Consider the following 54,204-nt stretch of genomic DNA (forward strand, 5'->3'; position numbering starts at 1 on the left):
GATCAGCTCCATGTCGGCGAATTTCACGCCGGGGCTGGTCTTCTTGTCGCGGTCGTCCAGCAGCACTTCGATGCCGGCGGCGGTGAGGTCGGCATAGAGCTTGTCGGTGGCTTCCTTGACCGCCGGCGTCTCGTACTTGAGCGGCACCAGGGCGACCTGGAAGGGCGCCAGGGCGTCCGGCCAGAGGATGCCGCGCTCGTCGTAGCTCTGCTCGATGGCGGCGGCCACGACGCGGGAAACGCCGATGCCGTAGCAGCCCATGATCAGGGTGACGGGCTTGCCGTTCTCACCGAGCACGCTGAGCTTCATCGCCTCGCTGTACTTGGTGCCGAGCTGGAAGATATGGCCCACTTCGATGCCGCGCTTGATCACCAGGGTGCCTTTGCCATCGGGGCTCGGGTCACCGGCGACGACGTTGCGCAGGTCGGCGACTTCCGGCAGGGGCAGGTCGCGTTCCCAGTTGACGCCGAAGTAGTGCTTGTCGTCGATGTTGGCGCCGATGGCGAAGTCGCTCATCAGGGCTACGGAACGGTCGACGATGCAGGGCATCGGCAGGTTCAGCGGGCCGAGGGAGCCGGCACCGGCACCGATGGCGGCACGCAGTTCTTCTTCGCTGGCGAACACCAGGGGGCTGGCGACCAGGGCCTGGTTGGAGGCCTTGATTTCGTTCAGCTCGTGGTCACCACGGACGATCAGGGCGACCAGCGTGCCTTCCTCGGCGCCGTGGACGACCAGGGTCTTGATGGTTTTCTCGATGGGCAGGCCGAATTTCTCGACCAAGGCTGCGATGGTCTTGGTATCGGGGGTGTCGACCAGGCGCAGTTCCTCGGTGGCGGCGCCGCGAGCGGTTTCACGCGGAACGGCTTCGGCCTTCTCGATGTTGGCGGCGTAGTCGGAGCTGTCGCTGAAGACGATATCGTCCTCGCCCGATTCGGCGAGGACGTGGAATTCATGGGAGCCGCTGCCGCCGATGGAGCCGTTGTCGGCCTGCACGGGGCGGAAGTTCAGTCCCAGGCGGGTGAAGACCTTGCAGTAGGCGCCGTACATGACGTCGTAGGTTTCCTGCAGGGATTCCTGGGTGCTGTGGAAGGAGTAGGCGTCCTTCATGATGAATTCGCGGCCGCGCATCAGGCCGAAGCGCGGACGGATTTCGTCGCGGAACTTGGTCTGTACCTGGTACAGGTTGATCGGCAGCTGCTTGTAGCTGTTCAGCTCGTTGCGCGCGAGGTCGGTGATCACTTCCTCGTGGGTCGGGCCGACGCAGAAGTCGCGGCCATGGCGGTCCTTCAGGCGCAGCAGCTCGGGACCGTACTGTTCCCAGCGGCCGGATTCCTGCCAGAGCTCGGCGGGCTGGATAGCCGGCATCAGCACCTCGAGGGCGCCGGCGGCGTTCATTTCCTCACGTACGATCGCCTCGGCCTTGCGCAGCGCACGCAGGCCCATCGGCAGCCAGGTGTACAGACCGGAGGCCAGCTTGCGGATCATGCCCGCGCGCAGCAGCAGCTGATGACTGATCACCACCGCGTCGGTGGGGGTTTCCTTCAGGGTGGAGAGCAGGTACTGACTGGTACGCATGTTTGGCCGTTTCGTCGGTTGCGATGGGTTTTATTGGCTCGGCATTGTACGGCGCTCGTTGGGGCGCGTACAGGTTGCGGCCCGGTAATCGGAAAGGGGAGGGGCGATGGGCGGTTTGAGTGCTGGGCAGGTGGAGGCATTGATCCGCACGGGGGTGCCGATGGCGGAGGATATCGACTTGCGTATCGAGCGCCTGGACGCGGAGGGTGCACTGGCGCGGGTCCCCTTCCAGTCCAAATTGGTGCGCCCGGGCGGCACGCTTTCCGGTCCGACCCTCATGGCGCTGGCCGATGCGGCGATGTACGCGGTGGTGCTGGGTCGCCTCGGTCGGGTGGAGATGGCCGTGACCAGCAACCTCAACATCAACTTCCTGGCCCGGCTACAGCCGCTCGACCTGATGGCGGAGGCTCGGATACTCAGGTTGAGCAGGAGGCAGGCGGTGTGTGAGGTGTCGCTATATTCGCGGGGAATGGAGGAAGAGCTGGTGGCCCATGTCACCGGGACTTATGCGCTGCCAATCTGACTGGTGCGACAAGTTTTAGTTGGTGATGGCTTTCAACTACGCGTGCGTAGACATATATAAAGAAAGAGCCCGGCATAAGCCGGGCTCTTTGTATCGAAGTAACAGTTGGGCCTGTATTACAGGATGTCCAGCGGGTACTCGGTGATGACGCGGACTTCGTCAATAGCGCTGCTGCCGCTGGAGTAGAAGCCGCCCATGTCGTTGTTGGCGCGCCAGGTGGAGTGACGGATGCGAACCGAGAGATCCTTGGCCGGACCGTCTTGCACGACGTATTTGGCTTCCAGGTTGCGCTCCCACTCCTTGCCGTCTGAGCCAAAGGCGCCAGCGTACGCACCGTTCGGGTCTGCCTTGGTACCGTCTGCATCGGAGCCGGTGATGTAACGAGCCATGAAGCTCAGGCCAGGAACGCCGAGGGTGGCCATGTTCAGGTCATAGCGCAGCTGCCAGGACTTCTCGCCAGGAGCGTTGAAGTCGGAGTACTGCACGGAGTTGGCCAGGAAGATAGAGTCGCCGGAGTTGCCGCCATCCATGCCGATGTAGTCGAACGGCTCGTCGCCATTGACGCGCTGGTGGGCCAGGGTCAGCTTGTGAGCACCGATCGAGTAGGACGCGGCGAGAGAGAACGCGGTGTTCTCGATTTCGCCTGCTTTCGACTGGCCTTCGTCAAGGGTGCGATAGATGTTGAAGTCGAAACCGAGGGCTTGGTCTTCGGCCAGCGGAATGCTGTAGTTCGCGTTGGCGTAATACTGACGGTAGATATCTTCCAGCTCTGCACCGTAGAGGCTGACGGACAGCTGGTCGGAAATAGCGTAGGTACCGCCGATGTAGTCGGCGCTCTTGGCATCAATAACACCACCATAAGCAAGGGTGATGTCGCCGTCTTTGTTGGTGGAGAGGCTGCCGTCACGAATAGAGGTGAAGTGACCGGCGTCGACGGTCAGGCCTTCGAGCTCGCTGCTGAGAATTTGGAAGCCTTCAGCAGTGCCCGGGAAAAGGCGTGCGGTACCAGTGGCGAAGACCGGAGCGGTCGGAATCAGGTTGCCGTATTTCAGTTCGGTATTGGATACGCGAACCTTAACGGCACCGCCAGCGTAGGAGTAATCATCCTGGGCTTTGCCATCACTGCCGATAGGCATCAGGCCGGTACCGGAAGTGCCACCGCCGCTGTTGAGTTTGATACCCAGTGCGCCATGAGCATCAACCCCGAAACCAACGGTACCTTGGGTGTAGCCCGACTGGTAGTTGGCCAGGATGCCGTGTGCCCACTCGTTACGGTAGTTCTGGTTGGTAGCGCTGCCGCCGTTGTTGACGCCGTTGTTACGGAAGTCACGATAGAAGGCATAGTTCTTGTTCAGAACGGACAGCTTGCTGTCTTCCACGAAGCCCTTGGACTCGTCCTGGGCGCTGGCGAATGCCAGTTGGGTGGTACCGGCGGTCACGGCCAGGGCCAGTGCGCTCCACTTCATCACTTGCATTGTGATTGCTCCTTTGGTTTTGAAGATTCTCGCCGCTTTCTTATATATGGAAGGCGGTTCTTTCTTTTTGTGTCGGCGCTAACTTATAGCACGACGTCTATGTTGGCGATAGTTCAACTCTATTCCTTACGAATTCTTCACGGCCATGTCGCAAATTCGGTGTGAGCATGTCGCATATTCGTAGTTTTCGCCTTGCAATCCCTTCGTTTCGTATTTTTATGCGGTCTGGCCAGGCACTTAGGGCAACTAAGCCTGCACTTCCGTCCTTCATTCGATGCGCGCTTCCGATGGCTGTTCGACAGCCTCCTGTCGGCACTCCGGAGGCGGTGTGCATGCGAGCGTGGGTGCCTGCTGCGACCTTGTTCGGTGTAAAGCAACAACCGTGCTCAAAGTGGGGTCGTAGCCGGGAAAATTTATCGGTGTGAGACGGATGGCGTGTTCCGGGGCGACATCCTTATCCGGCTCGCTCTGCCGTGGTGGCTGGCGAAGGGCCTGTTGGGCGGCCTTTTTGTGCTTTCCGGGGGTTGCAGCGCCACGCCGTGTCGGTTAGGTCCGTGCTCCGCCGTGGTGCGAGTGTGAAGGTGGGTAACGATCGGGATGGTGGTGGGCGATTTTGGTGCGTCACGGTAACCGGTGCGCACTTTCGGAACGCATCGGCTGTGCCTCTATATAAAGGAGGGCGTTGCGATGATTCCGCTGCCCGGATTCCTTGGTTATCCTGCGCGCCGTTTTCCACCTCGTCGTTCGGCTTTGCCTGTCGCCGGGGCGGGATTAAGCTCGGGGCTCACCCCGGTAGAACAGGAGAGGTCGCTATGTTCGCCCTGGATCAGAGACTGCAGCAGGATTGCCTGCCGGTGGGAGATTTCCCCCTGTGCCGCCTGCTGCTGATGAATGACGCGCATTACCCCTGGTTCATCCTCGTGCCCCGTCGCGAGGAGGTCAGCGAGCTGTTCCAGCTCGACGCCGACGATCAGCTTCGCCTCTGGAACGAAACCACGCGCTTGGCGGAGGTGCTCAAGGACAGCTTCGGTGCCGACAAGATGAACGTCGCCACCCTCGGCAACGTCGTGAGCCAGTTGCACATGCATGTCATCGTGCGGCGTCGCGAGGATGCCGCCTGGCCGGCTCCGGTCTGGGGCCGCCATCCGGCACAGCCCTATTCGCCGGAGCAGGTCGCTGAGGTGATGGCCAGGCTGCGGCTGGTGCTGACCGGAGATTTTCGCTTCGCGGAGGTCGAGCCATGAGCCTGGAAGCACGTATCAACGAACTGGAGACCCGCCTGGCTTTCCAGGACGACACCATCCAGGCGCTCAACGACGTGTTGGTAGCGCAACAGCGGGTGGTCGAGCGTTTGCAGCTCCAGCTTGCCGCGCTGGCCAAGCGCCAGGAGGAACTGCTCGGTCAATTCGGCGGCGGTGAGGAAGAGGCACCGCCTCCTCATTATTGAAGGCATGAAAAAGCCCGCCATCTGGCGGGCTTTTCTTTACAGCCGGACTCAGCGACGGCCAGGTAGCGCGGCGATCACATCCTCGGCTTGCAGGCCCTTGTCGCGCTGCATGACGGAGAATTCCACGCGCTGGCCTTCGATCAGCACCCGGTGGCCTTCGCCGCGAATGGCACGGAAGTGCACGAAGATGTCATCCCCGGAGTCGCGGGAGATGAAGCCGAAGCCTTTGGACGTGTTGAACCACTTCACCGTGCCCGTCTCGCGGTTGGACATGTCCTGGGGCAGCGGTGCGGCCTGGGTGACCTTGCGCAGGTTGATCGCCAGGTGCAGCAGAACGGCGGCGATCACCGCCAGCAGGCTGAGCAGGATGGCGGGCTGGTCGCCGATGGTGGACAGCGGCGCCAGCAGGATGAGGGTCTGCAGTACGACGGCCAGGACCAGCAGGGCGGAGACGACGCCCTGCAGCTGGCTGTGCAGGCCCTTGGCCCATGTAGGCACTACAGGTGCGAGTAGCAGGTTGAGCGCACCGAGCATCGCCAGGTAGATGGCATCGGGTTGTTGCAGGTAGGGCAGGGCATCGGTTCGCAGGCTGGGAATGAAGGACAACAGCAGGGCGGCAGCGCCCGTCAGCAGATGGACGATCTTCAACATGTTCAATGGACTCACCTTGATAACGCTCACGTCGGAAAGACCGTCCAGGTAGCGTATCCAGGTGAAGGGAGGGCTGGGCTGGGCGGTCGTTTCCGGGCCTCGGCAACTTGAGGCCGGGAGCACCGGGCCGTATTTAACAGCAAAGAGGAGGGCTACTCAAATCAAGCGGTTAGGGCCGCTTCCGGGGCCCGCGGATGGACCTGGTTGCGGCCATTGCGCTTGGCCTGGTAGAGCGCGTCGTCCGCGCGGGTCAGGAGGCTTTCGAGGTTGTCGCCGGGCTCTGCCAGGGCTAGGCCGAAGCTGGCGGTGATGGTGTCGAGGATCTGATCCGTGCGGCGTACCTTCACCCGCAGGGCCTGGAATTTCTGGCGCAGGGTTTCGGCGAACTGGTGGGCGGTGGCCAGGTCGTGGCAGTCCCGCAGCACCACGCAGAACTCCTCGCCGCCGTAGCGTGCCGCCATGGCACGGGGAGGCAGGAGTTCGCGCAGCAACTGGCCGACATGCTGCAGCACGCGGTCCCCCAGCGGGTGGCCGAAATGGTCGTTGAACTGCTTGAAGTGGTCGATATCCAGCATCACCAGAGCCAGCCCTTCGTGGGTGCTGGCCAGGGCCTGTTCGAGCAGTCGGGTGAAGGCGTGGCGATTGAACACCTGGGTCAGGCTGTCCAGGGTCGCCGCCATCTGCGCTTTCTCCAGCTGGTTGCGCAGGTTCTGGATCTCCGACTGGGCGGCACGCAGGCGGTAGAGGAACTGCTCCTGCTGCTCCTGCATCAGTTGGGTGCTCTGCTGCAGTTCGCCGAGGACGCTGGGCAGGTCGTCGATGATCGGATCGTGCAGCGCGGCGAGGCCCAGGGTGAGGCTGTGCTGGTAGGCGGTGCTGCCCACCACGCTGCGGCTGACGCCGGACTCGATGTCGTCGACCAGTTCGATGACCTGTTGCTGCCCGGCGCGGGCGGCGTCGAGTTCTCCGCGGATGATGTAGTCGCGGAACAGTTTGATGGCCGAGTCGGGCGGGAAGCTGTCGAAGTCCTTGACGATCTTGTCCAGGCGCCGGTTGAGGTCCGGCTCCAGGCCTTTGCTGTAGGTGTACCAGAGCGCGTAGTGGACGGGATTTGGCGGAATGTCGTGGCGCACCATGAGGGGTACCGCCTGCTTGAGCAACTCGGCTGCCTCGCGGGTTTCTTCGGGGAATAGCTCGATGAGCAGGGGAGGTTTCGGCGGCTGACTCATTCGCGTCACTGTGTCGGGAGCGGATTGCCAGAGCATAGTTCAGGCAGGCTTTTGCGCATAGCGAAAGGCCCGGAGAACCGGGCCTTTGCACACGTCCGTCGGGGTCAGCTGGCGAGCAGGCTGCGCAGCATCCAGGCGGTCTTCTCGTGGACTTGCATGCGCTGGGTCAGCAGGTCGGCGGTCGGCTCGTCGCTGACCTTGTCCAGCAGCGGGAAAATGCCGCGAGCGGTGCGCACGACGGCCTCCTGGCCCTGGACCAGTTGGCGGATCATGTCGTCCGAAGACGGCACGCCTTCCTCCTCCTTGATCGACGACAGGCGCGCGTAGGCGGCATAGGTGCCGGGTGCCGGGAAGCCCAGCGCGCGAATGCGCTCGGCGATGGAGTCCACGGCGAGTGCCAGCTCGGTGTACTGCCCTTCGAACATCAGGTGCAGGGTGTTGAACATCGGCCCTGTGACGTTCCAGTGGAAGTTGTGGGTCTTGAGGTAGAGGGTGTAGGTGTCCGCCAGCAGGCGGGACAGGCCCTCGGCGATCGCGGCGCGATCCTGTTCGGCGATTCCGATATTGATTTCCATGCCTTTACTCCTCTCAGTGGCCGGGGCCTGGCTGGGGCCCGTGATGCGGCAGAGCCTAGCATAGAGCGCCCCAGGGTCGATCCTGGCGTGTATCAATCGTTGCGATGCTTTGAGGCTATCGGTCGCCGGGAGGTTCAACGGCGGCCGAGCAGTCTTGCCAGGACGCGCGGGTAGCCGGCCGGTAGCAGTCGCTGGATGCGGTCGAGCAGGCGCGCGTCGGCCCCGATGAGAATGCGGGGGCGCTGCCGGCGAATGCCTTCGATGATCACCCGGGCCGCTTCCTCGGGCGTCGTGCGGGCCACCTTGTCGAACTGCGCGGCGGCGCGGGCGGCGTCCTGGCGCCCATCCGGGCCCTGGTAGAAGCGCGCGGCCCTGGCGATGTTGGTGCGGATGCCGCCGGGGTGCACGCAGCTGGCGCGTACGCCGGTGTGCGCCAGTTCCTGACGCAGCGCTTCGGTGAAGCCGCGCACGGCGAACTTGCTGGCGTTGTAGGCACCCTGGGTGGGCAGGCTGACGATGCCGAAGATGCTGGAGACGTTGACGATCTGCCCTTCGTTGTTCCTCAGCAGGTGGGGCAGGAAGGCCTTGGTGCCATGCACCACGCCCCAGAAATTGATGCCCATGATCCATTCGAAGTCGTCGTAACGCAGTTCCGCGACGGTCTGCGAGAGGGCGACGCCTGCGTTGTTGATCACCAGTTGCACGCTGCCGTGCGCCGCGAGCACCTCGTCGGCGAAGGCATAGACCGCCGCGCGCTCGGCCACGTCCAGGGGGTGGGTCGTGATCCTCAGGTCTTGGCGATCGAGTTCCCGGGCGACTTCGGCGAGCTTTTCCCGATCGAGATCCGCCAGCGCCAGGTGGCAACCCTCGGCAGCCAACTGATGGGCCAGTGCCCGTCCGATGCCCGATCCTGCTCCCGTCACCACCGCGACCTTCCCTGCTAGCGCCTGCATCTGGACTCCTCGATTCATTCTGCCCCGCCGCGAGTGGTGGGGCCGCGTGGGCAGCTTAGTCAGGCGCCGTGGGGGCGACAACCGAGTCAAAGGTGGGCGAGGGTGGGGTCTTCCTGCAGGCAGAGATTGAAGATGTCGACCCAGTAGGCGCTGAACTGGCTGCCGCCCAGGCCGTTGATTTCGAGGATGGCGCGCAGCAGCGGGCGCTTGCTCAGGGTCTGGTGGGCCCGTTCGTGGGTGCGCGCGTCGAAGGTATCGACGATGTTCAGGATCAGCGCGCCGGGGCTGATCTCCGTTTCGCGCAGGCCCTTGGGGTAGCCGCTGCCGTCGGCGTGCTCCTGGTGCTGCAGGATGATTTCGGCGGCGTCCTCCCATTGCGGCATGCGCTTGAGCAGTTCCGCACCCATGCGCGGGTGGGATTGCATGCGCCGGCGCTCGTCATGGTTCAGGGGCTCCTGCTTGTGCAGCAGTTCCAGCGGCAGCAGCGCCATGCCCAGGTCGTGCAGGCACACGGCGGCGGCCAGCTGACGGGGCGATACGGGGCGCCCGGCGCGCTCGTTCATCGCCAGGGCGAGCTCCAGCTGGCGCTGGCCACGGCCCTGCCAGAAGCGCGAGCGGTTCTCCGCCGCCGCCATGAGCTCGACGAAGAAACGCAGGTCGGGCTCGTCCTCCAGGTCGTGGCGGGCCAGGGGGCCGCTGCTCTTCGCCTCGGGCTCCGGGGGGAGCAGGCGGGTGCTCGGGTCCAGCCGGTGCAGCAGGGCGCTGCGCAGTTCCGCCTGGCGCTGGGCGGGCGCGCTGGCCAGGGTCCTGAGGGCCTTGCTCAGCGGGCGTACATCCTCCTGCTCCCCGGTGTCGCCGCGCAGTGCCTGTTCGATCTGCGCGCGCAGACGGTCCTGCAGTAGCAGGAGGATGTCGCCCAGCAGGCTGTCGAAGGCCAGGCTGCCTTCGCGCAGCCTGGCGAGTACGTCCTCCAGGGCCTGAGGCAGGATGTTCAGGCGGTCCAGGCCGACGTAGCCGAGGTTGCCCTTGAGCGTGTGCACCAGGCGGAACAGCTCGCGCAGGCGTTGGTCGTCATCGGGGTGACGTTCCAGCTCGATCAGCAGGTGCTCGCAGCGGGAGAACTGTTCGCGGGTTTCCTGGCGGAAGTCATCCAGCAGGTCTGCGGTGATGTCGACGGGGCGCGGCGTGGCCATGGGCGTCCTCCACGGGCTTGGGCTCTTGAGTATAGAAAGGCTTCCGGCGGGCGGCTGCGCGGTATCGATTAACCATATATAATCCGCCCCTTTGCCACCGGTCCCCGGCCTGCGGCAGTGTGGTCCCGATGCCCGGCGGCGAGTCACCGCCCGTCCGCGGTCATCGACGGCACGCACACTGGCGGCCCGACGAATTCAAGACTCAAGAGAAGCGAAACACGACCATGATGCGCAGCCACTATTGCGGCCAACTGAACGAGAGCCTGGACGGCCAGGAAATCACCCTTTGCGGCTGGGTCCACCGTCGCCGTGACCACGGCGGGGTCATCTTCCTCGACATCCGTGACCGTGAAGGCCTGGCCCAGGTCGTGTTCGACCCGGATCGCGCCGAGACCTTCGCCAAGGCCGACCGCGTGCGCAGCGAATACGTCGTCAAGGTCACCGGCAAGGTGCGTCCGCGCCCGGCTGGCGCCGTCAACGCCAACATGGCGTCCGGCGCCATCGAAGTGCTGGGCTACGAGCTCGAGGTCCTCAACCAGGCCGAGACCCCGCCCTTCCCGCTGGACGAATACTCCGACGTCGGCGAGGAGACCCGCCTGCGTTATCGCTTCATCGACCTGCGCCGCCCGGAAATGGCCGCCAAGCTGAAGCTGCGCGCGCGCATCACCAGCAGCATCCGCCGCTACCTGGACGAGAACGGCTTCCTCGATGTCGAGACGCCCATCCTCGGTCGCCCGACTCCGGAAGGCGCGCGTGACTACCTGGTACCGAGCCGTACCTACCCGGGCAACTTCTTCGCCCTGCCGCAATCGCCGCAGCTGTTCAAGCAACTGCTGATGGTTGCCGGCTTTGATCGCTACTACCAGATCGCCAAGTGCTTCCGCGACGAAGACCTGCGTGCCGACCGCCAGCCGGAATTCACCCAGATCGACATCGAAACCAGCTTCCTCGACGAGAGCGACATCATCGCCATCACCGAGAAGATGGTTCGCCAGCTGTTCAAGGAAGTCCTCGACGTCGAGTTCGACGAATTCCCGCACATGCCCTTCGAAGAGGCCATGCGCCGCTACGGTTCGGACAAGCCCGACCTGCGCATCCCTCTGGAACTGGTCGATGTCGCCGATCAACTGAAAGACGTCGAGTTCAAGGTCTTCTCCGGTCCCGCCAACGATCCGAAGGGCCGTGTCGCCGCACTGCGCGTGCCGGGCGGCGCGAGCATGCCGCGCAAGCAGATCGACGACTACACCAAGTTCGTCGGCATCTATGGCGCCAAGGGCCTGGCCTACATCAAGGTCAACGAGCGCGCCAAGGGCGTGGACGGCCTGCAGTCGCCGATCGTCAAGAACATCGCCGAGCCTAACCTGAACGTGATCCTCGACCGCGTCGGTGCGGTCGATGGCGACATCGTGTTCTTCGGCGCCGACAAGGCCAAGGTCGTCTGCGACGCCCTGGGTGCGCTGCGCATCAAGGTCGGCCATGACCTCAACCTGCTCACCAAGGAGTGGGCGCCGATGTGGGTCGTGGACTTCCCGATGTTCGAAGAGAACGACGACGGCAGCCTGACCTCGTTGCACCACCCGTTCACCGCGCCCAAGTGCACCCCGCAAGAGCTGGAGGCCAACCCGGCCGGTAAGCTGTCCCGGGCCTACGACATGGTGCTCAACGGCACCGAGCTGGGCGGCGGCTCCATCCGTATCCACGACAAGGCCATGCAGCAGGCGGTGTTCCGCGTGCTGGGCATCGACGATGCCGAGCAGGAAGAGAAGTTCGGCTTCCTCCTCGATGCGCTGAAGTACGGCGCCCCGCCGCACGGCGGCCTGGCCTTCGGCCTGGATCGCCTGGTCATGCTGATGACCGGCGCCGCCTCGATCCGCGAAGTGATCGCCTTCCCGAAAACCCAGAGCGCCGGTGACGTCATGACCCAGGCTCCGGGCACCGTGGATGGCAAGGCACTGCGCGAGCTGCACATCCGCCTGCGCGAACAGCCCAAGGCCGAGTAAATCGTTCCACCCCGACGGCGGCGCCCGATGCGCCGCCGCCACTAGCAAGCACGGAGTCAGTTATGGCGGGTCATTCCAAATGGGCCAACATCAAGCACCGCAAGGAGCGTCAGGACGCCAAGCGCGGCAAGATCTTCACCAAGCTCATCCGTGAGCTGACCGTCGCTGCCAAGCACGGCGGCGGCAACCCGGCGGACAACCCGCGTCTGCGCCTGGCCGTGGACAAGGCGCTCACCGCCAACATGACCCGCGACACCATCGATCGCGCGATCGCCCGCGGCGCCGGTTCCAACGAAGCCGACAACATGGTCGAGCTGAGCTACGAGGGTTACGCGCCAAGCGGCGTGGCGATCATCGTCGAAGCCATGACCGACAACCGCAACCGCACCGCCGCCGAAGTGCGCCACGCATTCAGCAAGTGCGGCGGCAACCTCGGCACCGATGGTTCGGTAGCCTACATGTTCGACCGCAAGGGCCAGATCAGCTATGCCCCCGGCGTGAACGAAGACGCCCTGATGGAAGCGGCCCTGGAAGCGGGCGCCGACGACGTGGTCGCAGCGGACGACGGTTCGGTCGAGGTCTACACCTCGTTCGCCGACTTCCTCAGTGTCAACGAAGCGCTCACCGCCGCCGGTTTCAAGGGCGATGAGGCTGAAGTGGCGATGATCCCCTCGATCACCGCGCCGATCACCGACCTGGAAACCGCGCAGAAGGTGATGAAGCTCATCGACATGCTCGAGGACCTGGACGACGTGCAGAACGTCTACAGCAACGTGGACATCCCCGACGACGTGATGGCCCAGCTGGGCTGACACGAAAAAGCCGGAGCGGACGCTTCGGCTTTTTTACTTGGGCACCTGATATAGAGCTGCAATGACCCTCATCCTCGGTATCGACCCTGGTTCGCGCATCACCGGTTACGGCGTGGTCCGCGACACCGGGCGCGGTTGTGAATACGTCGCGTCCGGCTGCATCCGTACCGGCAGTGGCGAGCTGCAGGAGCGCCTGCTGATCGTCTTCCGTGGCGTGCGCGAGGTCATCCAGACCTACGGGCCGGTGACCATGGGCATCGAGAAGGTGTTCATGGCGCGCAACGCCGACTCCGCGCTCAAGCTGGGCCAGGCCCGTGGCGCCGCCATCGTCGCCGCGAGCGAGGAGGGGCTGGAGGTCGCCGAGTACAGCGCCAGCCAGGTCAAGCAGGCCATCGCCGGCACCGGTGGCGCCGACAAGCAGCAGGTGCAGATGATGGTCATGCACCTTCTCAAGCTGGTGCAGAAGCCCCAGATCGACGCCTCGGATGCCCTGGCCATCGCCCTGTGCCATGCGCATCACCGGCAGAGCCTGATCCCGCACGGCCTCGCCACCGCCAAGCGCCGCGGCGGACGGCTCCGTTTGTAACCCCATATAAGGACGCACTTCGTGATTGGACGTTTGCGTGGCACCCTGGCGGAAAAACAGCCGCCGCACCTGATTCTCGATGTCAATGGCGTCGGCTACGAGCTGGAAGTGCCCATGACCACCCTCTACCGCCTGCCCTCGACCGGCGAGCCCGTGACCCTGCACACCCACCTGGTGGTGCGCGAGGATGCGCACTTGCTCTACGGCTTCTTCGAGAAGCGCGAGCGCGAGCTGTTCCGCGAGCTGATCCGCCTCAATGGCGTCGGTCCCAAGCTGGCCCTGGCGCTGATGTCAGGGCTGGAAGTGGACGAGCTGGTGCGCTGCGTGCAGGCCCAGGACACCTCGACCCTGGTGAAGATCCCGGGTGTCGGCAAGAAGACCGCCGAGCGTCTGCTGGTGGAGCTGAAGGACCGCTTCAAGGCCTGGGAAACCATGCCCAGCATCTCCACCCTGGTGGTCGAGCCGCTCAACGCCAAGGTCTCCAGTGCCGAGAGCGATGCGCTGAGCGCCTTGATCTCCCTGGGCTTCAAGCCCCAGGAAGCCAGCCGTGCCGTTGCCGCCATCAAGGAAGAAGGGCTGTCCAGCGAAGAACTGATCCGCCGCGCCCTGAAAGGAATGGTGTAACACCGCATGATCGAAGCAGACCGCCTGATAACCGCCAGCAGCCGTGACCGCGACGAGCAGCTGGACCGCGCCATCCGCCCGCTGAGCCTTGCCGACTACGTGGGCCAGCCCACCGTGCGCGAGCAGATGGAGCTGTTCATCCAGGCGGCCCGCGGGCGCAACGAGGCCCTCGACCACACGCTGATCTTCGGTCCGCCGGGCCTCGGCAAGACCACCCTGGCCAATATCATCGCGCAGGAGATGGGCGTGTCGATCAAGAGTACCTCCGGCCCGGTGCTGGAGCGCCCGGGTGACCTGGCGGCACTCTTGACCAACCTGGAGTCCGGCGACGTGCTTTTCGTCGACGAAATTCACCGTCTATCGCCCATCGTCGAAGAAGTGCTGTACCCGGCGATGGAGGATTTCCAGCTCGACATCATGATCGGCGAAGGCCCCGCAGCACGCTCGATCAAGCTCGACCTGCCGCCCTTCACCCTGGTCGGTGCCACCACCCGCGCCGGCATGCTGACCAACCCGCTGCGCGACCGCTTCGGCATCGTCCAGCGCCTGGAGTTCTACAGCACTGCGGATCTGACCAGCATCGTTACCCGTTCGGCCGGCATCCTCGGGCTGCACATCGAGCCCGAGGGAGCCTTCGAGATCGCCCGTCGTGCCCGTGGCACCCCGCGCATCGCCAACCGCCTGCTGCGCCGCGTGCGTGATTTCGCCGAAGTACGTGGCAAGGGCCAGATCACCCGGGTGATCGCCGACCAGGCACTGAACCTGCTGGATGTCGACGAGCGTGGCTTCGACCACCAGGACAGGCGTCTGCTGCTGGCGATGATCGACAAGTTCGACGGCGGCCCGGTGGGCATCGACAACCTGGCCGCTGCGATCAGCGAGGAGCGCCACACCATCGAGGATGTGCTGGAGCCCTACCTGATCCAGCAGGGCTACATCATGCGCACGCCCCGTGGGCGCGTGGTCACCCGCCACGCCTACCTGCACTTCGGGTTGAACCTGCCCAAGCGCATGGCCGAGTCACCCACCGACGATTTGTTCGGGGTGGGGGACGAATAGGGGAAATTGCTGTCGAACCGAGCGGCGGGCGCTGGGGGTGAAAAAACAGTGCACGGCCTGATTGGCAACCTTTGGAGTAAGCACTAGAGTATGCGCGCGCAAAATGGGGCCCAGCCTTTCGTGCATCGGAGCCGCGTCTATTACGAAGACACCGATGCCGGTGGCATCGTCTATTACGTCAACTACCTCAAGTTCATGGAGCGGGCTCGCACCGAGTGCCTGCGAAGCCTGGGTTTTGCCCAGTCCGAGCTGGTAGGGGAGAACCTGCTCTTCGTCGTGCATTCGGCCGAGGCGCGTTACCACGCTCCCGCCCGGCTCGACGACGAGCTGACCATCAGTGCCGAAGTGATCGAATTGAACCGTGCCAGCCTGCGCTTTCGTCAACAGGTGAGGCGGGCTACGGATGATGCGCTGCTCTGTGAAGGGCAGTTCCTGGTGGCCTGTGTGCGCGCCGACAGTTTGAAACCCCGGGCGATCCCCGAAGCGCTGCGTTCAGCCTTCGCCGCCGTACCGGGCCAACCCCCTGCAGGAGACTAAGCGTGGAAGCCAACGTCGTCGACCATACCTCCATGTGGAGCCTGATCAGCAACGCCAGCATCGTGGTGCAACTGGTCATGCTCACTCTGGTGGCCGCTTCGGTCACCTCGTGGATCATGATTTTCCAGCGCAGCAACCTGCTGCGCGCGGCGAAGAAGTCCCTCGAGACATTCGAGGAGCGTTTCTGGTCGGGCATCGACCTGTCCAAGCTGTATCGCCAGGCCGGCAGCAACCCCGACCCGGATTCCGGCGTCGAGCAGATCTTCCGCGCCGGCTTCAAGGAGTTCTCCCGGCTGCGCCAGCAGCCCGGCGTCGATCCGGATGCGGTGATGGAAGGCGTTGCCCGTGCCATGCGCGTTGCCATCTCCCGTGAGGAGGAGAAGCTCGAGCAGAGCCTGCCGTTCCTCGCCACCGTCGGCTCCACCAGCCCCTACATCGGCCTGTTCGGCACCGTCTGGGGGATCATGAACTCCTTCCGTGGCCTCGCCCAGGTGCAGCAGGCGACCCTGGCCACCGTGGCCCCCGGCATTGCCGAGGCGCTGATCGCTACCGCCATCGGCCTGTTCGCGGCGATCCCGGCGGTCATCGCGTACAACCGCTTCGCCGCGCGTGGTGAGACCCTGATCAGTCGCTACTACACCTTCGCCGACGAGTTCCAGGCCATCCTGCACCGCAAAGTGCACACCAGCGACGAATAAGACGCAGGTTCAATAGAGGACAGGTTTCACGCCATGGCCAGAATTCGCCAAAAACGCAAACCGGTCGCCGAGATGAACGTGGTGCCCTACATCGACGTGATGCTGGTGCTGCTGGTCATCTTCATGGTGACCGCGCCCATGCTCAACCAGGGCGTCAAGGTCGACCTGCCGAAGGTGTCCAGCGAGGCGCTGCCCCAGGACAACGACTCCCGCGTCCTGACCATCTCGATCAAGGCCGACAAGAGCTACTACTGGAACATGGGCGAGGAAGTGGACCCGGACCAGGGCAAGGCCAGCGAGACGTCCAGCACGCTGCCGCAGCTGGTGCAGGCGGTCACCGCGATCATGAGCCAGAACACCAGCCAGGGTAAGAAGGTCCAGGTCTTCGTCCGGGGTGACAAGGCCGTCGACTACGGCTCCGTGATGGCCGTCATGGGCGGCCTGCAGCAGGCCGGCGTGGGTAATGTCGGGCTGATCACCGAGGCGCCCTGATGCAGCAGCAGAGCGAACGCTCCCCATCGGAAAGCTATTTCTGGCCTGCGGTCTGGGCCATAGGCCTGCACGTGCTGATCTTCGGCACGCTGTTCGTCAGCTTCGCCTTCACCCCTGAACTGCCGCCAGCGCGCCCGATCGTGCAGGCTACGCTCTATCAGCTGAAGTCGCAGAGCCAGGCGACCACCCAGACCAACCAGAAGATCGCCGGCGAAGCCAAGAAGGCCGCAGCTCCGCAGTACGAAACCGAACAGATGGAGCAGAAGAAGGCCGAGCAGCAGAAGCTGGAGCAGCAGAAGGTCGCTGCGGCCAAGGCGGCGGAACAAAAGAAAGCCGAGGAAGCTCGAAAAGCGGAAGAGGCAGCCGCAGCGAAGAAGGCGGATGACGCCAAGAAGGCCGAGGAAGCCAAGAAGCAGCAGGCCGATATCGCCAAGAAGAAGGCAGAAGAGGAAGCCAAGAAAAAGGCTGCCGACGAGGCCAAGAAGAAAGCCGCTGAAGAGGCGAAGAAGAAAGCTGCAGCCGAGGCCGCGAAGAAGAAGGCTGCCGAGGATGCGAAGAAGAAGGCCGCCGCCGAGGCCGCGAAGAAAAAGGCAGCGGAGGAGGCCAAGCGCAAGTCGACCGAGGACAAGAAGGCCGCGGCACTCGCCGACCTGCTGTCCGACACCGTGGAGCGTGAGCATACCCTGGCCGATGAAGTGGGCGACCAGGTTGCCGGCAGCCTTGATGACCTGATCATCAAACTGATCAGCGAGAATTGGCAGAAGCCGCTGTCGACCCGTCCGGGCATGAGTGTCGAACTGCTGATTCAGATGCTGCCGGATGGCACCGTCACCAACGCCAGCGTCACCCGTTCAAGTGGTGATGGGCCCTTCGACAGCTCCGCGGTGGCCGCGGTACGCAGCGTCGGGCGCATCCCTGAAATGCAACAATTGGATCGCGCTACCTTTGACAGGATGTACAGGCAGCGTCGCGTCGTCTTCAAACCGGAGGATTTAGGTCTGTGAACACTCTGATACGTATCGTCCTGCTCGGCCTGACCATGCTGGTCGGTACCGTGCAGGCCGCTGATCCGCTCGTGATTACTGGCGGCCGGGACAGCGCAACACCCATCGCCGTCGTGCCCTTCGGCTGGCAGGGCGGCAACGTCCTGCCCGAGGACATGTCCGAGATCATCGGCAATGACCTGCGCAACTCCGGCTTCTTCGAGCCCATCCCGCGACAGAACATGATCAGCCTGCCGACCCAGGCCAGCGAAGTGATCTACCGCGACTGGAAGGCACTGGGCGCCCAGTACGTGCTGGTGGGCAGCATCGCCCCGGCCGGTGGCCGCCTGCAGGTGCAGTTCGCCCTGTTCAACGTCGCCACCGAGCAGCAGGTGTTCGCCGGTAGCGTCAGCGGCTCCACCGACCAGCTGCGCGACATGGCGCACTACGTGGCCGACCAGTCGTTCGAGAAGCTCACCGGCGTGAAGGGTGCGTTCTCCACCCGCATGCTCTACGTGACCGCCGAGCGTTTCTCGGTGAACAACACGCGCTATACCCTGCAGCGCTCCGACTATGACGGCCAGCGCGCCGTGACCCTGCTGCAGTCCCGTGAACCGATCCTCTCGCCGCGCTACGCACCGGATGGCCGCCGCATCGCCTATGTCTCCTTCGAGCAGAAGCGCCCGCGCATCTTCATCCAGCACATCGACACCGGTCGCCGCGAGCAGATCACCAACTTCGAGGGCCTGAACGGCGCGCCGGCCTGGTCGCCTGAAGGCAATCGCCTGGCGTTCGTGCTGTCCAAGGATGGCAACCCGGAGATCTACGTGATGGACCTGGGCAGCCGCCAGCTGCGTCGTGTCACCAACCACATGGCGATCGACACCGAACCCTTCTGGGGCGCCGATGGCCAGACCATCTATTTCACCTCGGATCGTGCCGGCAAGCCGCAGATCTACAAGACCAACATCAATGGTGGCGAGCCGCAGCGCGTGACCTTCGTCGGCAACTACAACGCCAACCCGAAGCTCTCGGCTGACGAGAAGACCCTGGTGATGATCCACCGCCAGGATGGCTTCACCAACTTCAAGGTGGCGGCCCTGGACCTGGTCCGTGGCGGTGCCCCGCGTATCCTCTCCGGCACCACTCTGGACGACTCGCCCACTGTTGCGCCAAACGGCACCATGCTAATCTACGCCACCCGCCAGCAGGGCCGGGGAGTGCTGATGCTCGTGTCCACAAACGGGCGCGTGCGACTCCCGATTCCAACCGTTCAAGGCGATATCCGCGAACCGTCCTGGTCGCCGTACCTGAACTGACGCGGTATCCACTTTTGTTTTGCTAAACACACTGGGGCTCATTAGGAGTTACATGATGGAAATGATCAAATTCGGTAAGTTCGCTGCTCTGGCTCTGGCCATGGCTGTTGCAGTTGGTTGCTCCTCCAAGGGCGGCGACGATTCCGGTCAGGGCGCTGTAGACCCGAACGCTGGCTACAACAGCGGCAACAGCGGTGTTGACGGCAGCCTGAGCGAAGAAGCCGCTCTGCGCGCCATCACCACCTTCTACTTCGAGTACGACAGCTCCGACCTGAAGCCGGAAGCCATGCGCGCTCTGGACGTACACGCCAAGGACCTGAAAGGCAACGGCGCTCGCGTCGTTCTGGAAGGCCACACCGACGAGCGCGGCACCCGCGAATACAACATGGCTCTGGGCGAGCGTCGTGCCAAGGCCGTTCAGCGCTACCTGGTTCTGCAGGGCGTTTCCCCGGCTCAGCTGGAACTGGTTTCCTACGGCGAAGAGCGTCCGGTTGCCACTGGCAACGACGAGCAGTCCTGGGCTCAGAACCGTCGCGTCGAACTGCGTAAGTAATTCGATATGCGTAAGTGCCGTCGTGCTTTGACTGTATTGGCCCTCAGCAGCCTGCCCCTGGCTGCCTTTGCTGAGGTTCCCGTGGTGGACGGAAACGATGCCGGTTACGGCAACAGTTACCCGCCCGCTGGTTATGGCACGACTGGCGCCTATGCCGGATCCGGGGCTTCGGCCCCGGTGTCCGCGCAAGGCGAGCTGTTCATGCAACTGCAGCAGATGCAGGAGGAGACCGCCCGCCTGCGTGGGATGGTCGAAGAACAGCAGAACCAGATCGAGCAGCTCAAGCGCGAGTCGCTGGAGCGCTATCAGGATCTGGACAGCCGCTTGAGTGCGGGCGCAGCGGGCGCACCAGCCGCACAACAGAATTCCCCTGCCGATGGCGCGATCAACGCCGCCGGCACTCCCTCGGCACCGGCCCAGCAGCCGGCCGCCAGCGCCGAACCGGGCGATCCGGCGAAGGAAAAGCTCTACTACGACGCCGCCTTCGACCTGATCAAGGCCAAGGACTTCGACAAGGCCAGCCAGGCCTTCGGCGCCTTCCTGCGCAAGTACCCCAGCAGCCAATACGCCGGCAACGCGCAGTACTGGCTGGGCGAAGTCAATCTTGCCAAGGGCGACCTGCAGGGCGCCGGCCAGGCCTTCGCCAGGGTCAGCCAGGTCTATCCGCAGCACGCCAAGGTACCGGACTCCCTCTACAAGCTCGCCGACGTCGAGCAGCGCCTGGGCAATACCGACAAGGCCAAGGGCATCCTCAAGCAGGTCGTCGCGCAGTACCCCGGCAGCTCCGCCGCCCAGCTGGCGCAGCGGGATCTCCAGCGCCTGCCCTGATCCACGCCCCGAGCATCGAGAAACCCGCGCCTGACGCGGGTTTTTTCGTTAGAATCGCCGCCCTCTGACTCTTCTTCCAGCAACGGAGGCGGATGGCCTGTTTAGCCGTTACGCCCGTGGCCCCTATGCAACAGACCCTGCGACTGACCGAGATCTTCTACTCGCTGCAGGGGGAAACGCGTACCGCCGGCTTGCCGACGGTATTCGTACGCCTGACCGGCTGTCCCCTGCGCTGCCAGTATTGCGACACCGCCTATGCCTTCAATGGCGGCCAGCTCCACACCCTGGACGGCATCCTCGCCCAGGTGGCTGCCTACAGGCCCCGCTACGTCTGTGTGACGGGCGGCGAGCCGCTGGCGCAACCCAATTGCATCCCGCTTCTGCAACGGCTCTGCGACGCCGGCTACGAGGTGTCGCTGGAAACCAGCGGTGCCCTGGACATCTCGGCCGTGGATACGCGCGTCAGCCGTGTTGTCGACCTGAAGACGCCCGGCTCTGCCGAGCTCGCCCGCAATCGCTACGAGAACATCGCCCAACTGACTCGCAACGACCAGGTGAAGTTCGTCATCTGCTCCCGCGAGGACTACGACTGGGCCGTCTCCAAGCTGATCGAGTACCGGCTGGAGCAGCGCGCGGGTGAGGTGCTGTTCTCGCCCAGTCACCAGCAGGTGAGCGCGCGGAGCCTCGCGGACTGGATAGTGGCTGACAACCTGCCGGTACGCCTGCAGCTGCAATTGCACAAGATTCTCTGGAACGACGAGCCGGGACACTGATATGAGCGACAAGAAAGCGGTAATCCTCCTCTCCGGCGGCCTGGACTCCGCCACGGTGGTAGCCATGGCCCGTGCCGAAGGCTATGCCTGCTACACCATGAGCTTCGACTACGGCCAGCGTCATCGTGCCGAGCTGCAGGCGGCCGAGCGCGTAGCCAGGCAACTGGGCGTGGTGGAGCACAAGGTCATCGGCCTTGATCTGAATGGCATCGGCGGCTCGGCCCTGACCGACAGCAGCATCGCCGTACCGGAAGCACCTACCGAAGGCATCCCGGTCACCTACGTGCCGGCGCGCAACACCGTATTCCTGTCTCTCGCCCTGGGCTGGGCGGAAGTGCTCGGTGCGCGGGATATCTTCATCGGCGTCAACGCGGTGGACTACTCCGGCTACCCGGACTGCCGCCCCGAGTTCGTCGAGGCCTTCGAGCGCATGGCCAACCTGGCGACCAAGGCCGGCGTGGAGGGTGATGGCTTCCGCATCCAGGCGCCGTTGCAGAACCTCAGCAAGGCGCAGATCGTCCAGGCGGGCGTGAGGCTCGGCGTGGACTACGCTTTGACGGTGTCCTGCTACCAAGCCGATGACGAGGGCCGCGCCTGCCGCAAATGCGACAGCTGCCGGCTGCGTGCGGATGGCTTCGCGGCCGCTGGCGTGCAAGATCCTACGAGATATTTCTGATTTTTTTACGGTGGGGTGTTGAATTCCTGAATAAAATCAGTATTATGCGCTCCGCGTCGGGTCGTTAGCTCAGTCGGTAGAGCAGTTGGCTTTTAACCAATTGGTCGTAGGTTCGAATCCTACACGACCCACCATACAAGGCTCCGCAAGGAGCAACGGAAGCGGGAAGATCGAAAGGTATTCCCGCTTTTCGTTTGCCTGCAGGAAAGTCGAGCCCGGTGACCGGAGGGCGCAGCCCCTCCCGCTGCCATGCCCAATGGCGTTAATCTGCGCTATCATCCGCGCCCCGATCCGCGAGGCCCCTGGCCCGTCGGGCGGTGACCCAACAGGCTTTCGCGCAACGCGCCCGCAGGTCCAGCAGACATGTCCCATCTCTCCGAACGTTTTCTCGTCCAGGCCCATCTCGCCGCGAAGCAGCCCCGGCAACTGACTGCCGATGAAGAGGCACAGCTCCGGGCGCAGATCGCAGCCGAACTGAAGGCGCAGAACGCCGTTCTGGTGGCCCACTACTATTGCGATCCGGTGATCCAGGCCCTGGCCGAGGAAACCGGCGGTTGCGTGTCCGATTCCCTGGAGATGGCCCGCTTCGGCAACCAGCATGAGGCGCAGACGGTCCTGGTGGCCGGCGTACGCTTCATGGGCGAGACCGCGAAGATCCTCAACCCCGAGAAGCGGGTGCTGATGCCGACCCTGGAAGCGACCTGCTCCCTGGATCTCGGCTGCCCGGTGGATGAGTTCTCGGCATTCTGCGACCAGCACCCGGAGCGTACCGTCGTCGTCTATGCCAATACCTCCGCGGCGGTGAAGGCGAGGGCCGATTGGGTGGTGACCTCCAGCTGCGCATTGGAGATCGTCGAGAGCCTGATGGACAACGGCGAGAAGATCATCTGGGCGCCGGACCAGCACCTGGGGCGCTACATCCAGCGCGAGACCGGTGCCGACATGCTGCTCTGGGACGGTGCCTGCATCGTTCACGAGGAGTTCAAGGCCAAGCAGCTCGAAGACATGAAGGCGCTCTATCCGGAGGCAGCCATCCTGGTGCATCCGGAATCGCCTGAGGCGGTTATCGAACTCGCCGATGCGGTGGGCTCCACCAGCCAGCTGATCAAGGCTGCGCAGACGCTGCCGAACAAGATGTTCATCGTCGCCACCGATCGCGGCATCTTCTACAAGATGCAGCAGCTGTGTCCGGACAAGCAGTTCATCGAGGCCCCCACAGCCGGCAATGGGGCGGCGTGCCGCAGCTGCGCGCACTGCCCCTGGATGGCCATGAACACCCTGGAACGCACCCTGCAGTGCCTGCGCGAGGGCAGCAACGAGATATTCGTCGATGCCGCGCTGGTGCCGCGTGCCGTCAAGCCGCTCAAGCGCATGCTCGACTTCACCCAGGCCGCGCGCTTGAAGCTCGCCGGCAACGCCTGATCGGCACGCACAAAAAAGCCCGGACATGTCCGGGCTTTTTCATGGGCGGCGTTCGTCAGCGCATCATCTTCTTGATGGTCTTCTGCTGCTCGATCATTTCCTGCTGGCGTGCATCGATGCGCGAGGCGAGCGGGAAGTTGTTGGTCGCGCGGCGCTTGGCGAAATCCAGCTGCTCGATGGCCTGGTCGTAGTCGCCGACCAGGGCGAAGAACTCCGCGCGCGCCTGGTGCAGGCCGATGGTGTTGCCGGCGAGGCCGCGCACCTCGGCCACCTGGTACCAGACGTCCGGATCGTTCGGGCGACTCTTGATCAGGCCGTCGAGGATCTTCTCCGCTTCCTGGGGCTTGTTCAGCTTGAGCATCAGGTCGCTGCGCGCCTGCTTGAGCGGGTAGTTGTTGGGGTACAGGCCGAGCAGCCGGTCGACGCGCTGCTGGGCGTCCTGCAGGCGGTTGGCGGTGATGTCCAGGTCGACCTGGGCCAGGTTGTAGACGATCTCGTTGGGTGCCTTGGCCAGCAGCTGCGCAAGGGCTTCACGTGCTTCGTTGAGCTGTCCGTTCTTGATCTGCGCGATGGCCAGGCCGTAGCGCGCGGCATCCAGCTTGGGATCGGCATCGAGCTGGGCGCGGAAGCGCTTGGCCGAGATCCCCGGGGTCTCCTCGAACATCAGTTGCACACGGGCGCGCATCAACTGGTAGCGCAGGCTGTTCTCGACGCCGCCCGGCGGCAGCTGTTCTGCGCGGTTGCGGGTGTCGGCGATACGCGATTCGGTCACCGGGTGGGTGAGGAGGAATTCCGGCGGCTTGGAGTCGTAGCGGTACTGGCGCATCAAGCGCTCGAACATGTTCGGCATGGCCCGGGGGTCGTAGCCGGCCTTCTCCAGGTTGAGCAGGCCGATGCGGTCTGCTTCCTGCTCGTTCTGCCGGGAGAAGCGACGTTGCTCCTGGATCGCCGCGGCCTGGGTCGACATGATCGCCGCCATACCCGCGTCCCCGGCGCCGGCCGCCGCCGCGACGATGCCGGCAAGCATCGCCGCCATCACCGGGATCTGCATGCGTTGCTGGGCTTCGATACCGCGCGCGAAGTGGCGCTGCGAAAGGTGCGCCAGTTCGTGGGCCAGCACCGAGGCGTATTCGGCTTCGTTGGGGGCATAGAGGAACAGGCCGCCGTTGACCCCGACGATGCCGCCCGGGGCGGCGAAGGCGTTGAGCTGCGGGCTCTTGAGGAGCACGAATTCCAGGCGGCGGTCCTGCAGCTGGCTGGTCTCGGCCAGGCGGTAGACGCTGGTTTCGACGTAGTCCTTGAGCTGCGGGTCCGAGAGTTGTTCAACCTGGCCGCGCAACAGGCTGAGCCAGGCGCGGCCCAACTGATGTTCCTGCTCCGGAGAGACGATGGCCGAACTGGAGTCGCCGAGGGACGGCAGGTCATCGGCCATCACGGGCGATGAGAGGAGGCAGGCAAGCGTCAGCAGAGTGGGGCGCAGCGGATTCATGCACAGGGCTCTTGTCGGCAAAGCGCTAACTGTAGCCTCCTGCCCGGTCGGCTGGCCAGGGTTGTGCGGCCTTCTGTATCCTAGGCGCCCTCCTGGAGAACACTCATGACTGACGCCGCCGGCCGTCCCGATACCTTCGACGCCGAGCTGGACGCCAGCGGGCTGAATTGCCCGTTGCCGCTGCTCAAGGCCAAGCTGGAACTCAACCGCCTGCCCAGCGGCGCGGTACTCAAGGTCACTGCTACCGATGCCGGTTCGCAACGCGATTTCCGTGCCTTCGCCCGCCTCGCCGGCCACCTGCTGCTGCACGAGGAAGAGCAGGGCGGCACCTATCGCTACTGGCTGCGCAAGGCCTGAATCTCCCTGCTTACGCTTACCAAGGAACTCCGATGTTCAAGGTGCTTCGCGACTGGGTGCAGCGCTACTTCTCCGATGAAGAAGCGGTGGTGCTGGCGGTCTTCCTGGTCCTGGGTTTTACCCTGGTCCTCACCCTCGGCAATATGCTGGCGCCAGTCCTGGCAGGGTTGGTGCTGGCCTTCCTGATGCAGGGGGTGGTGAACTTCCTCGAACGCCTGCGCATGCCGCAAACGCTGGCCGTGTGGCTGGTCTTCGCGCTGTTCATCGGGGCCCTGGCGCTGTTCCTGGTGGTGCTGATGCCGCTGTTGTGGCAGCAGCTCAGCACCCTGTTCAAGGAGCTGCCGCGCATGCTCGGCGAGTGGCAGTCGCTGCTTCTGTTGCTGCCCGAGCGCTACCCGCACCTGTTGACCGACGAGCAGGTGCTCAACGCCATCGAGGTGACTCGCAGCGAGGTCGGCAAGTTCGGCCAATGGGCGCTGACCTTCTCCCTCTCCAGCCTGCCGCTGGTGGTCAACCTGATGATCTACCTGGTACTGGTGCCGATCCTGGTGTTCTTCTTCCTCAAGGATCGCGAGCTGATCCTGCGCTGGCTGAGCGGCTACCTGCCACGCGAGCGAGCGCTCATGACCCAGGTGTGGCAGGAGATGAACCAGCAGATCGCCAACTACATCCGCGGCAAGGTGATCGAGATCGTCATCTGTGGCGGTGTCACCTACGTCGCCTTCGTATCCCTCGGGCTCAACTATGCGGCGTTGCTGGCATTGCTGGTCGGCTTGTCGGTAGTGGTGCCCTACATCGGCGCGGTGGTGGTGACCGTCCCGGTGGCGCTGATCGCGTTGTTCCAGTGGGGCTGGGGCGACCAGTTCATCTACCTGATGGTGGTCTACGGGGTGATCCAGGCGCTGGATGGCAACATCCTGGTGCCGCTGCTGTTTTCCGAGGCGGTCAACCTGCACCCGGTGGCCATCATCTGTGCCGTGCTGCTGTTCGGAGGTCTCTGGGGATTCTGGGGCATCTTCTTCGCGATTCCCCTGGCGACGCTGTTCAAGGCCGTGCTCGATGCCTGGCCGCGCAGCGGACCACTGAGGGAAGGGCCGTCACCCTTGATGTGACGGGCATGAAAAAGGCCGCTTTCGCGGCCTTCGTTCATGGCGGCGGGGCGGGTCAGCCCTTGTTCAGCGCCTGGGCGGCCGCGAGCACGGCATCCACGTGGCCCGGAACCTTCACGCCACGCCACTCCTGGCGCAGCACACCGTTCTTGTCGATCAGGAAGGTGCTGCGGTCGACGCCCATGTATTCCTTGCCATAGAGCTTCTTCAGCTTGATCACGTCGAACAGCTGGCAGAGCGCTTCATCCTTGTCGGAGATCAGCTCGAAGGGGAACTCCTGCTTGCACTTGAAGTTCTCGTGGGACTTCAGGCCGTCGCGGGAGATGCCGAAGATCACGGTGTTGGCGGCGGCGAAGGCTCCGTGCTGGTCGCGGAAACCCTGGCCTTCGGTGGTGCAGCCGGGGGTGCTGTCCTTGGGGTAGAAATACAGGACGACCTGCTTGCCTTTCAGGGCGGAGAGCGTCACCTGCTGGCCGCTGGTGGCGGGGGCGGTGAAGTCGGCTACCGGTTGGTCGATTGCTACGGCCATGTCTTGCTCCTTACGGGTGTTGCGGGCGCCAGGGCTCGATCAGGGCGTCGAGGTTCAGCGCATCGGCGAAGTCGAGGAACTGGTCGCGCAGCCAGCTGATCTGGGTGCCCGCCGGCAGCGTCACGGTGATGGTGGCGTTGAGCATGGTGCTCATGGTCTGCGGCGCCTGGTAGGTGTCGCAGGTGAGGTTCTCCAGCTCGACGCGGTGATCGATGAAGAATTGGCACAGCTCATTGAGGATGTCCGGGCGGTAGGCCGCGCTGACGTAGGCCACGTAGGGCAGGGATTGCGGGCGGGGCTCCAGAGCGCCGCTGCGGGTTACCTGGGTGGTGAATTCGTGGCGCTTGGCCAGGGCCGGCAGGCCAGCTTCCAGGCGGGCCAGCGCATCCCAGCTACCGGATACCTGCAGCACCAGAGCGCTGTACTCGCCGTGGCGAGTCAGGCGGCTGCTGACCACGGCGCAGCGGTTTTCCTGGCTGGCTCGGCACAGCACGTTGGTCAGCTCCATGGGGTTCACGCCGAGGGCGCTGATCACAAGGAATTGTTCGCGGGGCGGGGTGGTGGACATGCAGCATTCCTAAAGCGAGGGGAGGGCGGCCAAAGCCGCGTCGATCAAAGCGGAGAGGTTAGCGAAAAGCGCTGCCGAGGGGAATGCTTGAGGCGCCCTCGTCAGCTTGTGCTGGGCAATGGGCACCAGTACCATTACGGCTCTCTTTTTCCGGCAGGAGCGGTTGCATGATTGCGGGCAGTATGGTGGCACTGGTCACGCCCATGGATGCACAAGGTCAACTGGACTGGGCGAGTCTGACCAAGCTGGTGGATTTCCACCTGCAGGAAGGCACCAACGCCATAGTCGCAGTCGGCACCACGGGTGAATCCGCGACGCTGGATGTGAACGAACACATCGAAGTCATCCGCCGCGTGGTGGATCAGGTCAATGGCCGCATCCCGGTCATCGCCGGCACCGGTGGAAACTCCACCCGCGAGTCCGTCGACCTCACCGCCGCCGCCAAGAACGTGGGCGCCGATGCCTGCCTGCTGGTGACCCCGTACTACAACAAGCCGACCCAGGAAGGCCTGTACCAGCATTTCCGCCACATCGCCGAATCCGTCGCGATTCCGCAGATCCTCTACAACGTCCCTGGCCGCACCGTCTGCGACATGCTGCCCGAGACCGTCGAGCGCCTGGCGAAGATCTCCAACATCATCGGTATCAAGGAAGCCACCGGCGACCTCAAGCGCGGCCAGGAGGTCCTGGATCGCGTGAGCAAGGACTTCCTCGTCTACTCCGGTGACGATGCCACCGCCGTCGAACTGATGCTCATGGGCGGCAAGGGCAACATATCCGTGACCGCCAACGTCGCGCCCCGCGAGATGGCCGACCTCTGCGCCGCCGCCATGCGTGGCGATGCCGAGACCGCTCGCGCGATCAACGACAAGCTGATGCCGCTGCACAAGGCGCTGTTCATCGAATCGAACCCGATCCCGGTGAAGTGGGCCCTGCACGAGATGGGCCTGATGCCCGACGGCATCCGCCTGCCGCTGACCTGGCTCAGCCCGCGTTGCCACGAACCGCTGCGTCAGGCGCTCCGCCAGTCCGGTGTATTGGCTTAATCCGAGGAATTACTACGCATGAAGCGACTGGCCGGACTCTCCGCTCTCGCCCTGATGATCTCCAGCACCAGCGGCTGCGGCTGGCTCTGGGGCGAAAATGGCTACTTCCGCGACCGCGGCAACGACTACCTGGAAGCGCGCCAGACCGCGCCCATGCAGTTGCCCCCGGATGCCCAATCCAAACGCCTTGACCCCTTGCTGCCGGTGCCTATGAACGTCGCCGACAGCCGCAGCGACGCCGACTACGAAATTCCGCGCCCACAGCCCCTGCAGGTCAAGGGTGAAGTCAGCGACTACAGCCTGCAGAAGAGCGGCGACTCGCGCTGGGTGGTTGCCCAGCGCATCCCCGCCGAGGTCTGGCCGGTGGCTCGCCAGTTCTTCGAGGACGGCGGCTTCAAGGTTGTCGACGAGCGTCCGCAGACCGGCGAGTTCAGCACCGCCTGGCAACGTCTCGACCAGCTTTCCGCGCCCCTCGCGCGCCGTCTCGGCAGCCGTGTGAGCGGTGTCGAGCCCGACAGCGAAGTGCGTGCCCGTGTGCGTATCGAGCCGGGAGTGCAGCGCAACACCAGCGAGATCTTCGTCCTCACCACCACCCGCCCGGCAGGCAGCAGCGCCGATACCGGCTGGCCGAGCCGCTCCGACAGCCCCAGCCTCGAGGCTGCGCTGATGGACGAAATGCTCGCCAGCATGGCGCGCAGCGCCGAGCAGGGTGGTTCCGTTTCCCTGCTGGCTGCTCGCGACTTCGATGCGCCGAGCCGCGTGACCCTGTCCGAAGATGGCAGCGGCAACCCGATCCTCAACCTGGGTGCCGACTTCGACCGTTCCTGGTCCAGCGTCGGTCGTGCCCTGGAAGTGGCGGACGTTCGTGTCGACGACATCAACCGCAGCCTGGGCGTGTACTACATCAACCTCGCCGAGGGCGCGGAGAAGGACCAGGAGCCTGGCTTCTTCAGCCGCCTGTGGGGCAGCGCACCGAGCAAGGAAGAGATCGAGGCCCGTGCCGAGCGCTACCAGGTTCGCCTGACCCGCGTCGGTGACAGCGTCCAGGTGACCGTTGAGAAGGACATCAACACCGTGGCACCCGCCGATGTGGCGCGCCGCGTGCTGGGCCTGATCCAGGAAAACCTCGGCTGAGGCCGGACCGACCGGGTGGCGGTTGACCTCCACCCGGCTCCAGCCGACGCGCCGCAGGGCGCGGCGGCAAGACAATAGGCGAAACCCCGCAGGTTTCGCCTGTTTCGTTTAACAGAGGCGGAAAATCGACATGACCACTCCCAGCACCCTGAGCCTGAAGAAGATCTACTCCGGCAAAGTCCGCGACCTCTATGAGATCGATGCCAAGCGCATGCTCATGGTCGCCACCGACAGGCTCTCGGCCTTCGACGTCATCCTCGAACAGCCGATTCCGGACAAGGGCAAGATCCTCACCGCCATCTCCAACTTCTGGTTCGACAAGCTGGCCGACGTGGTGCCCAATCACTTCACCGGCGACAAGGTCGAGGACGTGGTGCCCGCTGCCGAGCTGCCGCTCGTGGAAGGCCGCGCCGTGGTCGCCAAGCGCCTCAAGCCGGTGGCCGTCGAAGCCATCGTGCGCGGCTACATCGTCGGTTCGGGCTGGAAGGAATACCAGAAGACCGGCACCGTCTGCGGCATCCAGCTGCCCGCCGGCCTCAAGGAAGCCTCCAAGCTGCCCCAGCCGATCTTCACCCCCTCGACCAAGGCCGCTGTCGGCGACCACGACGAGAACATCTCCTTCGAGCAGTGCGAGGCCATCATCGGCAAGGAACTGGCCGCCAAGGTCCGCGATACCGCCATCGCCCTCTACAGCACCGCTGTCGAGTATGCCGCCACTCGCGGCATCATCATTGCCGACACCAAATTCGAATTCGGCATCGACGAAGACGGCACCCTGACCCTGATGGACGAAGTGCTGACCCCTGACTCCAGCCGCTTCTGGCCGGTGGAAAGCTATGTCGAAGGCACCAACCCGCCCAGCTTCGACAAGCAGTTCGTCCGCGACTGGCTCGAGTCCACCGGCTGGAACAAGGAGCCGCCAGCCCCCGCCGTACCCGCGGACGTCGCACAGAAGACCGCCGACAAGTACCGCGAGGCCCTGACCAAGCTGACCGCCTGACTCCGGCGGCGGGGCTTCCGGCCGGGGCAATACGCAAGCATCTGAATGCACGCGAAAAAATTGCCTCGGCGGGCTTCGCCAAACGCCTTTCAGCTGGTATCATGCGCGCCGTTCGGGAAGATGCCGGAGTGGCCGAACGGGACGGATTCGAAATCCGTTGTGTCAGCAATGGCACCTAGGGTTCAAATCCCTATCTTCCCGCCATATACAACAAAGCCCCTGGTTCGCGAGAGCCAGGGGCTTTGTGCTTTCAGGCATGCCCGTGCGCGCCTTGCGCTAGCAGGGTGCGCTGCACCAGCACCTTCATCCGGCGGATGTCTGAACAGAACAGCTCATCCGGGAACGGGCCCGGCTCCAGCGCGTCCTTCTGGGTGGAGGCAACCACGACCGTTGGCGAAGCGTCAGCAAAGGCGCGGTAAGAGTCAGCACGGAAGAGATCGACGTGCTTGTGAAGGCCTATCCCCAGTACGCGTTCTGGCTGGCTTGCGGCCAGATTGCACCCGAGATCGGGCAGACAAGCCCGGCCTATGACGACACCCATCCAGATTTATCGCCCTCCAGCGCTGAGTGACCACGGACCGTGTCCCGCACCCAGCGCTGCATCGCTTCTTCCTCAGCGCCTGGCTTCCCCTGTCGTGCTCCCCAGCAGTTGGGACCGGACGAACGCCAGTGCATCTCGGAATGGCGGATGCCATGCCTCGCCAGGTTCATGGGCAAGGGGATGCCAGAAGAACCGGAACACATGGCCGCCGTCGTCCTCCGTGCGGTGTGTCCATGCATCGGGCAGCGCCGAGCAGGGTTCGCATTGGTGAAACGCCCAGACCTGCTGCGCAGAAGGGTTGAAGCAGAGCCCAAGGTCTCGAACAGCCTCGGCTCGAATCCCAGCCTCTTCAAACAGTTCCCGGATGGCTGCCGCCTGGGTGGACTCCCCTGGCTCCAGGCGGCCTTTGACCAGTTGCAAGCCAGCCAGTGGATGCTCAAAGGCGAGAACCTCCAGCCCTCCGCTCTCGCGCAGGACCACAGGGCAGGCCCTGTCCACCCCTGCGCTGCTCATCGCCCCACCTCGCACTCCATCGGATAGTCGAACGGCTCCCGCTCCGCCTGCTCCGGCCACAACCACTGCGCATCCACACAACCCTGACGGCGGTAGAACAGCACCGTCTCCCGTGCCGAATGGGAGGAGACGTACAGGCGCTGGAAGCCCTTGCGGCGGGCCTCTTCAAGGCAGCAGGCAAATAGCAGGCGCCCGATGCCCCGGCCACGCACGCTGGCCTCGACATGGAGTTCCTTCAGTGGCCGGTAGCGCCCGGTGGGTTCTACAGGCGCGCCGTCCACGCAGGCGAAGCCGACGACCCGCCCCATGCGGGTCGCCAGGCAGACCAGGCCGCCGTTGGCCAGTGCGACCCGCAGCGTGTCCTTCACCTCCTGGCGTTCGGCCGGGGACCAGTCGTCGATGAAGGGATCGGCGCTCTCCACCGCGTGGCCCGCCTGCATGCGAATGACCCGCTCCACCTCCTGCCGCCGCTCGAAGGTGAAAACGAAGTCGAGGTCCGAATCTACCGGTGCGGTGTGAAGGGTGATGTCCGGGGTGCTGCTCATGGGCTTCCTGCATTTGATCCAGGGTGTGGGGCCGGGATGGTAGCCCGTCATTCGATGGGCTGCTGGGGAAAGGGCCATGCACCGTGCAGCGCTCTAGAGCGACTGTTTCGGTGGTTGCTCACAGTGAGGAGGGTTGGAAATTGGGACGCACGTCTATATCCTGCGTGGTCCGATAATGGCTACTTGCAATCATCTGTGAAGGACCACTTCCATGGCTCTGCTCCAGTGCTTCGAATGTAACAATCCCGTCAGCTCCACCGCCGCCGCCTGCCCCAGCTGCGGTGCCCCCGTCAAACAGCAGGCGCCTGCCGTGTCGGCAGCCGCACCGCAGCGCACCATGGGCTTCTGGATGATCATCGGCGTGCTCTTCATGCCGTACATCTTCGCCTGGTTCCTGTTGCGCAAGGGGTACCCTCGCACCGCCCGCGTGGTCGGCTTCTCCTGGATGGTTGTCTGCCTGCTTAGCCTGATACTCAACAAGGTGCCCCACACCAAATCCCCTGTCGTCGACCCGGTCGCGGCTGCCCAACAGCGCGCCCAACTGAAGGCCGAGCAGGAAGCCCGAGAGATTGAGGCACTGCCACTGTACAAGGCCTCTGATCTGGCCCGCGCCTACGCTGACAATACCGTCGCCGCCGACCAGGAGTTCAAGGGCCAGCGCTTCAAGGTGACGGGCACCGTGGTGGCGATCAACACCGACTTCCTCGGCAAGCCCTACGTGAGCCTGAAGGGTGGGGTGAACCAGTTCATGGAGCCGCAGTTCGCTTTCGACAAGGACCAGGTGGATGACCTCGCCGAATTGCGCAAAGGCATGAAGGTGACCTTCGTCTGCACTGGTCGGGGCGATGTGGCCAAGACGCCCATGTCCCGCGACTGTAAGCTGCTCTGATCTCACCACAAGGCCGCTCTCAGGAGCGGCCTTGTGGTATCTGCCCCCTGGCACTGTTGGCCATAGCCAACTTCCCAGCTTCACCGAGGGGGATGATTACTCGATAAACCCGGATCTTGGCGGTGCTAGGGTCTGCTTCCTGGGCCCCCTGCCTGGCCCCGTAAGAGGTCGGCCATAATGCCCTGCTACATTTGTCCCTCCAAACCATGGAGGGTAAACAATACGTGCTTTTTCCCTGGGTTCCTTTCCGGCTGTCCTGATGCCTTTGACTGCATTTGCGCTCGATGTCGGCGGCACTCTGAAAGTAGTCTCGGTCGAGCTGTTAGCTGATTTCCAGTAGGCGATCAAACTCGACGATGGGGGCGGTAGAACCGAATCCCTGTGGGTCGATTGCGCTTTGGGTGAGCGGGCCTACGAAGGGGTGGAAGCTGGAGCTCCAGTCAGACCTGACGAACGGTCCCAGGCGATTGCTTATCGCGCCTGTATGGATGCGGCTGACAAGTCACCGTTAGTCCTGCAGCCCGGAGAGTGGCGTTAACCAAAGCTCCACTCTGGCCGCTGTTTACCCGCAATCGCCACAGCGAGCAGTGGGTCTTCACGACGTTTCTTCAGGATGATGACCGGGATGTGGCCGGATTCGACCAGAGGCTCCGTCGCTGTGGGGGTTCTGGTGGGTAGGTGAAACATTTCCACAGAATGGTTCTTCGTGAAGCGAGGCCCCTGAATCCTTCTTCGGTGCTCCGTGATCCCACGAAACCGTTGCCGCGTCGCTCACCCCCGCACCGCTCCCCAAGTGATGGCTACAAGCTATTTTATTGATATCAAATTGGGTTCGTTTACCGTCACGTTCGTCGCGACTTGCGCCTTTTTGTATCGAAAAAGCGACAAGGTGCACGTTTTTCCCGTCACGCGCGAAGAACCCCGGCTACACCCTCCAGTCTAGGTTTTAGGCCGTCCGCAGGATGAAGTACCGGACAGTGGCGCAATGCCATTTCAGGCCTGCCTACAACCACTTCAAAAGGATTGGAGTCAGCATGAAAAATAATTTCAGACGTGTTGTCGGTTCCCTCGCGTTCGCCGTTTCCACGGCATCCCTTGCAAGCCCCGCCGCAGACGCCGAATTCAAGGAATTCTGGAGTCCCGGCAAACCCAACCCCTCCATCTGCAATTCGCCGCTGCTGGTGGGCACGCCGCTCGGGCTGCCGCGCTGCCTGCAGGCGAGCAACGTCTTCACTCGGCTCCAGGCGCTGCAGGACATCGCCAGCCTCAACGACGGCAATCGGGCTGCCGGTCAGCCGGGCTACCAGGCGTCCATCGACTACGTGAAGAAGACCCTGCAGAAGGCCGGCTACCAGGTGACGGTGCAGCCGTTCCCCTTCACCGCCTACTACCCCAAAGGGCCGGGCACCCTGAATGCGATCACGCCGACCCCTGGCAGCTATGTCTGGGAGACCGACTTCACCTACCTCTCGCAGAGCGAGGCCGGTGATGTGAGTGCACCGGTGGTGCCCGTGGACGTGGCGCTGGGGGCGGGCAACACCTCCTCCAGCGGGTGCGAGGCGGAGGACTTCGCCAACTTCCCCAGCGGCTCCATCGCACTGATCCAGCGCGGTACCTGCAACTTCGAGATCAAGGCCGAGAACGCCGCGGCGGCTGGTGCAGCGGGGGTGATCATCTTCAACCAGGGCAACACGGATGACCGCAAGGGCCTGGAGAACGTGACCCTGGGCGATGGCTACGAAGGTGGCATCCCCGTCATCTTCGCCACCTACGACAACGGTGCGGCCTGGGCCGGCACGGCAGGCCTGCAGCTGCGCATGGTCGTCGACGTGGTGCGCTCGAAGACCCAGACCTACAACCTGGTCGCCGAGACCCGCTACGGCAATCCGAAGAACGTCGTGATGGTGGGCGCGCACCTGGACTCGGTATTCGAGGGCCCCGGCATCAACGACAACGGTTCCGGCAGTGCCGCGCTGCTGGAGATGGCCGTGCTGCTGCGCAAGGCCTATCCGTTGAACAAGATCCGCTTCGCCTGGTGGGGCGCCGAGGAGTCCGGGCTGGTGGGCTCGACCTACTACGTCAACAACCTCACGCCTGAGGAGAAGAAGAAGATCAAGGCCTACCTGAACTTCGACATGATCGGTTCGCCGAACTATGCGAACTTCATCTATGACGGCGACGGTTCGTCCTTCGGTCTGCAGGGCCCGCCCGGTTCGGCCGCGATCGAGCACCTGTTCGAAGCCTACTTCAAGCTGCGTCGCGCGCAGTTCGAGGGGACCGAGATCGACTTCCGCTCCGACTATGCGCAGTTCTTCGAGGATGGCATCGCCTTCGGTGGCCTGTTCACCGGCGCCGAGGACATCAAGACCGAGGAGCAGGCGCAGAAGTATGGCGGTGCGGCGGGCCAGCCCTTCGATCCCTGCTATCACAACGCGTGCGACAACACGGCGAACATCGATCTGGACGCGCTGGAGATCAACGGCGACGCCATGGCCTTCGCCACCAGTTGGCTGTCGATCTCGACCAAGATCATCGATGACGAGATCGCTGCTGCGAAGAAAGCCCAGGGCACCGCGCTGCGTAAAGCCAGCGTGCGCGACGTCGAACGCTGGGGTGATGCCTACATCAAGTAACGCCTGACGGAGCTTGCGCCGGCCTGCCGGCGCAAGATCCCCGTTGACGAAAACCGGGCGCACAAATACTGTATATAAAAACAGTATCAGGAGGCGCCGCCATGGGTAATGTCCGCATCATCGGCCGTCTGGGGCCGTCATTCAGCAAGCTCCCGCTCTATACCCTCGGCATCGATGAAAACGATGCCAAAGGCCCGGTTCGCCTGCGCCTCGACGGCTGTACAAGCCTGGACGAGTTGCTGGGTATCGATATCCCACAGACCTTAACCGTCCGTCTGGAAGACGACAGCATGGAAGGCATCGGCCTCGCCGCCGGGGACCTGCTGCTGGCCGATCGCGCACGTGTAGCAACCGATGGCAGCCTGGTGGTGGCGGTGATCGATGGGGATTTCTACATACGCCGCCTGCGTCACGAGGAGGGCCGGCGCGTGCTCGTGGCGGAGAACGCCCGCTATCCGGCGCTGAGGCTGTCGCCCGGGCAGGACTGGATGATCCGGGGTGTCGTCACCCACAGCTTCCGCCGTCCGGAGCGCTGGCAACCCCTGGCATGACGCGGGTGCGAGCAGATAGGGGCTTAGTGATGCGGAGCGGTCGCCTGCCTGACCTTGTGCTCGCTCACCGGGCGCTGCACGGGCTGGCGAGGCGCTCGGGTCGTGGGGTGATGGTGGTGGTGGGTGATTCTGAGCATGGCCCAGAGCATCGCAACGGCTACCAGCAGCCAACCCAGGATCAACAACACGATAAAGGCTTCAGGACTCATCGCTAACCGCCTCGGTGCCCGCAAATGGGCACACAACTGGAGTTTAGTCCGGCATCCGTGACGCTTCCCTGACAGGCCCCGCCTTCGGTCGGCTGGCCGGCTTCTCCATCGGACGGGATGCGCGGGTGCTTGAAAACTTCGGCAGCGCGAGCGGCATAAAGTGCTGGTCGGATGACGTGCGGTCAGGGCGGGTTCAGTTGCAGAAGCGCTCCACGTTCTGCCGCGCCTTCTCGTTGGGAGCATTGCGCAGCTGGGCGGTCCAGAACTGGCATTTGGGGCTGGCCAGGCGTTCAGCCTCTTCGATACGGGCATTGTCGCGCTGTTGGGTCGCGCTCTGGTTCTGCTGGTAGCGCTTGAACATCTGCGCATTGTCCTGAGGGGCGGGAGCAGCCTGTGGGCCTGTCGGCGAGCCCAGGGGCGCCGTGGTGCCCTGGCCTATCTGCTCCCAGGCTGCACTCACCAGGTGCCGATAGCCGAACCAGGCCGTGGTGGCGACGGCGAGGCAGCCGAGCCAGATGCCCAAGGCGATGCACAGCACCAGTTTCACCGGGTCGAGGCTGATGTGAAGCGTGCGTTTGCGAGTGGGCATGGAACCTCCTCATAGGGGCAATGGAGCGATCAGGACGTGGCGCGTTCGCTCTCAGTGGGCGTCGATCACCTCGTACCATTGCTCGGCGCCGCCGATCGCCAGGGTGATCTCGGCTCCGGCGCCCTTGCCCAGCAGAGCCTGGCCGAGGGGGGAGCGCGGGGTGATCACGGTGATGTCCCCATCCTCGGTCGCAACCTTCAGGCCGGCGGCTTCCGGGCCGAGAAAGAGTAGTTGCTCGCCGCCGTTTTCCGCGCCCAGCCGCACCAGAGCGCTGAGCTGGATGCCCTGTGCCGGGTCGTGATCGCGCAGCGCCAGGCCCCGGAACAGGCTGATCGCCTGCTTGATCTCGGCGGCGCGGCGGGCCTGTCCGGTCGCGAGGTACGACGCCTCCAGCCCCAGCGTGTCGTACTTGTTCTCGGCGACGTTCTCTTCATGGGTCGCCGCTTCGTAGGCCGTCTGCGCAGCACGTTGCAGCAGCTCCAGGTCGTCCGAGAGCTTGGCGATGATCAGATGCTGGATACGGGCTTTGTCCATGGCGAGGACCCTTGTGGCAAAGGCCGCATTCTACGGTCGCGGCCGCCGGAATAGGAGAGGATCGTAATTTGTGTGTTTGCATCATATTTGCTTTATATTGATGCAAACGCACGGAGGAAATCCATGAGCGCCCTCAGCCGTCCCACTCTCGATCCCGATGCCGTACTGGCCAAGGCCCTGCTCAATACCCGCGAGCAACTCGGGCTGACCCAGCAGCAACTGGCCGACATCGTCGGTGTGCACCGTACCGCCATCACCCGCTGGGCGGACAGCGGCGGCATCCGTCCGCAGAGCAAGACCGGCGAGCTCGCGCTGCTGCTGATCCGTGCCTACCGCGCGCTGTTCGCCCTGTTCGGCGGCAATCTCGACGACATGCGCCACTTCCTGCGCACCGAGAACCGCCACCTGGGCGCCGTTCCCCTCGAACTGATGGGCCAGGTGCAGGGGCTGGTGAGGGTGGTGGAGTACCTGGACGCCATTCGCGGCAAGATCTGATCGTCCCTGACAACAACAACGAAGGAAGGCTGGACATGGATATCTGGACGACCTGCCAGGGCCCGCAGCACATCGGGCCCCTGCGTGGCCGCCTGGTGCGGTTGGTGGAGAGCCAGGAGCAGGTGGCGACCCTGCAACTGGTGGACAATCTCGCCGAACAGGCGTTGCTGGAGGAACTCATCGAAACCAGCAAGCCGCCGTTGCCCAGAAGCGCCGAGCCGCTGCACTACCTGCTCAAGACCCCGTTCCGCTACCCGCCGCTGCGCTGGGGATCGCGCTTCGGCACCGTCCATGAGCCGAGCCTGTTCTACGCTGCCTCGCGCCTGGAGACCGCCATGGCCGAGGGGGCGTTCTACCGCTTCGTCCTGTGGAGCGGCATGGCCGTGCCGCCTCCCAGCGGGCGCATCCTTTCCGAACATTCCTCCTTCGAGGCGCGCTTCCAGGTGGAGCGTGGCGTGCAACTGCAATTGCCGCCCTTCGAGCACCACGCTCAAGCACTGGCCGACCCGGTTGACTACCGAGCCAGCCAGGCGCTCGGCGCGGCCATGCGTGCCGCAGGCGTGGAGGCCTTCGAGTACCGATCCGCCCGCTGCCCGCTGCAGGGCACCAACATCGCCCTGTTCACCCCCGAGGCCTTCACCGAGCGGCGACCGCGCAACCTCACGCCCTGGCTCTGCGAGACCACCGCCGAGTATGTCGCCTTCAAGCATGCGCAGGCGCCGGATACGCCGCGCCTGTTCCGCATGACGCAGTTCCTCGTCGACGGCCACCTGCCACAGCCGGCATGACCGAGTCCTGGCCCCAGCGGTTGCTGGCCCTGGTCGCATCGCCCACCGGTATCGCCGCGAGCTACGTCGAGTCGCTGCTGCCCGCCGCCGGCGAACGCGGCCTGGATGTAGACGCGTTGCTGCGGGCGGTGGATATCCAGGCGGAACAACTGGCGCTGCCGGGCTACCGCCTGCCGCTGTTCAAGGCTTTCGCCCTGCTGCTTCAGGCTGAGCGTCTCGCCGGTGATGCGCTGATCGGCATGCGCCTGGGGTTGGCCGTGCGCCCGCGCTCCTTCCAGGTGCTGGGCTACTCGGCCATGAGCTGCGCCACCCTGGGCGAGACCATCACGCGCCTGCAGCGCTTCGAACAGCTGGTCTGGGACATCGGGGAAACCCGGCTGGAGGAGGAGGGCGAGTTCGTCGCCCTGGCCTGGCGGCCACGCGCGCTGCCCTGGGTGCCTCGCCAGGCCGTGGAGATGGCCCTGGCCGGCTGGCTGGCGTTCGGTCGCTGGTTGAGCGAGGAGCGTGCGCAGCCGGAGCGGGTGGAGTTCCGTCACCCCCTCGAAGCCGGGAAGGAGGCCTACGCCGACGTCCTGGGTTGCCCCGTGCAGGGCGGTTGTGCACGGCATGCCGTGGTGTTCCACAAGGCCCTGTTGCAGATGCCGTTGCGCGACGCCGACCCGCATTTGCGCGCCTTGATGGATGCCCAGGGTGATGCCTGCCTGGCCGCCTACCGTCTCGACGCCAATCTCGCCAACGAAATCCGGGCTGCGCTTTGCACCGGCCTGGCGCAAGGACAGGTCGGCCTCGATGATGTGGCGAGGCGCCTGGGGCTCAGCACGCGCGTCCTGCGTCGCCGGCTCGGGGAATCGGCGCTCGCCCTGCCCACCTTGCTGGACGAGGTTCGCAAGGACCTGGCGCAGCTCTACCTGCAGCACACCGACTTCGCCTTGCTGGAGATCGCCTACCTGCTGGGCTTCGCCGAGCAGAGCTCCTTCTCCCGAGCCTTTCGTCGCTGGACGGGTACAGCGCCTACGGACTTTCGCCGGCAAAAATGCGCCGCGGCGCCCTGAAACGGGGCATCCAGGGGGTTGACAGGAATGAGTTGTGCACAATAGCGAAGCACCTTGTCATTTCGCAGTCACATTCGCCCGTAAACGCTTGATTTTTCGTACCGCTTTTTTAAAGCAATGAAAAATAAAGGGTTTTCAGGTTGGTGAAAAAATCGCCAATTTGCAGGAGGCGCCCGTTTCATCGGGTTCGAAGAGCATTTCAATGAGCTTTCCCACAGAGTTATCCACAGCTTCTGTGGATTGTCCCAAGCGCTTGCTCTAGAACGCCACTCACGCGCTTGGCAAGACTTTACCTGTGGAAAAAAAGGAGTAGAGTTGCGCGCCTTTCCGGCCTCCACACCCTTTACATGAAGTCCAGAGCTCTCGCCGAAACGTCCCAGCACAACCAGCGCCTGCCCTTGCGCGTGGCTCTCTGGTTGCTCGACAACCCGCGCCTCGGCCAGACCGCCAGCGTCAAGCGCCTGGCCGGCAAGCTGCTCAAGCAGCCCGCTCGCCAAGGGGTGGTGGCCGCCCAGAGTCGCCTCGGGCAGATGCTCTGCCGCGACTGCGGCAACACCCGTGACCGCCGCATCGGTTTCGACATGCTGCGCCAGGCCGCCCGCGCCGGTGATCGCCGCGCCCAGCTCGAACTGGGCCGCCTCTATGTGCAGCCCCGTACCCAGGACATGCAGCAGGCCTGCCACTGGCTGGAGCAGGCTGCCGCCCAGGGTTCCCACGAAGCCAAGCGCCTGCTGAGCCGCCTGCCCGGCGCCTGACCGCCGCGTGGGCGCTGGGTATACTGCCCGGCACCCTCCCGCGGAGCCTTCCATGCCCCTCGACTTGCCCAATCTGCTGATCGGCCTCGCGCTCGCCGCCGTGCCCCTGTTGGGCCTGGCCTGGCACCTGCAACGCCGCATCGCCGCCGCCGACGTCGAGCGCATGCTCCTCGACGAACGCCTCGCCATCGCCCAGATGGCCCAGGACGGGCTCGGTGCCCAGCTCGACGACAGCCGTGCGGAAATCCGTGAACTGACCCAGCACAACGCCGCCCAGCAGGCCGAGCTGGCTGCCTTGCGCCGCGAGTCCGAGCTGCTCGGGGCCGAGCGCAAGGCGGGCCGTGAGGCGCTGGCCGCCTGGAGCGAGGAGCGCGAGCGCAAGGAAGGCGAGTTGCGCCGCCTGGACAGCGAGCGTGCCGCCCTGGCCGCCGAGCTGCGTGAACAGCAGGAATCGCACGCCCAGCGCCTGGCCGACCTGCAGGCTGCCCGCGATGACCTGCGTGCGCAGTTCGCCGAGCTGGCCGGGAAGATCTTCGATGAGCGTGAGCAGCGCTTCGCCGAGAGCAGCCAGCAGCGCCTGGGGCAGATGCTCGACCCATTGAAGGAGCGCATCCAGGCGTTCGAGAAACGCGTCGAGGAGAGTTATCAACAGGAGGCGCGCGAGCGCTTCTCCCTGGGCAAGGAGCTGGAGCGCCTGCAGCAGCTCAACCAGCGCCTGGGGGACGAGGCTACCAACCTCACCCGCGCGCTCAAGGGCCAGAAGACCCAGGGCAACTGGGGCGAACTGGTGCTGGAGCGGGTGCTGGAGCATGCCGGCCTGGAGAAGGGCCGCGAGTACCAGACCCAGGTCAGCCTGAGCAGCGCCGATGGCCAGCGTTTCCAGCCCGACGTGCTGATCCAGCTGCCCGGCGACAAGCAGGTGGTGGTGGACGCCAAGGTCAGCCTCACCGCCTACCAGGCGCTGATCGCGGCCGAGGACGAGGCCGTCCGCGCCCAGGCGCTCAAGCAGCACGTGCTGTCCTTGCGCAACCACCTCAAGGGCCTGTCGGTGAAGGACTACCAGCGTCTGGAGGGGCTGCACAGCCTGGACTTCGTGCTGCTCTTCGTGCCCATCGAGGCCGCTTTCGCCGCCGCCCTGCAGGCCGATCCCGGGTTGTTCCAGGAAGCCTACGACCAGCACATCGTCATCGTCAGCCCGACCACGCTACTGGCCACCCTGCGGGTCATCGACAGCCTGTGGCGCCAGGAGCGGCAGAGCCAGAACGCCCGCGAGATCGCCGAGCGCGCCGGCGCCCTCTACGACAAGTTCGTCGCCTTCGTGCAGGACCTGGACGAGGTGGGCAGCCGCCTGCAGCAGCTGGACAAGGCCTACTCCGCCGCCCGCAACAAGCTGGTGGAGGGGCGCGGCAACCTCGTCAGCCGCGCCGAGAACATCAAGCTGCTCGGTGCCCGCGCCAGCAAGAGCCTGCCCGGCGACCTGCTCGAGCGCGCGGCAGGGCTGCCGCTGCTTGATGAGCTGGACGAGTGATGCCTCCGCTCTGGCCCGGATGCCGGGCCTCGTTCCTCGGCCAATCTTGGGGGCGTGCGAGCGGTCGGCTAAGAGGCCAGCTCCGCCGCCGCACGCCGGGCTGCCGGCGAGCGTTCCAGGTAACTCAGCGCCACTGACAGATCCCCTTCGGTACGCGGGTGGAAACCCGGTTCGTAATAGCGCAGCACCGCGCGGCCGATGCTGCCGGGCGTGGGCAGCTTGTCGCGGGCGCCCAGGCGGCGCCAGTGGCGGAGGAAGCCGGGGCGCTTGGAGGCCGCCGGGTCCTGGCGCATGAGGCTGGCGGAGCCGACGCTGAACAGCGTGATCAGCGCGATGCAGGCCACCACCATGTAGAACCCCCGCGCCAGCGGGCTGCCGCCCAGGTGCACGTGCAGGTCATGGGCGACGCAGCGGTGCTCCACCTCCTCGGCGCCGTGCCAGCGCAGCAGGTCGAGCATCACCGGGTCGGCCTGGTCGAGGCCGCGGGTGGTGATGATCCAGTTGCCCAGCACACAGGTGAAATGTTCCACGGCGGCGATCAGGCCGACGCGCTGGCGCAGCCACCAGGGTTGCAGCCACCGGCTCAGGCGATGCTCGCCCAGCGGGTGGTCGCAGAGCACCTTGTCGAACAGGCGGTAGATGCCGGCGGTCACCGGTGTCGGGTCCAGCCCGTGGCGTTCCAGGTAGGGTTTCAACGCGCTGTCATGGGCGCGTGCGTGTTGTGCCTCCTGGCGCACGAAGCCGCGCACGTCCTCGGCCAGCAACGGGTCGCTCACCAGCGGCAGGGCCTTGTTGTACACGCGGCAGAACCAGAATTCACCGGCCGGCAGGATCAGGTGCAGGCTGTTCATGATGTGCGAGGCCTCGGGCTCGCCCGGCACCCAGTGCAGCGGTGTATCGGCGAAGTCGAAGCGCACCTTGCGCTGTTCGAGGCGGTGATGCGGCAGGTTCATGAGGCCCTCCTGGCCGGTTCCTCGCGGTCGACGAATTCGCGGAGCCACAGCGCCAGGCGCTGGGGCTCGGCCAGCAGTTGCCAGTGCCCGGCGCGCACTTCGCGGCGCCACAGGGTCGGTGCCCAGCGGGTCAGTTCGTCGAACAGCTGCGGCCGCACGAAACGGTCGCGGGTCGGGATGACCAGGTGCACGGGCACGTCCGTGTGGCGTTCGCGCGGGCGAAACAGGCTGCTGATGAAGTTGGCGCGGTAGAGCCTGACCCCGCGCTGGCCATCCTGGAGCTGGGTAGTGCTGACATGGGGCTTGGCGATCCCCTCGACGCGGCGCAGCAGGCTCGGCCAGGCGCGGGCCAATCCGAAGCGCCAGGTAAGTTCCGGCAGCAGCGGGGTGTGGAAGAAGGCGATGTACCAGGAACTCAGCAGTTGCCCGAGCATCTGCAGGTAGGCGCCGGCGCGCCTCTCCCGCAGCCTGCTGCGCATCCAGTGGCCGACGTGGTCGAGGCAGGGGCCGGAGATGCTGGTGTAGGAGGCCAGCAGCGGCTGGATGCGCGGTTCGGTCACAGCCTCCCAGCTCTGGATCGACCCCCAGTCGTGGGCCACCAGGTGCACCCGGCGATCCGGGCTGAGGGCACGGATCACCGCTTCCAGGTCGTTGGCCAGGCGCGGCAGGCGGTAGTCGCGGATACGCGATGGCACTTCGGATGCGCCGGCACCGCGCACGTCGTAGGCGATGATGCGATAGTCCGCCGCCAGCTCGCGCACCAGCGGCAGCCAGACTTCGTGGCTGTCCGGGTAGCCGTGCACCAGCAGCAGGGTCGGTCCCCTGGCGTTGCCCCATTGATAGGTGGCGAGGCGCACGCCATCGCCCTGCACGGTGATGCGCCGGGGTTCGAGGCCGAGGGGGGCGTTCATGACTGAGCCTCCTGGTGCGAGGGCGGGGTGGGCGTGGGGAGGGCGGGCATGGCGAATCTCCTGCTGGCCGAAATCGTTACATCGTTCGATGTCATCGATTGTCGGCCAGGGAGACGGGACTGGCCAGACGCCCAGCCCTGATCCGCAGGGTGGCTGTTACCGCGTTACCGTCGCGCGCAAAGCGCCGTGGCAGGCGGCTCGAAGGGCCGAAAGCGGCTTTCGGCGGGGACCGTCGGCCAGCATGTCCAGCCATAGGTTGGGCTTCCGGCCGCGCTGTTGTTGGCCGCCGAGGCGCAGGGATATGATCCGCCCATGAAGAATCCCCCTAGCTTCCTGCAGCGGCTGCTGGCCCAGGCGCCGCACATCCCCGAGCCCGTTCCGGGCGAGGAGTACACGGTCGACGAGCTCGCTCGCGAGGCCGGTACCACCGTACGCAACCTGCGTGCCTACCAGGATCGCGGGTTGCTGCCGCCGCCCGAGCGCCGCGGGCGCGTGGGCATCTACAGCGGCGAGCACCTGGCGCGCCTGCGCCTGATCGGCCAACTGCTGGAGCGTGGCTACAGCATCGCCAGCATCCGCGAGCTGTTCGAGGCCTGGGACCAGGGCCGCGACCTGGCCCACGTACTCGGCCTGGAGCAGGCCATAGTCGGCGACTGGGCACAGCTGGAGCCCACGCCCCTGGGCTTCGACGAAGTGCAGGTGCTGTTCGGCGACGAGCTCACCGATGAGGCCATGGACATCGCCCAGGCGCTGGGCCTGATCGAGTTCGCCGGTGACCACCTGCGGGTGCTCAACCCGCGCATCTTCAACGCCGGCGTACAACTGCACCGCTCGGGCATTCCGCTGCTGGTGCTGCTGGAGCAGTTCGCCACGATCCGCCAGCAGGTGGAGCCGGTGGCGGAGGGCATCGTGCGGATGATCGTCAATCACCTGGTCAACCCGCTGCTCAGCACCAGCCTGCCCCACGTCGCCGAGCTGGAAGGCCTCAACCGCCAGTTGCTGGCGCTGCGGCCGCTGGTGGAACAGGTGGTGGACAGCGAGTTGGCGCGCGGGCTGCAACTCTCGGCCAACCAGGAGCTGGGCGGCCGGGTGGGCGAGTTGCTCAGGGGCTTCCTGAAGAGCTGAGGGGCTGCCTCAGGTGGCTGACGCGAGGAGGGTCGATTGCCCGCGGAAGGCTTCCACCCGGTTGCGACCGCCGTGCTTGGCGGCGTAGAGCGCCACGTCCGCGTTGCCCACCAGGGCTTCCTCGCTGATCGCCGTACCCTGTTCGGTGGAGGCGACGCCGATGCTCACGGTCAGGTAGCCGCGCTCGGCCCCGGCATGGGGCAGCTGCAAGGCTTGCACGGCCGCGCGGATGCGTTCGGCGATGGCGCAGGCGGTTTCCAGGTCGGCCCCCGGCATCACCACGGTGAATTCCTCGCCGCCGAAGCGCGCGACGAAATCGCAGTGTTCACGGATGCTGGCGCGCATCGCCTCGGCCACCTGGCGGATGCAGGTGTCGCCGGCGAGGTGGCCGTAGCTGTCGTTGTAGAGCTTGAAGTGATCGATATCGAGCATCAGTACGCCGAGGTACTCGTGGTTGCGCGCGCAGCGGTGCCATTCGCGCCTCAGGGTCTCGTCGAGGTGGCGCTTGTTGGCGATGCGGGTCAGGTCGTCGGTGCGGCTGAGGATCGCCAGCTCCTGGTTGGCCAGGGCGTACTTGTGCGCCAGCACCTGGTGCTCCCAGGCCAGCTTCAGGGCCTCGTTGAAGCGGATCTGCAGGCGCCGGCCCATCTCGGCGATGAAGGGACAGACCACCCAGGCGGAGACGGCGAGGTACATCGCCTGGGGTTCCGGGTCACGCCCGTAGGCGATGCCGAGGAAGAAGAACATCGGCACGTGGAAGGCCAGGTGCGCGGGCCAGTAGGAGACGTTGCTCATCGCCACCATCACCGAGGCGAGGGCGATGCAGCCGAAGATCACGTCCTCGTAGGGCGTGCCGTAGCCCATCAGCCAGATGGCGCCGATGCCCCAGGCGAGGCCGACCGCGCCGCACTGGCACATGGTCATGCGTGCCCAGGTCAGTGGCGGGAAGCGTTGCGGGTCGCGGCGCCAGGCGCGCACCAGGGACAGGCGCACGACCATCAGCACCACCAGCACGGCGAGCCAGACGCAAAGCCCGCGCAATGGCGCGCTGGCGTGGTAGACGCCGAACACCATGGAGCCGGAGAAGACGTTGCCGACCGCCGTCGAGGGGCTGGTGGAGAACAGCGTGGCGACCCGCTCGGCGAGGTAGTCCTCGGCGGGGCGCTCGGGAAGGTGGGTCGGCACCGGGCCCGACCCACTGGAAAGATTCATTGCGATGGCTCCTGGCATGACGGCCTGGCGGCAGGGTGCGCCAGGGGTTCCTTATACCGTCCCGCATCGCCGAGGAGAACAGCGGCCCATCGACTGTTGCCACTGTCGAACCGGCGAGTCCCCGACCAGGCTGCGCAGGAGGCTGGAGCGAAGCGAAACCCGGCGTTGACCGTGCCCCGTCGCCTCCGACGCTCCGGCCTCGCGCTCAGCGCAGTACCAGGTGTCGGCTGAGCAGGGCGCGCAGGGCGGCGGGCTTGACCGGTTTGGCCAGGTAGTCGAGGCCGGCGGCGTGGACTTCGGCGATCAGTTCGGCGCGGGCGTCTGCACTGATCACCACGCCGGGCACCGGGGCGCCGAGGCGGGTGCGCAGCCAGGCCATCAGCTCGGTACCGGTCTCGCCTTCGTCGAGGTGGTAGTCCACCAGCGCCAGTTGCGGGCGCACGTCTTCGGCCAGCAGGTGTTCGCATTCCAGACGGTTGCGTGCCGTCCACACCTGGCAGCCCCAGCGCGAGAGCAGGCTGTGCATGCCGGTGAGGATGCTGTCCTCGTTGTCGATGCACAGCACCTGGGTGCCGTCGAGGGCGTGGCCGTTGGTTTCCTTCGGCACCGCCACCGGGGAGGGCGCCGGGGTGCGCGCCAGGGGCACGCTGACGCTGAACACGCTGCCCTTGCCCGGCCAAGAGCGCACTTGCAGGGGGTGGCCGAGCACGCGGCAGAGCCCGTCGGCGATGGCCAGGCCCAGGCCCAGGCCTTTCTCGGCGCGGGTCTGGTGGCTGTCCAGGCGCTTGAACTCTTCGAATATCACCTTGCGCTTGTCTTCGGGGATGCCCGGGCCGCGGTCCCAGACTTCCAGGCGCAGCAGGCCGCCTTCGCGGCGCACGCCCAGCAGCACGTGGCCCTTGGCATAGCGGAAGGCGTTGGTGAGGAAGTTCTGCAGCACTCGGCGCAGCAGCTTCATGTCGCTCTCGATGCGCAGCTTGCTGCCGCTGACGCGGAAGTCCACGCCCTGCTCCTGGGCCAGTGCCTTGAATTCGGCACCGAGGGCGTCGTACAGCGTGGCCAGGGGGAAGGCGGCACGGTCGGGGGTGATGCGGCCGCTTTCCAGGCGCGAGATGTCCAGCAGGTCGGTGATCAGGTCCTCCGCCGAGCGCAACGCGCTGTCGAGGTGGCCCACCAGCTCGCGGGATTCAACCGGCAGCGCGTCCTGCTGGTGGGCGAGGGCGGCGGAGAACAATCGGGCGGCGTTCAGCGGCTGCATCAGGTCGTGGCTGACGGCGGCGAGGAAACGCGTCTTCGACTGGTTGGCCGCCTCGGCGGTGCCCTTGGCTTCGATCAGCGCCTGGTTGAGCTGGGACAGTTCGAGGGTGCGGTCGATGACCCGTTGTTCCAGGCCTTCGTTGGCCTCCTTGAGCGCCTTCTCGGCCTCGCGGAACGCGGTGATGTCGGTGAAGCTCATGACGAAGCCGCCACCGGGCATGGGGTTGCCGATCAGCTCGATGACCCGGCCATTGGGGAACAGCCGCTCGGAGGTGTGGGCGTTGCCCTGGCGCATCCAGAACAGCCGGCGCGAGACGTGGGCCTCGGCATCGCCCGGCCCGCACAGGCCGCGTTCGGCGTTGTAGCGGATGATGTCGGCGATCGGCCGGCCGACGCTGATCAGGCCTTCGGGATAGTCGAACAGCTCCAGGTAGCGGCGGTTCCAGGCGACCAGGCGCAGGGATTGGTCGACCACGCTGATGCCCTGGGTGATGTTCTCGATGGCCCCCTGCAGCAACGCGCGGTTGAACTGCAGCACCTCGGAGGCTTCGTCGACGATGCGCACGACGTCCTCCACCTGCATCTCGCGGCCTTCGATGGCGGCCTTCACCACCGCGCGCGCGGAGGAGGCCCCGAGCACGCCGGCGAGCAGGCGCTCGGTGTGGGTGATCCAGTCCTGGTTGGCGTTCTGCACCGGGTTGAAGCTGGTGCCCTGTCGGTAGGCGAAGCGCACGAAGCTCTGCCGTGCGCGCTCCTCGCCGACGAAGCGCGCGGCGAGCATCAGCAGGTCTTCCACCTGCACGGCCAGCAGCGAGCGGCTGCTCGGTCGCACCGAGACGATCTGGCCGATGAAGCGGCTGGCCTGCCAGTGCTCGGAGACCCGGGTGCGGGAGAACACCGAGACCCAGGCGAACAGCAGCCAGTTGCCGGCCAGCGACAGCACCACGCCCTGGGTCTGCGGGTCGATGGGCAGGTTCAGCGGGTTGGCCATCAGCCCGGCGAGGCCGGGGAAGGCCTCCAGCGGCCAGCCGAGCCCGCGCGCCACCTGCGGCAGTACCAGGGTGTAGGCCCAGAGCAGGGCGCCGGTGGCGAGGCCGGCGAACACGCCGCGACGGTTGGCCTGCTTCCAGTACAAGGCGCCGGCCATGGCCGGGCCGAGCTGGGCGATGGCGGCGAAGGCGATCTGGCCGATGGTGGCCAGGCTCGCCGTGGAGCCGAGCAACCGGTAGCTGACGTAGCCCAGGAGGATGATCACCACGATGCTGATGCGGCGCACCGAGAGCATCCAGTGGCGGAACACCTCGAAGGGGCGTTCGGCGCTCTGCCGGCGCAGCAGCCAGGGCAGCAGCATGTCGTTGGAGACCATGGTCGAGAGCGCCACGGCCTCGACTATCACCATGCCGGTGGCGGCCGAGGCGCCGCCTATGAACGCCAGCAGGGCGAGGGACGGATGGGCCTCGGCGAGCGGCAGGCTGATGACGAAGGAGTCCGGCATCACGCCGACGGGCAGCAGCATCTTGCCGGCCAGGGCGATGGGCACCACGAACAGCGCCGCCAGCCCCAGGTAGAGCGGGAACACCCAGCGTGCGGTGCGCAGGTCACGGGGCTCGATGTTCTCTACCACCGAGACGTGGAACTGCCGGGGCAGGCAGACGAAGGCGATCATCGCCACACCGGTCTGCACGACCAGGGTCGGCCAGTCCACCGGCTGCAGCCAGAAGCTCTCCAGGTGGGTGGCCTGCATGGCGCGCATCGTCAGGTCGTCGAAGCCGTCGAACAGGCTGAAGCTGACGAAGGTGCCCACCGCGAGGAAGGCCAGCAGCTTGACCAGCGACTCGAACGAGATGGCCAGGACCATGCCCCGGTGGTGCTCGGTGGCGTCGAGGTTGCGGGTGCCGAAGAGGATGGTGAACAGCGCCAGCACCAGGGACACGATGAGCGCCGTGTCCTGGGCACGGGTGCCGGTGGATTCCGCGCCGGAGCCGATCAGCAGGTTGACGCCGAGGACGATGCCCTTGAGCTGCAGGGCGATGTAGGGCAGCACGCTGACCAGGCAGATCAGCGCCACCACCACCGCCAGGGCCTGGGACTTGCCATAGCGGGCGGCGATGAAGTCGGCGATGGAGGTGATGTTCTCCTGCTTGCTGATCAGCACCATCTTCTGCAGCACCCAGGGCGCGAACACCATCAGCAGGATGGGCCCCAGGTAGATGGGCAGGAAGGCCCAGAGCTGGCCGGCGGCCTGGCCGACGGCGCCGAAGAAGGTCCAGCTGGTGCAGTACACCGCCAGCGACAGGCTGTAGACCAGGGCACGGCCCTTGGGCGGCATCGGCGCGCTGCGGCGGTCGCCGTAGAAGGCGATGGCGAAGAGCACGGCCATGTAGAGAAGGGCGACCGCGGCGATCAGCCCGCTGGACAACGACATGCAGACTCCGGAGTGAAGGCGGCGGACGGGGGCGCCCGCCTGTGTCCCGAGGCGGCAGTTTCGCACCAAAGCCGGTTGTCCGTCAGGCGGCTGCGACCAAGGTCGCAGGCGGGGTTGAGCACCGCAGGCGGGGCTGCTAGCTTGGCAGCCTCGCCGGCGGACCTCCAGGTGTCCGGGCCGGCGCCCTGCAAGGCACTTCCGGGTGCCAGGACGTTCTGATCAGCAGGGATCTTTCGCCTGAGGAGGCGCAGATGTTCAATCCGCAACCGGTCATCCTGCAGCGCGGCGCCTTGCGCCTCGAGCCGCTGGGGGAGGCCGACATCACCGAACTCTCGGCGCTGGCCGAGGCCAATCGCGATGAGCTGGTCTACATGAGCGGCCCGTTGCGCCCGGACTGGTACCGCCAGGGCCTGGCCGAGCAGCGTGAAGGCCAGGCCGTGGTGTTCGCCATCCGCCTGGGCGACCGCCTGGTGGGTACCAGCCGCTTCGCCGATTTCATGCCCGCGCTCCCGGCCGTGGAGATCGGCTGGACCTGGCTGGCCCGCAGCGAGCACGCCAGCGGCCTCAATGCCTCGATCAAGTACCTGATGCTGCGCCATGCCTTCGAGGAGTGGCAGGTGGTGCGCGTGCAATTGAAGACCGCCGGCAGCAACCTGCGCTCGCAGAGGGCCATCGAGAAGCTCGGTGCCCAGCGCGAAGGCGTGCTGCGCAACCATCGCCGCCTGGCGGACGGGCGCCTCGACGACAGCGTGCTCTACAGCATCACCGACCATGAATGGCCGGCTGTGAAGCAGGCCCTGGAAGCCGCTTTCGGCCAATGAGCACGGGGGGCGAGCGGACGCGCTTCTGGCAGGCCAGCGCGCTGGGCGGGGTCGAACTCCTGCACGCGCGCTACATCGAGCAGCGTTTCTCGCCGCATGTGCACGAGGGCTACGTGTTCACCGTCCTCGAATCCGGCGCCCAGCGCTTCCGCCACCGCGGCAGCGACCACCTGGCTGCCGTCGGCAGCATGGTGCTGATCAACCCGGACGAGCTGCATACGGGCTCCAAGGCCCACGAGGAAGGGTGGCGCTACCGCGGCTTCTACCCCGACCTGCACCGGGTGACCGAGGTGCTGGACGAACTGGAGATCGCCACCGGCGGCCTGCCCACCTTCGCCGACAGCGTGCTGCACGACCCCGAAGTGACGCGCCGCTTCCTCGACCTGCACTGCCTGCTGGAGCGCAATGCCACCGCGCTGGAGCAGCAGGTGGCCTGGCGTGAGGCGATCCTGCTGCTGTTCAGCCGCCACGCGCGCATCGGTGCGCCTCGGCCGGCAGGGCAGGAGCCCCATGCCGTGGCGCTGGCCCGCGAGGTGCTGGCGGCGCGCCTGGCCTCGCCGCCGTCCCTGGAGGAGCTGGCCGCCCTGGTTGGGCTATCGCCGTTCCATTTCGCCCGGGTGTTCCACCGGGCCACCGGGCTGCCGCCCCACGCCTGGTTGAAACAGCGTCGCCTGGAGCAGGCTCGGGCGCTGCTGCGCGAAGGCTGCGCGCCGCTACCGGTGGCGATGCAGCTGGGCTTTGCCGACCAGAGCCACCTGACCCGCCAGTTCAAGCAGGCTTATGGCGTTGGCCCGGGGGAGTACCGCAGCGCCTGCGCAAGATCGTTCAAGACCGGCTGAACCCCCGGCTGGCAGAGTGGGGGGACAAGGAGAATCCCATGTCCCGCTCTACAGAATTCGTCCGCGGCGTGCGCGACATCGTGCCGATGCTCATCGGCGCCATGCCCTTCGGCATCATCTACGGCACCCTGGCCGCCGGGGCCGGGCTCGACGCCTGGCAGACCCTCGGCATGTCGTTGCTGGTGTTCGCCGGCTCGGCGCAGTTCATCGCCATCACCCTGCTCAGCGGGGGCGCTGGGGTGGCGGTGGTGCTGCTGACCACGCTGGTGGTGAACCTGCGCCACGCCCTCTACAGCGCCACCCTGCAACCCTTCGTGCGTCACCTGCCGCGGCGCTGGCGCCTGCCCCTGGCCTTCTGGCTCACCGACGAAGCGTTCGCCGTGGTGCAGCACCGCTATGCCGAGGAGGATGAGTCGCCGCTCAAGCACTGGTACTTCCTCGGCGCTGCGCTGGCGATGTACCTGAGCTGGGCGTCCTACACCCTGGTGGGGGTGGTGTTCGGCCAGGCCGTGCCCAATCTCGCGGCCTGGGGGCTGGATTTCGCCATGTTGGCGACCTTCATCGGCATCGTCGTGCCCATGCTGCGCAACCGACCGCAGGTGGCGGCGGCACTGGTGGCCGGGGCCGTGGCGCTGCTGTGCCACGCACTGCCCTACAAGCTCGGGCTGATGGCGGCGGCGCTGAGCGGCATCGTCGTCGGCGTGGTGCTGGAGCGGCGCTATCGCCTGGGCCAGCTCGAGGAGGTGCTCTGATGGAAACCTGGCTGCTGATCCTCGGCATGACCGCGATCACCTTCGCCATCCGCTACAGCCTCTTCGCCTGGCCGGACCTGCGCTTTCCGCCGCTGGTGCGCCAGGGCCTGCACTACGTGCCGACCGCTGTGCTCACCGCCATCGTGGTGCCCGGCATGGTGATGCCCGACGGCGAGCATGCGGCACTGGCGCTGGACAACGCCTACCTGCTGGCGGGGCTCGGCTGCATCCTCATCGCCGCCATCACCCGCCACCTGCTGGCGACCATCCTCGGCGGGCTGCTGCTGTTCTTCGCCCTGCGCTGGGGGCTGGGGCAGCTGCCGATCTGAGGGGAAGGGGGCGCCGCGAAAGGCGCCCTTTTTGCGTGGGGATTCGGCATTTTTCGTCTCAAGGTGTGGCCTGGAGCTGGCCAGTTGCTGTCAAATCAGCGACGTGCCTCGCGCACCGGCTTCACCCCAGCCACTACCAGGTACCAAGGAAGATGAGCCAACATTCGCAATTCGCCCTGCTGGGCACGCGACGTTTCCTGCCGTTCTTCGTGACGCAGCTGCTCGGCGCCTTCAACGACAACATCTTCAAGCAGTCGCTGATCCTCGCCATCCTCTACAAGCTGGCGATCTCCGGCGACAAGACCATCTACGTCAACCTCTGCGCCCTGCTGTTCATCCTGCCGTTCTTCCTCTTCTCCGCCCTGGGCGGGCAGTTCGGCGAGAAGTTCGCCAAGGACTCGCTGATCCGCGCCATCAAGCTGGCCGAAGTGGGGATCATGGCGGTGGGCGCACTGGGCTTCTTCCTCGATAACCTCTGGCTGCTGCTGGCGGCGCTGTTCGCCATGGGCACCCACTCGGCGCTGTTCGGCCCGGTGAAGTACTCGATCCTGCCCCAGGCCCTGCGTGAGCAGGAGCTGGTGGGGGGCAACGCGCTGGTGGAGATGGGCACCTTCCTGGCCATCCTCGCGGGCACCATCGGTGCCGGGATCATGATGTCCACCGAGCGCTACGAGCCGATCGTCGCCACTGCCATCCTGATCACCGCGTCCCTCGGCTACCTGGCCAGCCGCGGCATTCCCCGCGCGGCGGCGGCGATGCCGGAGCTGAAGCTGGACTGGAACATCTTCAGCCAGTCCTGGGTGATCCTGCGTCTGGGCCTGGGCCAGCGTCCCTCGGTGTCGCGCTCGCTGGTGGGCAACTCCTGGTTCTGGTTTCTCGGCGCCGTGTACCTGACGCAGATTCCGGCCTATTCCAAGGACCTGCTGTTCGGCGACGAGAGCGTGGTGACGCTGATCCTCACCGTGTTCTCGATAGGCATCGCGATGGGCTCGATGCTTTGCGAGCGCCTGTCCGGTGGCAAGGTGGAGGTGGGCCTGGTGCCCTTCGGCTCCATCGGCCTGACCGTCTTCGGCATCCTGCTCTGGTGGCATTCGGGCGGCTTCCCGCAGGCCGCTGCGCCCCATGACTGGCTGGCGGTGATCAGCGTGCCGCAGGCCTGGCTGATCCTCGCCGACATCTTCGGCATCGGCCTGTTCGGCGGCTTCTACATCGTGCCGCTGTACGCGCTGATCCAGTCGCGCACCGCCGAGAACGAGCGCGCGCGGGTGATCGCCGCCAACAACATCCTCAACGCCTTGTTCATGGTGGTCTCGGCCATCGCCTCGATCCTGTTCCTGAGCGTCGCCGGGCTGTCGATCCCGCAGCTGTTCCTGGTGGTGTCGCTGATGAACATCGCGGTGAACAGCTACATCTTCAAGATCGTCCCCGAGTTCAGCATGCGCTTCCTCATCTGGCTGCTGGGCCACTCGATGTACCGCGTCGAGCACAAGGGCCTGGAGGCCATCCCGGAGGAGGGCCCGGCGGTGCTGGTGTGCAACCACGTGTCCTTCGTCGATGCGCTGCTGATCGGTGGCGCGGTGCGGCGGCCGGTGCGCTTCGTCATGTACTACAAGATCTACAACCTGCCGGTGCTCAACTTCATCTTCCGTACCGCCGGCACCGTGCCCATCGCCGGGCGCAGCGAGGACCTGCTGGTCTACGACCGCGCCTTCAAGAAGATCGACGAGTACCTGAAGGCCGGTG

General features: G+C 65.3%; 56 protein-coding genes, 2 tRNA genes and 1 pseudogene (2 of these 59 running past the window's edge). 39 read left to right on the top strand and 20 right to left on the bottom strand.

Going from position 1 to position 54,204, the window contains the following annotated elements:
* Positions 1 to 1,575, bottom strand: the 5' portion of a protein-coding gene (locus ACYJSS_RS07050; protein ID WP_111263855.1) for a proline--tRNA ligase. It extends 141 nt beyond the left edge of the window; 1,575 of the gene's 1,716 nt are visible here — the first part of the coding sequence; it begins with the start codon at positions 1,573 to 1,575; the stop codon falls past the left edge of the window.
* Positions 1,576 to 1,690: 115 nt separating this feature from the next.
* Between ACYJSS_RS07050 and ACYJSS_RS07055 the strand changes: the two genes are divergently transcribed.
* Entirely contained in the window at positions 1,691 to 2,098 is a 408-nt protein-coding gene (locus ACYJSS_RS07055; protein ID WP_236204643.1) for a PaaI family thioesterase, read from the top strand.
* A gap of 116 nt (positions 2,099 to 2,214) precedes the next feature.
* Here the strand turns inward: ACYJSS_RS07055 and ACYJSS_RS07060 are convergent, their stop codons facing one another.
* Positions 2,215 to 3,573, bottom strand: a complete 1,359-nt coding sequence (locus ACYJSS_RS07060; protein ID WP_111263853.1) for an OprD family porin — start codon at positions 3,571 to 3,573, stop codon at positions 2,215 to 2,217.
* 812 nt (positions 3,574 to 4,385) lie between these two features.
* Between ACYJSS_RS07060 and ACYJSS_RS07065 the strand changes: the two genes are divergently transcribed.
* Both ACYJSS_RS07065 and ACYJSS_RS07070 read left to right on the top strand, forming a co-directional pair.
* The gene (locus tag ACYJSS_RS07065) at positions 4,386 to 4,817 is read left to right on the top strand and encodes an HIT family protein (protein WP_111263852.1); all 432 of its coding nucleotides are present in this window, start codon (positions 4,386 to 4,388) and stop codon (positions 4,815 to 4,817) included.
* Complete coding sequence (locus ACYJSS_RS07070) at positions 4,814 to 5,020, top strand: SlyX family protein (protein WP_111263851.1); 207 nt, start codon at positions 4,814 to 4,816, stop codon at positions 5,018 to 5,020. The genes ACYJSS_RS07065 and ACYJSS_RS07070 overlap by 4 nt, the downstream gene beginning before the upstream one ends.
* Positions 5,021 to 5,068: 48 nt before the next feature.
* Here the strand turns inward: ACYJSS_RS07070 and ACYJSS_RS07075 are convergent, their stop codons facing one another.
* The 6 genes and pseudogenes from ACYJSS_RS07075 to ACYJSS_RS07100 form a co-directional block, all read right to left on the bottom strand.
* Positions 5,069 to 5,293 (bottom strand): cold shock domain-containing protein, encoded by a 225-nt coding sequence (locus tag ACYJSS_RS07075; protein ID WP_164488216.1) that lies wholly within the window; start codon positions 5,291 to 5,293, stop codon positions 5,069 to 5,071.
* A 54-nt stretch (positions 5,294 to 5,347) separates the two neighbouring features.
* A pseudogene (locus tag ACYJSS_RS07080) lies at positions 5,348 to 5,671 on the bottom strand (cold shock domain-containing protein membrane protein); the annotation flags it as partial.
* 161 nt (positions 5,672 to 5,832) lie between these two features.
* Positions 5,833 to 6,900, bottom strand: a complete 1,068-nt coding sequence (locus ACYJSS_RS07085) for a GGDEF domain-containing protein (protein WP_236204522.1) — start codon at positions 6,898 to 6,900, stop codon at positions 5,833 to 5,835.
* A gap of 104 nt (positions 6,901 to 7,004) precedes the next feature.
* On the bottom strand, positions 7,005 to 7,475 hold the full coding sequence (locus ACYJSS_RS07090) for a Dps family protein (protein ID WP_111263849.1): 471 nt from the start codon (positions 7,473 to 7,475) through the stop codon (positions 7,005 to 7,007).
* 134 nt (positions 7,476 to 7,609) lie between these two features.
* Positions 7,610 to 8,428, bottom strand: a complete 819-nt coding sequence (locus tag ACYJSS_RS07095) for an SDR family NAD(P)-dependent oxidoreductase (protein WP_236204521.1) — start codon at positions 8,426 to 8,428, stop codon at positions 7,610 to 7,612.
* Between the two features lie 86 nt (positions 8,429 to 8,514).
* Complete coding sequence (locus ACYJSS_RS07100; RefSeq protein WP_111263847.1) at positions 8,515 to 9,621, bottom strand: HD domain-containing phosphohydrolase; 1,107 nt, start codon at positions 9,619 to 9,621, stop codon at positions 8,515 to 8,517.
* Positions 9,622 to 9,845: 224 nt separating this feature from the next.
* On the opposite strand from ACYJSS_RS07100, the gene aspS reads away from it, so the two are divergent.
* From aspS to nadA, 16 genes are all read left to right on the top strand, one after another.
* The gene (gene aspS / locus ACYJSS_RS07105) at positions 9,846 to 11,621 is read left to right on the top strand and encodes an aspartate--tRNA ligase (protein ID WP_111263846.1); all 1,776 of its coding nucleotides are present in this window, start codon (positions 9,846 to 9,848) and stop codon (positions 11,619 to 11,621) included.
* Between the two features lie 62 nt (positions 11,622 to 11,683).
* The gene (locus tag ACYJSS_RS07110) at positions 11,684 to 12,433 is read left to right on the top strand and encodes a YebC/PmpR family DNA-binding transcriptional regulator (RefSeq protein ID WP_111263845.1); all 750 of its coding nucleotides are present in this window, start codon (positions 11,684 to 11,686) and stop codon (positions 12,431 to 12,433) included.
* 61 nt (positions 12,434 to 12,494) lie between these two features.
* Positions 12,495 to 13,019, top strand: a complete 525-nt coding sequence (ruvC, locus tag ACYJSS_RS07115) for a crossover junction endodeoxyribonuclease RuvC (RefSeq protein ID WP_111263844.1) — start codon at positions 12,495 to 12,497, stop codon at positions 13,017 to 13,019.
* A gap of 21 nt (positions 13,020 to 13,040) precedes the next feature.
* On the top strand, positions 13,041 to 13,643 hold the full coding sequence (gene ruvA, locus ACYJSS_RS07120) for a Holliday junction branch migration protein RuvA (RefSeq protein WP_111263843.1): 603 nt from the start codon (positions 13,041 to 13,043) through the stop codon (positions 13,641 to 13,643).
* Positions 13,644 to 13,649: 6 nt separating this feature from the next.
* On the top strand, positions 13,650 to 14,702 hold the full coding sequence (ruvB, locus tag ACYJSS_RS07125) for a Holliday junction branch migration DNA helicase RuvB (protein ID WP_111263842.1): 1,053 nt from the start codon (positions 13,650 to 13,652) through the stop codon (positions 14,700 to 14,702).
* Positions 14,703 to 14,792: 90 nt separating this feature from the next.
* On the top strand, positions 14,793 to 15,239 hold the full coding sequence (gene ybgC, locus ACYJSS_RS07130) for a tol-pal system-associated acyl-CoA thioesterase (protein WP_111263841.1): 447 nt from the start codon (positions 14,793 to 14,795) through the stop codon (positions 15,237 to 15,239).
* Positions 15,240 to 15,241: 2 nt separating this feature from the next.
* Complete coding sequence (tolQ, locus tag ACYJSS_RS07135; protein WP_111263840.1) at positions 15,242 to 15,937, top strand: protein TolQ; 696 nt, start codon at positions 15,242 to 15,244, stop codon at positions 15,935 to 15,937.
* A gap of 33 nt (positions 15,938 to 15,970) precedes the next feature.
* On the top strand, positions 15,971 to 16,429 hold the full coding sequence (gene tolR / locus ACYJSS_RS07140) for a protein TolR (RefSeq protein ID WP_111263839.1): 459 nt from the start codon (positions 15,971 to 15,973) through the stop codon (positions 16,427 to 16,429).
* Complete coding sequence (tolA, locus tag ACYJSS_RS07145; RefSeq protein ID WP_111263838.1) at positions 16,429 to 17,433, top strand: cell envelope integrity protein TolA; 1,005 nt, start codon at positions 16,429 to 16,431, stop codon at positions 17,431 to 17,433. The genes tolR and tolA overlap by 1 nt, the downstream gene beginning before the upstream one ends.
* Entirely contained in the window at positions 17,430 to 18,731 is a 1,302-nt protein-coding gene (gene tolB / locus ACYJSS_RS07150) for a Tol-Pal system beta propeller repeat protein TolB (protein ID WP_111263837.1), read from the top strand. Before tolA ends, tolB begins: the two co-directional genes overlap by 4 nt.
* A gap of 55 nt (positions 18,732 to 18,786) precedes the next feature.
* Positions 18,787 to 19,284 (top strand): peptidoglycan-associated lipoprotein Pal, encoded by a 498-nt coding sequence (gene pal / locus ACYJSS_RS07155; RefSeq protein WP_111263836.1) that lies wholly within the window; start codon positions 18,787 to 18,789, stop codon positions 19,282 to 19,284.
* 6 nt (positions 19,285 to 19,290) lie between these two features.
* Positions 19,291 to 20,112, top strand: coding sequence for a tol-pal system protein YbgF (gene ybgF / locus ACYJSS_RS07160; RefSeq protein ID WP_111263835.1), 822 nt, complete (start codon positions 19,291 to 19,293; stop codon positions 20,110 to 20,112).
* 125 nt (positions 20,113 to 20,237) lie between these two features.
* Positions 20,238 to 20,885, top strand: a complete 648-nt coding sequence (gene queE / locus ACYJSS_RS07165) for a 7-carboxy-7-deazaguanine synthase QueE (RefSeq protein ID WP_111263834.1) — start codon at positions 20,238 to 20,240, stop codon at positions 20,883 to 20,885.
* Between the two features lies 1 nt (position 20,886).
* Entirely contained in the window at positions 20,887 to 21,561 is a 675-nt protein-coding gene (queC, locus tag ACYJSS_RS07170; protein WP_111263833.1) for a 7-cyano-7-deazaguanine synthase QueC, read from the top strand.
* 58 nt (positions 21,562 to 21,619) lie between these two features.
* Positions 21,620 to 21,695: transfer RNA gene (locus tag ACYJSS_RS07175), tRNA-Lys, on the top strand.
* 229 nt (positions 21,696 to 21,924) lie between these two features.
* Positions 21,925 to 22,983 carry a quinolinate synthase NadA gene (gene nadA / locus ACYJSS_RS07180; protein WP_111263832.1) on the top strand — a complete coding sequence of 353 codons (1,059 nt, stop codon included), beginning with the start codon at positions 21,925 to 21,927 and terminating at the stop codon, positions 22,981 to 22,983.
* A 55-nt stretch (positions 22,984 to 23,038) separates the two neighbouring features.
* On the opposite strand, the gene ACYJSS_RS07185 is transcribed toward nadA, so the two are convergent.
* Complete coding sequence (locus ACYJSS_RS07185; protein WP_111263831.1) at positions 23,039 to 24,472, bottom strand: M48 family metalloprotease; 1,434 nt, start codon at positions 24,470 to 24,472, stop codon at positions 23,039 to 23,041.
* A 105-nt stretch (positions 24,473 to 24,577) separates the two neighbouring features.
* On the opposite strand from ACYJSS_RS07185, the gene ACYJSS_RS07190 reads away from it, so the two are divergent.
* Both ACYJSS_RS07190 and ACYJSS_RS07195 read left to right on the top strand, forming a co-directional pair.
* Positions 24,578 to 24,829 (top strand): sulfurtransferase TusA family protein, encoded by a 252-nt coding sequence (locus tag ACYJSS_RS07190; protein WP_111263830.1) that lies wholly within the window; start codon positions 24,578 to 24,580, stop codon positions 24,827 to 24,829.
* A 32-nt stretch (positions 24,830 to 24,861) separates the two neighbouring features.
* Positions 24,862 to 25,941 carry an AI-2E family transporter gene (locus tag ACYJSS_RS07195; RefSeq protein ID WP_111263829.1) on the top strand — a complete coding sequence of 360 codons (1,080 nt, stop codon included), beginning with the start codon at positions 24,862 to 24,864 and terminating at the stop codon, positions 25,939 to 25,941.
* Positions 25,942 to 25,993: 52 nt separating this feature from the next.
* Here the strand turns inward: ACYJSS_RS07195 and ACYJSS_RS07200 are convergent, their stop codons facing one another.
* Both ACYJSS_RS07200 and ACYJSS_RS07205 read right to left on the bottom strand, forming a co-directional pair.
* Positions 25,994 to 26,467, bottom strand: coding sequence for a peroxiredoxin (locus ACYJSS_RS07200; protein WP_111263828.1), 474 nt, complete (start codon positions 26,465 to 26,467; stop codon positions 25,994 to 25,996).
* A gap of 10 nt (positions 26,468 to 26,477) precedes the next feature.
* On the bottom strand, positions 26,478 to 27,035 hold the full coding sequence (locus ACYJSS_RS07205) for a glycine cleavage system transcriptional repressor (protein WP_111263827.1): 558 nt from the start codon (positions 27,033 to 27,035) through the stop codon (positions 26,478 to 26,480).
* Positions 27,036 to 27,202: 167 nt separating this feature from the next.
* Here ACYJSS_RS07205 and dapA point away from each other — a divergent pair, with 167 nt between their 5' ends.
* From dapA to ACYJSS_RS07225, 4 genes are all read left to right on the top strand, one after another.
* Complete coding sequence (gene dapA / locus ACYJSS_RS07210; protein WP_111263826.1) at positions 27,203 to 28,081, top strand: 4-hydroxy-tetrahydrodipicolinate synthase; 879 nt, start codon at positions 27,203 to 27,205, stop codon at positions 28,079 to 28,081.
* 18 nt (positions 28,082 to 28,099) lie between these two features.
* Positions 28,100 to 29,215, top strand: a complete 1,116-nt coding sequence (gene bamC / locus ACYJSS_RS07215) for an outer membrane protein assembly factor BamC (protein ID WP_111263825.1) — start codon at positions 28,100 to 28,102, stop codon at positions 29,213 to 29,215.
* 130 nt (positions 29,216 to 29,345) lie between these two features.
* Positions 29,346 to 30,215, top strand: a complete 870-nt coding sequence (locus ACYJSS_RS07220) for a phosphoribosylaminoimidazolesuccinocarboxamide synthase (protein ID WP_111263824.1) — start codon at positions 29,346 to 29,348, stop codon at positions 30,213 to 30,215.
* Positions 30,216 to 30,329: 114 nt separating this feature from the next.
* Positions 30,330 to 30,419, top strand: a tRNA-Ser gene (locus ACYJSS_RS07225).
* A gap of 46 nt (positions 30,420 to 30,465) precedes the next feature.
* Here ACYJSS_RS07225 and ACYJSS_RS07230 read toward each other — a convergent pair.
* The 3 genes from ACYJSS_RS07230 to ACYJSS_RS07240 all read right to left on the bottom strand — a co-directional run bounded on the left by ACYJSS_RS07230 (position 30,466) and on the right by ACYJSS_RS07240 (position 31,814).
* Positions 30,466 to 30,756: an alpha/beta hydrolase family protein gene (locus tag ACYJSS_RS07230; protein ID WP_158545630.1), complete on the bottom strand. Its 291-nt coding sequence runs from the start codon at positions 30,754 to 30,756 to the stop codon at positions 30,466 to 30,468.
* A 72-nt stretch (positions 30,757 to 30,828) separates the two neighbouring features.
* Positions 30,829 to 31,269 carry an NUDIX hydrolase gene (locus ACYJSS_RS07235; protein ID WP_111264591.1) on the bottom strand — a complete coding sequence of 147 codons (441 nt, stop codon included), beginning with the start codon at positions 31,267 to 31,269 and terminating at the stop codon, positions 30,829 to 30,831.
* On the bottom strand, positions 31,266 to 31,814 hold the full coding sequence (locus ACYJSS_RS07240; protein WP_236204507.1) for a GNAT family N-acetyltransferase: 549 nt from the start codon (positions 31,812 to 31,814) through the stop codon (positions 31,266 to 31,268). The genes ACYJSS_RS07235 and ACYJSS_RS07240 overlap by 4 nt, the downstream gene beginning before the upstream one ends.
* Positions 31,815 to 32,025: 211 nt before the next feature.
* On the opposite strand from ACYJSS_RS07240, the gene ACYJSS_RS07245 reads away from it, so the two are divergent.
* The 3 genes from ACYJSS_RS07245 to ACYJSS_RS07255 all read left to right on the top strand — a co-directional run bounded on the left by ACYJSS_RS07245 (position 32,026) and on the right by ACYJSS_RS07255 (position 35,887).
* On the top strand, positions 32,026 to 32,703 hold the full coding sequence (locus ACYJSS_RS07245) for an OB-fold putative lipoprotein (RefSeq protein WP_236204506.1): 678 nt from the start codon (positions 32,026 to 32,028) through the stop codon (positions 32,701 to 32,703).
* A gap of 1,034 nt (positions 32,704 to 33,737) precedes the next feature.
* Positions 33,738 to 35,336 (top strand): M28 family metallopeptidase, encoded by a 1,599-nt coding sequence (locus ACYJSS_RS07250; RefSeq protein ID WP_236204505.1) that lies wholly within the window; start codon positions 33,738 to 33,740, stop codon positions 35,334 to 35,336.
* A 101-nt stretch (positions 35,337 to 35,437) separates the two neighbouring features.
* Positions 35,438 to 35,887, top strand: a complete 450-nt coding sequence (locus ACYJSS_RS07255) for a LexA family protein (RefSeq protein WP_111264588.1) — start codon at positions 35,438 to 35,440, stop codon at positions 35,885 to 35,887.
* Between the two features lie 402 nt (positions 35,888 to 36,289).
* On the opposite strand, the gene ACYJSS_RS07260 is transcribed toward ACYJSS_RS07255, so the two are convergent.
* Entirely contained in the window at positions 36,290 to 36,685 is a 396-nt protein-coding gene (locus ACYJSS_RS07260; protein ID WP_236204503.1) for a hypothetical protein, read from the bottom strand.
* 51 nt (positions 36,686 to 36,736) lie between these two features.
* Positions 36,737 to 37,219, bottom strand: a complete 483-nt coding sequence (locus ACYJSS_RS07265; RefSeq protein WP_111264585.1) for a GreA/GreB family elongation factor — start codon at positions 37,217 to 37,219, stop codon at positions 36,737 to 36,739.
* Between the two features lie 123 nt (positions 37,220 to 37,342).
* Here ACYJSS_RS07265 and ACYJSS_RS07270 point away from each other — a divergent pair, with 123 nt between their 5' ends.
* The 5 genes from ACYJSS_RS07270 (at position 37,343) to ACYJSS_RS07290 (ending at position 41,837) form a co-directional block, all read left to right on the top strand.
* A complete protein-coding gene (locus ACYJSS_RS07270; protein WP_111264584.1) occupies positions 37,343 to 37,714 on the top strand; it encodes an antitoxin Xre/MbcA/ParS toxin-binding domain-containing protein in 372 nt (123 codons plus the stop codon).
* A gap of 35 nt (positions 37,715 to 37,749) precedes the next feature.
* On the top strand, positions 37,750 to 38,502 hold the full coding sequence (locus ACYJSS_RS07275) for an RES family NAD+ phosphorylase (protein WP_236204502.1): 753 nt from the start codon (positions 37,750 to 37,752) through the stop codon (positions 38,500 to 38,502).
* Complete coding sequence (locus ACYJSS_RS07280; protein WP_236204501.1) at positions 38,499 to 39,554, top strand: AraC family transcriptional regulator; 1,056 nt, start codon at positions 38,499 to 38,501, stop codon at positions 39,552 to 39,554. Before ACYJSS_RS07275 ends, ACYJSS_RS07280 begins: the two co-directional genes overlap by 4 nt.
* A 347-nt stretch (positions 39,555 to 39,901) precedes the next feature.
* Positions 39,902 to 40,309: a tetratricopeptide repeat protein gene (locus ACYJSS_RS07285; RefSeq protein ID WP_236204500.1), complete on the top strand. Its 408-nt coding sequence runs from the start codon at positions 39,902 to 39,904 to the stop codon at positions 40,307 to 40,309.
* Between the two features lie 163 nt (positions 40,310 to 40,472).
* Entirely contained in the window at positions 40,473 to 41,837 is a 1,365-nt protein-coding gene (locus ACYJSS_RS07290) for a DNA recombination protein RmuC (RefSeq protein WP_236204642.1), read from the top strand.
* A 68-nt stretch (positions 41,838 to 41,905) separates the two neighbouring features.
* Here the strand turns inward: ACYJSS_RS07290 and ACYJSS_RS07295 are convergent, their stop codons facing one another.
* Together ACYJSS_RS07295 and ACYJSS_RS07300 are read right to left on the bottom strand one after the other, a co-directional pair.
* Positions 41,906 to 42,790 (bottom strand): metal-dependent hydrolase, encoded by an 885-nt coding sequence (locus ACYJSS_RS07295; protein WP_111264579.1) that lies wholly within the window; start codon positions 42,788 to 42,790, stop codon positions 41,906 to 41,908.
* Positions 42,787 to 43,701, bottom strand: a complete 915-nt coding sequence (locus tag ACYJSS_RS07300; RefSeq protein ID WP_111264578.1) for an alpha/beta fold hydrolase — start codon at positions 43,699 to 43,701, stop codon at positions 42,787 to 42,789. Before ACYJSS_RS07300 ends, ACYJSS_RS07295 begins: the two co-directional genes overlap by 4 nt.
* Positions 43,702 to 44,013: 312 nt before the next feature.
* On the opposite strand from ACYJSS_RS07300, the gene ACYJSS_RS07305 reads away from it, so the two are divergent.
* Entirely contained in the window at positions 44,014 to 44,826 is an 813-nt protein-coding gene (locus tag ACYJSS_RS07305; RefSeq protein ID WP_111260436.1) for a MerR family transcriptional regulator, read from the top strand.
* 9 nt (positions 44,827 to 44,835) lie between these two features.
* On the opposite strand, the gene ACYJSS_RS07310 is transcribed toward ACYJSS_RS07305, so the two are convergent.
* The gene (locus ACYJSS_RS07310) at positions 44,836 to 46,038 is read right to left on the bottom strand and encodes a GGDEF domain-containing protein (RefSeq protein ID WP_111260437.1); all 1,203 of its coding nucleotides are present in this window, start codon (positions 46,036 to 46,038) and stop codon (positions 44,836 to 44,838) included.
* A 205-nt stretch (positions 46,039 to 46,243) separates the two neighbouring features.
* A complete protein-coding gene (locus ACYJSS_RS07315; RefSeq protein ID WP_111260438.1) occupies positions 46,244 to 49,720 on the bottom strand; it encodes a PAS domain-containing hybrid sensor histidine kinase/response regulator in 3,477 nt (1,158 codons plus the stop codon).
* A 251-nt stretch (positions 49,721 to 49,971) separates the two neighbouring features.
* Here ACYJSS_RS07315 and ACYJSS_RS07320 point away from each other — a divergent pair, with 251 nt between their 5' ends.
* From ACYJSS_RS07320 to ACYJSS_RS07340, 5 genes are all read left to right on the top strand, one after another.
* Complete coding sequence (locus tag ACYJSS_RS07320) at positions 49,972 to 50,541, top strand: GNAT family N-acetyltransferase (RefSeq protein WP_111260439.1); 570 nt, start codon at positions 49,972 to 49,974, stop codon at positions 50,539 to 50,541.
* Positions 50,538 to 51,380, top strand: a complete 843-nt coding sequence (locus ACYJSS_RS07325; protein ID WP_236204499.1) for a helix-turn-helix transcriptional regulator — start codon at positions 50,538 to 50,540, stop codon at positions 51,378 to 51,380. Before ACYJSS_RS07320 ends, ACYJSS_RS07325 begins: the two co-directional genes overlap by 4 nt.
* Before the next feature lie 38 nt (positions 51,381 to 51,418).
* Positions 51,419 to 52,132, top strand: a complete 714-nt coding sequence (locus tag ACYJSS_RS07330; RefSeq protein WP_111260441.1) for an AzlC family ABC transporter permease — start codon at positions 51,419 to 51,421, stop codon at positions 52,130 to 52,132.
* Positions 52,132 to 52,461 carry an AzlD domain-containing protein gene (locus ACYJSS_RS07335; RefSeq protein WP_111260442.1) on the top strand — a complete coding sequence of 110 codons (330 nt, stop codon included), beginning with the start codon at positions 52,132 to 52,134 and terminating at the stop codon, positions 52,459 to 52,461. The genes ACYJSS_RS07330 and ACYJSS_RS07335 overlap by 1 nt, the downstream gene beginning before the upstream one ends.
* 152 nt (positions 52,462 to 52,613) lie before the next feature.
* On the top strand, positions 52,614 to 54,204 hold the 5' portion of the coding sequence (locus ACYJSS_RS07340) for an MFS transporter (protein ID WP_236204498.1). Its footprint extends 284 nt past the window's final position; only the first 1,591 of its 1,875 coding nucleotides appear in the window; it begins with the start codon at positions 52,614 to 52,616; the stop codon falls past the right edge of the window.

It is taken from the genome of Pseudomonas sp. No.21, from assembly GCF_054558415.1.

Bases quoted from the DNA above. Each gene is read 5' to 3' on its own strand.
- queE (WP_111263834.1), top strand. From the start codon at position 20,238: ATGCAACAGACCCTGCGACTGACCGAGATCTTCTACTCGCTGCAGGGG.
- nadA (WP_111263832.1), top strand. From the start codon at position 21,925: ATGTCCCATCTCTCCGAACGTTTTCTCGTCCAGGCCCATCTCGCCGCG.
- ACYJSS_RS07085 (WP_236204522.1), bottom strand. From the start codon at position 6,900: ATGAGTCAGCCGCCGAAACCTCCCCTGCTCATCGAGCTATTCCCCGAA.
- ACYJSS_RS07070 (WP_111263851.1), top strand. From the start codon at position 4,814: ATGAGCCTGGAAGCACGTATCAACGAACTGGAGACCCGCCTGGCTTTC.
- ACYJSS_RS07185 (WP_111263831.1), bottom strand. From the start codon at position 24,472: ATGAATCCGCTGCGCCCCACTCTGCTGACGCTTGCCTGCCTCCTCTCA.
- ACYJSS_RS07265 (WP_111264585.1), bottom strand. From the start codon at position 37,219: ATGGACAAAGCCCGTATCCAGCATCTGATCATCGCCAAGCTCTCGGAC.
- ybgC (WP_111263841.1), top strand. From the start codon at position 14,793: ATGCGCGCGCAAAATGGGGCCCAGCCTTTCGTGCATCGGAGCCGCGTC.
- ACYJSS_RS07300 (WP_111264578.1), bottom strand. From the start codon at position 43,701: ATGAACGCCCCCCTCGGCCTCGAACCCCGGCGCATCACCGTGCAGGGC.
- ACYJSS_RS07280 (WP_236204501.1), top strand. From the start codon at position 38,499: ATGACCGAGTCCTGGCCCCAGCGGTTGCTGGCCCTGGTCGCATCGCCC.
- ACYJSS_RS07110 (WP_111263845.1), top strand. From the start codon at position 11,684: ATGGCGGGTCATTCCAAATGGGCCAACATCAAGCACCGCAAGGAGCGT.
- ACYJSS_RS07260 (WP_236204503.1), bottom strand. From the start codon at position 36,685: ATGCCCACTCGCAAACGCACGCTTCACATCAGCCTCGACCCGGTGAAA.
- tolA (WP_111263838.1), top strand. From the start codon at position 16,429: ATGCAGCAGCAGAGCGAACGCTCCCCATCGGAAAGCTATTTCTGGCCT.
- ruvB (WP_111263842.1), top strand. From the start codon at position 13,650: ATGATCGAAGCAGACCGCCTGATAACCGCCAGCAGCCGTGACCGCGAC.
- tolR (WP_111263839.1), top strand. From the start codon at position 15,971: ATGGCCAGAATTCGCCAAAAACGCAAACCGGTCGCCGAGATGAACGTG.
- ACYJSS_RS07075 (WP_164488216.1), bottom strand. From the start codon at position 5,293: ATGTCCAACCGCGAGACGGGCACGGTGAAGTGGTTCAACACGTCCAAA.
- ACYJSS_RS07195 (WP_111263829.1), top strand. From the start codon at position 24,862: ATGTTCAAGGTGCTTCGCGACTGGGTGCAGCGCTACTTCTCCGATGAA.
- ACYJSS_RS07320 (WP_111260439.1), top strand. From the start codon at position 49,972: ATGTTCAATCCGCAACCGGTCATCCTGCAGCGCGGCGCCTTGCGCCTC.
- ybgF (WP_111263835.1), top strand. From the start codon at position 19,291: ATGCGTAAGTGCCGTCGTGCTTTGACTGTATTGGCCCTCAGCAGCCTG.
- ACYJSS_RS07250 (WP_236204505.1), top strand. From the start codon at position 33,738: ATGAAAAATAATTTCAGACGTGTTGTCGGTTCCCTCGCGTTCGCCGTT.
- aspS (WP_111263846.1), top strand. From the start codon at position 9,846: ATGATGCGCAGCCACTATTGCGGCCAACTGAACGAGAGCCTGGACGGC.
- ACYJSS_RS07235 (WP_111264591.1), bottom strand. From the start codon at position 31,269: ATGAGCAGCGCAGGGGTGGACAGGGCCTGCCCTGTGGTCCTGCGCGAG.
- dapA (WP_111263826.1), top strand. From the start codon at position 27,203: ATGATTGCGGGCAGTATGGTGGCACTGGTCACGCCCATGGATGCACAA.
- ACYJSS_RS07205 (WP_111263827.1), bottom strand. From the start codon at position 27,035: ATGTCCACCACCCCGCCCCGCGAACAATTCCTTGTGATCAGCGCCCTC.
- ACYJSS_RS07310 (WP_111260437.1), bottom strand. From the start codon at position 46,038: ATGAATCTTTCCAGTGGGTCGGGCCCGGTGCCGACCCACCTTCCCGAG.
- ACYJSS_RS07325 (WP_236204499.1), top strand. From the start codon at position 50,538: ATGAGCACGGGGGGCGAGCGGACGCGCTTCTGGCAGGCCAGCGCGCTG.
- ACYJSS_RS07330 (WP_111260441.1), top strand. From the start codon at position 51,419: ATGTCCCGCTCTACAGAATTCGTCCGCGGCGTGCGCGACATCGTGCCG.
- ruvC (WP_111263844.1), top strand. From the start codon at position 12,495: ATGACCCTCATCCTCGGTATCGACCCTGGTTCGCGCATCACCGGTTAC.
- ACYJSS_RS07240 (WP_236204507.1), bottom strand. From the start codon at position 31,814: ATGAGCAGCACCCCGGACATCACCCTTCACACCGCACCGGTAGATTCG.
- pal (WP_111263836.1), top strand. From the start codon at position 18,787: ATGGAAATGATCAAATTCGGTAAGTTCGCTGCTCTGGCTCTGGCCATG.
- ACYJSS_RS07335 (WP_111260442.1), top strand. From the start codon at position 52,132: ATGGAAACCTGGCTGCTGATCCTCGGCATGACCGCGATCACCTTCGCC.
- ACYJSS_RS07270 (WP_111264584.1), top strand. From the start codon at position 37,343: ATGAGCGCCCTCAGCCGTCCCACTCTCGATCCCGATGCCGTACTGGCC.
- ACYJSS_RS07245 (WP_236204506.1), top strand. From the start codon at position 32,026: ATGGCTCTGCTCCAGTGCTTCGAATGTAACAATCCCGTCAGCTCCACC.
- ACYJSS_RS07095 (WP_236204521.1), bottom strand. From the start codon at position 8,428: ATGCAGGCGCTAGCAGGGAAGGTCGCGGTGGTGACGGGAGCAGGATCG.
- ACYJSS_RS07200 (WP_111263828.1), bottom strand. From the start codon at position 26,467: ATGGCCGTAGCAATCGACCAACCGGTAGCCGACTTCACCGCCCCCGCC.
- ACYJSS_RS07255 (WP_111264588.1), top strand. From the start codon at position 35,438: ATGGGTAATGTCCGCATCATCGGCCGTCTGGGGCCGTCATTCAGCAAG.
- ACYJSS_RS07290 (WP_236204642.1), top strand. From the start codon at position 40,473: ATGCTCCTCGACGAACGCCTCGCCATCGCCCAGATGGCCCAGGACGGG.
- ACYJSS_RS07060 (WP_111263853.1), bottom strand. From the start codon at position 3,573: ATGCAAGTGATGAAGTGGAGCGCACTGGCCCTGGCCGTGACCGCCGGT.
- ACYJSS_RS07305 (WP_111260436.1), top strand. From the start codon at position 44,014: ATGAAGAATCCCCCTAGCTTCCTGCAGCGGCTGCTGGCCCAGGCGCCG.
- ACYJSS_RS07315 (WP_111260438.1), bottom strand. From the start codon at position 49,720: ATGTCGTTGTCCAGCGGGCTGATCGCCGCGGTCGCCCTTCTCTACATG.
- ACYJSS_RS07275 (WP_236204502.1), top strand. From the start codon at position 37,750: ATGGATATCTGGACGACCTGCCAGGGCCCGCAGCACATCGGGCCCCTG.
- bamC (WP_111263825.1), top strand. From the start codon at position 28,100: ATGAAGCGACTGGCCGGACTCTCCGCTCTCGCCCTGATGATCTCCAGC.
- ACYJSS_RS07230 (WP_158545630.1), bottom strand. From the start codon at position 30,756: ATGGGTGTCGTCATAGGCCGGGCTTGTCTGCCCGATCTCGGGTGCAAT.
- ACYJSS_RS07220 (WP_111263824.1), top strand. From the start codon at position 29,346: ATGACCACTCCCAGCACCCTGAGCCTGAAGAAGATCTACTCCGGCAAA.
- queC (WP_111263833.1), top strand. From the start codon at position 20,887: ATGAGCGACAAGAAAGCGGTAATCCTCCTCTCCGGCGGCCTGGACTCC.
- ACYJSS_RS07295 (WP_111264579.1), bottom strand. From the start codon at position 42,790: ATGAACCTGCCGCATCACCGCCTCGAACAGCGCAAGGTGCGCTTCGAC.
- ACYJSS_RS07100 (WP_111263847.1), bottom strand. From the start codon at position 9,621: ATGGCCACGCCGCGCCCCGTCGACATCACCGCAGACCTGCTGGATGAC.
- ACYJSS_RS07090 (WP_111263849.1), bottom strand. From the start codon at position 7,475: ATGGAAATCAATATCGGAATCGCCGAACAGGATCGCGCCGCGATCGCC.
- ACYJSS_RS07065 (WP_111263852.1), top strand. From the start codon at position 4,386: ATGTTCGCCCTGGATCAGAGACTGCAGCAGGATTGCCTGCCGGTGGGA.
- ACYJSS_RS07190 (WP_111263830.1), top strand. From the start codon at position 24,578: ATGACTGACGCCGCCGGCCGTCCCGATACCTTCGACGCCGAGCTGGAC.
- ACYJSS_RS07285 (WP_236204500.1), top strand. From the start codon at position 39,902: ATGAAGTCCAGAGCTCTCGCCGAAACGTCCCAGCACAACCAGCGCCTG.